The sequence below is a fragment of the Rhodovulum euryhalinum genome (assembly GCF_004342445.1).
Taxonomy (GTDB): domain Bacteria; phylum Pseudomonadota; class Alphaproteobacteria; order Rhodobacterales; family Rhodobacteraceae; genus Rhodovulum; species Rhodovulum euryhalinum.
Genome location: NZ_SLWW01000018.1, coordinates 1 through 47,175 on the forward strand (window position 1 = coordinate 1; position 47,175 = coordinate 47,175).

The 47,175-nt window shown below is 67.1% G+C and carries 52 protein-coding genes and 3 pseudogenes; 30 read left to right on the top strand and 25 right to left on the bottom strand.

The window, feature by feature from the left end:
* From EV655_RS16735 to EV655_RS16750, 4 genes and pseudogenes are all read right to left on the bottom strand, one after another.
* On the bottom strand, positions 1-734 hold a 734-nt coding region (locus EV655_RS16735; RefSeq protein ID WP_243645120.1), incomplete at its 3' end, for an IS91 family transposase.
* 63 nt (positions 735-797) lie between these two features.
* Positions 798-917, bottom strand: a pseudogene (locus EV655_RS16740) (tyrosine-type recombinase/integrase); the annotation flags it as partial.
* 167 nt (positions 918-1,084) lie between these two features.
* Positions 1,085-2,353 carry a type II toxin-antitoxin system HipA family toxin gene (locus EV655_RS16745; RefSeq protein WP_132546508.1) on the bottom strand — a complete coding sequence of 423 codons (1,269 nt, stop codon included), beginning with the start codon at positions 2,351-2,353 and terminating at the stop codon, positions 1,085-1,087.
* A complete protein-coding gene (locus EV655_RS16750) occupies positions 2,353-2,715 on the bottom strand; it encodes a helix-turn-helix domain-containing protein (protein ID WP_132546509.1) in 363 nt (120 codons plus the stop codon). The genes EV655_RS16745 and EV655_RS16750 overlap by 1 nt, the downstream gene beginning before the upstream one ends.
* Positions 2,716-3,000: 285 nt before the next feature.
* Here EV655_RS16750 and EV655_RS16755 point away from each other — a divergent pair, with 285 nt between their 5' ends.
* Positions 3,001-3,261 (top strand): trypsin-like peptidase domain-containing protein, encoded by a 261-nt coding sequence (locus EV655_RS16755; RefSeq protein ID WP_132546510.1) that lies wholly within the window; start codon positions 3,001-3,003, stop codon positions 3,259-3,261.
* Positions 3,262-3,596: 335 nt separating this feature from the next.
* Here the strand turns inward: EV655_RS16755 and EV655_RS16760 are convergent, their stop codons facing one another.
* From EV655_RS16760 to EV655_RS16790, 8 genes and pseudogenes are all read right to left on the bottom strand, one after another.
* Positions 3,597-6,899, bottom strand: a complete 3,303-nt coding sequence (locus EV655_RS16760; protein ID WP_132546511.1) for an error-prone DNA polymerase — start codon at positions 6,897-6,899, stop codon at positions 3,597-3,599.
* The gene (locus tag EV655_RS16765) at positions 6,896-8,347 is read right to left on the bottom strand and encodes a Y-family DNA polymerase (RefSeq protein WP_481404363.1); all 1,452 of its coding nucleotides are present in this window, start codon (positions 8,345-8,347) and stop codon (positions 6,896-6,898) included. The genes EV655_RS16760 and EV655_RS16765 overlap by 4 nt, the downstream gene beginning before the upstream one ends.
* Positions 8,232-8,831, bottom strand: a complete 600-nt coding sequence (locus tag EV655_RS18925) for an ImuA family protein (RefSeq protein WP_243645121.1) — start codon at positions 8,829-8,831, stop codon at positions 8,232-8,234. The genes EV655_RS16765 and EV655_RS18925 overlap by 116 nt, the downstream gene beginning before the upstream one ends.
* Positions 8,832-9,205: 374 nt before the next feature.
* Positions 9,206-9,400: pseudogene (locus EV655_RS16775) on the bottom strand (ATP-binding protein); the annotation flags it as partial.
* A gap of 272 nt (positions 9,401-9,672) precedes the next feature.
* Positions 9,673-10,206: a hypothetical protein gene (locus EV655_RS16780; protein WP_132546513.1), complete on the bottom strand. Its 534-nt coding sequence runs from the start codon at positions 10,204-10,206 to the stop codon at positions 9,673-9,675.
* 76 nt (positions 10,207-10,282) lie between these two features.
* Complete coding sequence (locus EV655_RS18755; protein ID WP_165905384.1) at positions 10,283-10,420, bottom strand: hypothetical protein; 138 nt, start codon at positions 10,418-10,420, stop codon at positions 10,283-10,285.
* A gap of 129 nt (positions 10,421-10,549) precedes the next feature.
* Positions 10,550-11,356 (bottom strand): transglutaminase-like domain-containing protein, encoded by an 807-nt coding sequence (locus EV655_RS16785; RefSeq protein ID WP_132546554.1) that lies wholly within the window; start codon positions 11,354-11,356, stop codon positions 10,550-10,552.
* 34 nt (positions 11,357-11,390) lie between these two features.
* Positions 11,391-12,194, bottom strand: coding sequence for a hypothetical protein (locus EV655_RS16790; protein WP_132546514.1), 804 nt, complete (start codon positions 12,192-12,194; stop codon positions 11,391-11,393).
* Between the two features lie 378 nt (positions 12,195-12,572).
* Here EV655_RS16790 and EV655_RS16795 point away from each other — a divergent pair, with 378 nt between their 5' ends.
* From EV655_RS16795 to EV655_RS16805, 3 genes are all read left to right on the top strand, one after another.
* Positions 12,573-12,998, top strand: coding sequence for a hypothetical protein (locus tag EV655_RS16795; protein ID WP_132546515.1), 426 nt, complete (start codon positions 12,573-12,575; stop codon positions 12,996-12,998).
* Positions 12,995-13,408 carry a hypothetical protein gene (locus EV655_RS16800; protein WP_243645122.1) on the top strand — a complete coding sequence of 138 codons (414 nt, stop codon included), beginning with the start codon at positions 12,995-12,997 and terminating at the stop codon, positions 13,406-13,408. Before EV655_RS16795 ends, EV655_RS16800 begins: the two co-directional genes overlap by 4 nt.
* 297 nt (positions 13,409-13,705) lie before the next feature.
* Entirely contained in the window at positions 13,706-13,894 is a 189-nt protein-coding gene (locus tag EV655_RS16805; RefSeq protein WP_132546516.1) for a hypothetical protein, read from the top strand.
* A 58-nt stretch (positions 13,895-13,952) separates the two neighbouring features.
* On the opposite strand, the gene EV655_RS16810 is transcribed toward EV655_RS16805, so the two are convergent.
* Positions 13,953-14,687, bottom strand: a complete 735-nt coding sequence (locus EV655_RS16810; protein WP_132546517.1) for a Crp/Fnr family transcriptional regulator — start codon at positions 14,685-14,687, stop codon at positions 13,953-13,955.
* A 164-nt stretch (positions 14,688-14,851) separates the two neighbouring features.
* Here EV655_RS16810 and EV655_RS16815 point away from each other — a divergent pair, with 164 nt between their 5' ends.
* The gene (locus EV655_RS16815; protein ID WP_132546518.1) at positions 14,852-15,082 is read left to right on the top strand and encodes a hypothetical protein; all 231 of its coding nucleotides are present in this window, start codon (positions 14,852-14,854) and stop codon (positions 15,080-15,082) included.
* Between the two features lie 63 nt (positions 15,083-15,145).
* Here the strand turns inward: EV655_RS16815 and EV655_RS16820 are convergent, their stop codons facing one another.
* The 4 genes from EV655_RS16820 to EV655_RS16835 form a co-directional block, all read right to left on the bottom strand.
* On the bottom strand, positions 15,146-15,847 hold the full coding sequence (locus EV655_RS16820; RefSeq protein ID WP_132546519.1) for an ATP-binding cassette domain-containing protein: 702 nt from the start codon (positions 15,845-15,847) through the stop codon (positions 15,146-15,148).
* 2 nt (positions 15,848-15,849) lie between these two features.
* Positions 15,850-17,022, bottom strand: coding sequence for an FtsX-like permease family protein (locus tag EV655_RS16825; RefSeq protein ID WP_132546520.1), 1,173 nt, complete (start codon positions 17,020-17,022; stop codon positions 15,850-15,852).
* Entirely contained in the window at positions 17,019-18,239 is a 1,221-nt protein-coding gene (locus EV655_RS16830) for an HlyD family efflux transporter periplasmic adaptor subunit (RefSeq protein ID WP_132546521.1), read from the bottom strand. Before EV655_RS16830 ends, EV655_RS16825 begins: the two co-directional genes overlap by 4 nt.
* 271 nt (positions 18,240-18,510) lie before the next feature.
* Positions 18,511-18,918: a cupin domain-containing protein gene (locus EV655_RS16835; protein WP_207902011.1), complete on the bottom strand. Its 408-nt coding sequence runs from the start codon at positions 18,916-18,918 to the stop codon at positions 18,511-18,513.
* Positions 18,919-19,031: 113 nt separating this feature from the next.
* Between EV655_RS16835 and EV655_RS16840 the strand changes: the two genes are divergently transcribed.
* The 15 genes from EV655_RS16840 to EV655_RS16910 all read left to right on the top strand — a co-directional run bounded on the left by EV655_RS16840 (position 19,032) and on the right by EV655_RS16910 (position 28,487).
* The gene (locus tag EV655_RS16840) at positions 19,032-19,319 is read left to right on the top strand and encodes a sll1863 family stress response protein (RefSeq protein WP_132546523.1); all 288 of its coding nucleotides are present in this window, start codon (positions 19,032-19,034) and stop codon (positions 19,317-19,319) included.
* Positions 19,320-19,459: 140 nt separating this feature from the next.
* The gene (gene atpD / locus EV655_RS16845; RefSeq protein ID WP_132546524.1) at positions 19,460-20,863 is read left to right on the top strand and encodes a F0F1 ATP synthase subunit beta; all 1,404 of its coding nucleotides are present in this window, start codon (positions 19,460-19,462) and stop codon (positions 20,861-20,863) included.
* Positions 20,853-21,245 carry a F0F1 ATP synthase subunit epsilon gene (locus EV655_RS16850; RefSeq protein WP_132546525.1) on the top strand — a complete coding sequence of 131 codons (393 nt, stop codon included), beginning with the start codon at positions 20,853-20,855 and terminating at the stop codon, positions 21,243-21,245. The genes atpD and EV655_RS16850 overlap by 11 nt, the downstream gene beginning before the upstream one ends.
* A complete protein-coding gene (locus EV655_RS16855) occupies positions 21,242-21,529 on the top strand; it encodes an AtpZ/AtpI family protein (protein WP_132546526.1) in 288 nt (95 codons plus the stop codon). The genes EV655_RS16850 and EV655_RS16855 overlap by 4 nt, the downstream gene beginning before the upstream one ends.
* Positions 21,530-21,559: 30 nt before the next feature.
* The gene (locus tag EV655_RS16860) at positions 21,560-21,862 is read left to right on the top strand and encodes an ATP synthase subunit I (RefSeq protein WP_132546527.1); all 303 of its coding nucleotides are present in this window, start codon (positions 21,560-21,562) and stop codon (positions 21,860-21,862) included.
* Complete coding sequence (locus EV655_RS16865; RefSeq protein ID WP_132546528.1) at positions 21,853-22,557, top strand: F0F1 ATP synthase subunit A; 705 nt, start codon at positions 21,853-21,855, stop codon at positions 22,555-22,557. Before EV655_RS16860 ends, EV655_RS16865 begins: the two co-directional genes overlap by 10 nt.
* Before the next feature lie 2 nt (positions 22,558-22,559).
* On the top strand, positions 22,560-22,850 hold the full coding sequence (locus EV655_RS16870) for a F0F1 ATP synthase subunit C (RefSeq protein WP_132546529.1): 291 nt from the start codon (positions 22,560-22,562) through the stop codon (positions 22,848-22,850).
* A 4-nt stretch (positions 22,851-22,854) separates the two neighbouring features.
* On the top strand, positions 22,855-23,649 hold the full coding sequence (locus tag EV655_RS16875) for a F0F1 ATP synthase subunit delta (RefSeq protein WP_132546530.1): 795 nt from the start codon (positions 22,855-22,857) through the stop codon (positions 23,647-23,649).
* A gap of 10 nt (positions 23,650-23,659) precedes the next feature.
* The gene (locus EV655_RS16880; protein ID WP_132546531.1) at positions 23,660-25,195 is read left to right on the top strand and encodes an alternate F1F0 ATPase, F1 subunit alpha; all 1,536 of its coding nucleotides are present in this window, start codon (positions 23,660-23,662) and stop codon (positions 25,193-25,195) included.
* Positions 25,182-26,060, top strand: coding sequence for a F0F1 ATP synthase subunit gamma (locus tag EV655_RS16885; RefSeq protein WP_132546532.1), 879 nt, complete (start codon positions 25,182-25,184; stop codon positions 26,058-26,060). The genes EV655_RS16880 and EV655_RS16885 overlap by 14 nt, the downstream gene beginning before the upstream one ends.
* 552 nt (positions 26,061-26,612) lie before the next feature.
* The gene (locus EV655_RS16890; RefSeq protein ID WP_132546533.1) at positions 26,613-26,777 is read left to right on the top strand and encodes a DUF3309 family protein; all 165 of its coding nucleotides are present in this window, start codon (positions 26,613-26,615) and stop codon (positions 26,775-26,777) included.
* A 59-nt stretch (positions 26,778-26,836) separates the two neighbouring features.
* The gene (locus EV655_RS16895) at positions 26,837-27,085 is read left to right on the top strand and encodes a hypothetical protein (RefSeq protein ID WP_132546534.1); all 249 of its coding nucleotides are present in this window, start codon (positions 26,837-26,839) and stop codon (positions 27,083-27,085) included.
* 10 nt (positions 27,086-27,095) lie between these two features.
* Positions 27,096-27,695 carry a DUF1523 family protein gene (locus EV655_RS16900; protein WP_243645123.1) on the top strand — a complete coding sequence of 200 codons (600 nt, stop codon included), beginning with the start codon at positions 27,096-27,098 and terminating at the stop codon, positions 27,693-27,695.
* Between the two features lie 21 nt (positions 27,696-27,716).
* Positions 27,717-27,929: a hypothetical protein gene (locus tag EV655_RS16905; protein WP_132546536.1), complete on the top strand. Its 213-nt coding sequence runs from the start codon at positions 27,717-27,719 to the stop codon at positions 27,927-27,929.
* Positions 27,930-28,151: 222 nt separating this feature from the next.
* The gene (locus EV655_RS16910) at positions 28,152-28,487 is read left to right on the top strand and encodes a DnaJ family domain-containing protein (RefSeq protein WP_132546537.1); all 336 of its coding nucleotides are present in this window, start codon (positions 28,152-28,154) and stop codon (positions 28,485-28,487) included.
* 73 nt (positions 28,488-28,560) lie between these two features.
* Here the strand turns inward: EV655_RS16910 and EV655_RS16915 are convergent, their stop codons facing one another.
* On the bottom strand, positions 28,561-29,586 hold the full coding sequence (locus EV655_RS16915; protein ID WP_132546538.1) for an IS1595 family transposase: 1,026 nt from the start codon (positions 29,584-29,586) through the stop codon (positions 28,561-28,563).
* Positions 29,587-29,962: 376 nt separating this feature from the next.
* On the opposite strand from EV655_RS16915, the gene EV655_RS16920 reads away from it, so the two are divergent.
* Together EV655_RS16920 and EV655_RS16925 are read left to right on the top strand one after the other, a co-directional pair.
* A complete protein-coding gene (locus EV655_RS16920; RefSeq protein ID WP_132546539.1) occupies positions 29,963-30,154 on the top strand; it encodes a hypothetical protein in 192 nt (63 codons plus the stop codon).
* 101 nt (positions 30,155-30,255) lie between these two features.
* On the top strand, positions 30,256-30,780 hold the full coding sequence (locus EV655_RS16925) for a hypothetical protein (RefSeq protein WP_132546540.1): 525 nt from the start codon (positions 30,256-30,258) through the stop codon (positions 30,778-30,780).
* A 640-nt stretch (positions 30,781-31,420) separates the two neighbouring features.
* On the opposite strand, the pseudogene EV655_RS19125 reads toward EV655_RS16925, so the two are convergent.
* Both EV655_RS19125 and EV655_RS16935 read right to left on the bottom strand, forming a co-directional pair.
* Positions 31,421-31,705: pseudogene (locus EV655_RS19125) on the bottom strand (Na+/H+ antiporter NhaA); the annotation flags it as partial.
* Positions 31,706-31,757: 52 nt separating this feature from the next.
* Positions 31,758-31,943, bottom strand: a complete 186-nt coding sequence (locus tag EV655_RS16935) for a hypothetical protein (RefSeq protein ID WP_132546542.1) — start codon at positions 31,941-31,943, stop codon at positions 31,758-31,760.
* Positions 31,944-32,288: 345 nt separating this feature from the next.
* Here EV655_RS16935 and EV655_RS16940 point away from each other — a divergent pair, with 345 nt between their 5' ends.
* The 6 genes from EV655_RS16940 to EV655_RS16965 all read left to right on the top strand — a co-directional run bounded on the left by EV655_RS16940 (position 32,289) and on the right by EV655_RS16965 (position 36,146).
* Positions 32,289-32,501 (top strand): DUF3185 family protein, encoded by a 213-nt coding sequence (locus EV655_RS16940; RefSeq protein WP_132546543.1) that lies wholly within the window; start codon positions 32,289-32,291, stop codon positions 32,499-32,501.
* A 98-nt stretch (positions 32,502-32,599) separates the two neighbouring features.
* On the top strand, positions 32,600-32,791 hold the full coding sequence (locus tag EV655_RS16945) for a Thivi_2564 family membrane protein (protein ID WP_132546544.1): 192 nt from the start codon (positions 32,600-32,602) through the stop codon (positions 32,789-32,791).
* Positions 32,784-33,854 carry an MlaE family ABC transporter permease gene (locus EV655_RS16950; RefSeq protein ID WP_243645124.1) on the top strand — a complete coding sequence of 357 codons (1,071 nt, stop codon included), beginning with the start codon at positions 32,784-32,786 and terminating at the stop codon, positions 33,852-33,854. Before EV655_RS16945 ends, EV655_RS16950 begins: the two co-directional genes overlap by 8 nt.
* Positions 33,854-34,627, top strand: coding sequence for an ABC transporter ATP-binding protein (locus EV655_RS16955; protein WP_132546545.1), 774 nt, complete (start codon positions 33,854-33,856; stop codon positions 34,625-34,627). Before EV655_RS16950 ends, EV655_RS16955 begins: the two co-directional genes overlap by 1 nt.
* Positions 34,627-35,529 (top strand): MlaD family protein, encoded by a 903-nt coding sequence (locus tag EV655_RS16960; RefSeq protein ID WP_132546546.1) that lies wholly within the window; start codon positions 34,627-34,629, stop codon positions 35,527-35,529. The genes EV655_RS16955 and EV655_RS16960 overlap by 1 nt, the downstream gene beginning before the upstream one ends.
* Positions 35,526-36,146, top strand: coding sequence for an ABC-type transport auxiliary lipoprotein family protein (locus tag EV655_RS16965; protein ID WP_132546547.1), 621 nt, complete (start codon positions 35,526-35,528; stop codon positions 36,144-36,146). The genes EV655_RS16960 and EV655_RS16965 overlap by 4 nt, the downstream gene beginning before the upstream one ends.
* 323 nt (positions 36,147-36,469) lie before the next feature.
* Here the strand turns inward: EV655_RS16965 and EV655_RS16975 are convergent, their stop codons facing one another.
* Genes EV655_RS16975 through EV655_RS16995 form a run of 5 tightly spaced genes read right to left on the bottom strand, consistent with a single transcriptional unit; the run spans position 36,470 to position 44,316 of the window.
* On the bottom strand, positions 36,470-38,251 hold the full coding sequence (locus EV655_RS16975; RefSeq protein ID WP_132546548.1) for an ABC transporter ATP-binding protein: 1,782 nt from the start codon (positions 38,249-38,251) through the stop codon (positions 36,470-36,472).
* Positions 38,241-39,341: an ATP-binding protein gene (locus EV655_RS16980; RefSeq protein ID WP_132546549.1), complete on the bottom strand. Its 1,101-nt coding sequence runs from the start codon at positions 39,339-39,341 to the stop codon at positions 38,241-38,243. The genes EV655_RS16975 and EV655_RS16980 overlap by 11 nt, the downstream gene beginning before the upstream one ends.
* A complete protein-coding gene (locus EV655_RS16985; protein WP_132546550.1) occupies positions 39,331-40,029 on the bottom strand; it encodes a response regulator in 699 nt (232 codons plus the stop codon). Before EV655_RS16985 ends, EV655_RS16980 begins: the two co-directional genes overlap by 11 nt.
* Positions 40,026-43,148: a multidrug efflux RND transporter permease subunit gene (locus EV655_RS16990; protein ID WP_132546551.1), complete on the bottom strand. Its 3,123-nt coding sequence runs from the start codon at positions 43,146-43,148 to the stop codon at positions 40,026-40,028. The genes EV655_RS16985 and EV655_RS16990 overlap by 4 nt, the downstream gene beginning before the upstream one ends.
* A gap of 16 nt (positions 43,149-43,164) precedes the next feature.
* Positions 43,165-44,316: an efflux RND transporter periplasmic adaptor subunit gene (locus EV655_RS16995; protein WP_132546552.1), complete on the bottom strand. Its 1,152-nt coding sequence runs from the start codon at positions 44,314-44,316 to the stop codon at positions 43,165-43,167.
* A 318-nt stretch (positions 44,317-44,634) separates the two neighbouring features.
* Here EV655_RS16995 and EV655_RS17000 point away from each other — a divergent pair, with 318 nt between their 5' ends.
* Entirely contained in the window at positions 44,635-46,146 is a 1,512-nt protein-coding gene (locus EV655_RS17000; protein WP_132546553.1) for a DUF6880 family protein, read from the top strand.
* Positions 46,147-46,989: 843 nt separating this feature from the next.
* Positions 46,990-47,175 (top strand): SLC13 family permease (locus EV655_RS17005; RefSeq protein ID WP_279389351.1); only part of this gene is annotated, 186 nt, incomplete at its 3' end.

A 47,175-nucleotide genomic window follows, 5' to 3' on the forward strand; every position in this document is an offset into this window, starting at 1 on the left:
GGTAACGGGCGGGCTTGGGCTTGCTCATGCCACCCGTCTAACCGCATGGATTCGTGATGTGAATCCTTCACGGCGAGAGTTCTGCAACAATGCCACAGAGCACCAGCACGATGGAGTGCCAGCAGACCCTCGATGAACAGGCGCCGGAACAGGCGCGAGAGCACCCTCACATGCAGGAAGAAGTCCGGGCGGCAGGGCACCCACCGGGTGCCGTCGGGCGACAGGCCGCCGCCCGGAACGATCATGTGGATGTGGGGATGGTGCGTCAGCGCCGAACCCCAGGTATGCAGCACGCTGGTCATGCCGACCTGCGCGCCCATGCGCCAGGGATCGGCAGCGATGGTCATCACTGTTTCGGCCGAGGCACGAAACAGCAGATCGTAGACCGCCTTCTTGTTCCAGAACGCGATCTGCGCGATCTCGGCCGGCAGGGTGAAGACGACGTGGAAATACTCCACGGGCAGCAGGTCTTCGGCGCGCGCGGCCATCCAGTCGCGCGCCGCCGGTCCCTGGCATTTGGGGCAATGCCGGTTCTTGCAGGAATTGTACGCGACATGGCGATGACCGCACTTGCCGCACGCGGCCACATGCCCGCCGAGCGCCTCGGTCCGGCAGGTCTCGATCGCCGACATCACCTTCAGCTGGCTCAGGCTGACATGCCCCGCATTGGCCTGCCGCCAAGCAGGTCCATAGGCACGGAAGATGTCAGCCAGCTCCAGCTTCGGCCGGAGCACCCCGGCGCCCGGTCACTCCAGGCTTCGCTTCACCGTCTGGTCCTGCAACTTGGCCAGCATCTCTTAGGGGCTGACGGTGTCGCGGATCGTCTTGGTGGCCACATGGGTGTAACGCGCGGTGGTCGTCAGCTTGGCGTGGCCGAGCAGCACCTGGATCACCCGCACGTCAGTGTTGGCCTCGAGGCGGCGCGGCTTTCGCCTGAAGCTGCCTGTCTGCCTGCTGCTGCCGTGCAGCATGACGCGAAGGCTTATCCCTTTGAATCCGGTGCGCACATCATCTTGCGATCGGCGATCTGGTGTTCGGGCTGGGTCTCCTTCCGGGAATGCGTGGATATCCCGGAAGGGCGTAATCATACTCTACGGAGGCCGGCGCGCCCCGCGCGCGCCTTGTCTGCATCCTCATGATCGAACGCAGGCTCGAGCGTCTTGATCTCCGCGCCCGAGAGGCCGGACTGGCGCATCAGGCTCTTCCAGTTTGCCGCGATCGTCGTCGCCATGGCACTAGCTCGCGTGACCGCGTCCTCCCGGCTCAGGTCGAAGAACTCGGCCGCCTCCAGCGCAAGATCGAGGGACGCTTCGAACGGTTCGCCCTCCATGATCGCCGTTTTGAGGTAGCGGTGTCTTTCGGGCTGCGGGTTCACGTCAAAAAGTGGAGAAAGGCGCCAGAGGTTGTCACCGGCATAGAGGAAGCCATGGTTCTTCAGATGGTCGTCGGTGTTCGTGACAAGCACGGTGAAGAGCATGCGGGCCCACAGCTCATGCAGGTCCTCCCGCGGCGTCTTGCTGATCTCCCGGATGACCTCGGCGATCTCGGTGTAGGACCCCTGCTCCGCCCCGGACCGGCCCAGGGCCGTGCGTGCGGAGAAATAGGGAATGCGTGCAGAGCGCCGCCTATCGAAGCGCCGGATCAGCGCGACGGGATGGTCGGTGGCCTCCAGCATCAGGCGTGCGTCCGGTGTCCGAAGGCCGCACTGCCGGGCCAGGTGCAGCGTTGCGACCTCGATCCGCTCGACGGGACTCTGGTCGCCGATGGAGGAAAATTTGGCGATCCACAGCGCCTCGGCGTCCTGGACGCTGGCTTTGGGCCGGGCCCCGCCGATCGACCCCCCGGCGCCAGCGAGGCGTCGCAGATCCTCGTTCGACATTTCCCGCCGCTGCTCGATGCGCGCGGCCATCGCGCGCAGTTCATCGAGCTGAATGAGGTGAGGGACCGGGGTATGGTTTCCGGTGATCACCGCACCGGCCCCGTCCGTGAAGCGCAGGGCGCCCTGGCGTGTCGCGTCGTCTGCCAGGGTGAGCATGTCGAACTCGGACAGGCCTGCCCCGTGGATACGTTCCATCAGCAGACGCCCCCAGGCATCAGGCGTCGCGTCCTGGAAAACGGCCGGCAGACTGTCGCGCGGATCGCCGCCCGCACCCATCGATGCGTAGAAGGGCGCAAGCCCCAGCCGCAGGGTTGGCGAGAGTGAGAAGCCGCGCGCGTCCTCTACCCAGGACTCCAGGTAGCGGAACTCGGAATACTGCCGCCCCTTCTCATGCGTGAAGTGCATCTGCCCCACCGGCAGGAGGGTGTCACCGATGCAGACGTTAGCCGTCTTCTTGTGTGAAGGACTCGCCATCAGAACCCGACCCCCTCATCGTCGTCGGTGGGGGCGTCCGTTCGATCGACGGGCGTGACCCGGCGCTTGCCGAACGTCTTGCCGCGCTTCGGCAAGGACTCGACGGCGCGGGAGAGGCCGACGGGATCCGTCTCGATACGTACGATCCGGGCGAGTGCATCGGGCTCCCCCAAGGCCGCCAGAACCAGGGCGAGATTTCCGATCCCGACCCCGGGATCGCCAAGCTCGATGCGCTGGACCGTCTTCTCGGATACGCCCGCGCGCTGTGCGAGATCAAGCCGCGCAAGACCCCGGGAAAGGCGCGCGACCTTGACGTTGCGCCCGAGTTCGGTCAGGGATCTTTTCGCACGAAGGTTTGACATTCTGTTGGTCTTATATGGCCTGTTGAACGATCTTGAAGGTCATATGTGACCAATAGCGATGATGGTCAAGGGCGGCGGCGCGGATTCTGGATACGTCAGATGGACCCCGCACTTTCACCTGCGCGCTGACCTTGCGTCATCGATCCCGGCGTCGATGATGGGCGAGGGGAGTCATCAGACCGGTCAGGGTCGAGTGTTCTGTACGAAACCGGTTCTCGCAGGAGATCAGGCGCCAACCCCGGTACCCACTGATGCGTGCGCCGGACTTGAAGCGCACCGAGCCTGATGGCGGCGCCTGAAGCGGAAGCCTCCATCGATCATCCCTGCACCCAGGGCCCATCCCACTCCCAGCGATCATGCATCTCGCGACCGGCCCTGGACGGGTATCCCTACTTCGGAATCCTGGACGGGCTGAACTTAACACGTGGGTCTGTCTCGTCGCTGAAGGGTATCGGCGGCGACGGGTTCACCATGCAGATTTCCGCCCCCGTCCAACCGGGCAACTCGGGTGGACCCCTCCTGAACGAATATGGGCAGGTCGTTTGAGTGGTCGTGGCGCGCCTCGACAAGGCGGCGATCGCGAAGGCAACGTGCAGCCGGGGGACCTTCCAGCGGCTCGCTGCGGACATTGGACCTGCCCTGTGTCCCAGGGGCAGGTGCGGCGGTCTTTCTTGAGGGGCCGCCTGCGACTCCGCGCCCGAGGCGACGACCCGCAGCTTCGGTCGGTGGCTCAGAACCGCGCAGGCGAGGATGGACAGTATGGTGCGGTGCTTTGGGGGCGATCGCGAGGGTGCGCGGTTTCTGTCGGAGGGCATCGACTGTGAAGCCACCGGTTGATGCCCGCCGCATCGGCCGACTGAAGGCCGGGGGCTCGGCAGACCCTAATGAAAATCCCGGCTGGGAAAGAGGCGCCTGGCCTGGTCGCGCGGGTGGCGGGCCGAGGGCCGCAGGCTGCCGCCCGCGGGGCGGCGGGTTTCGTCGCCGCGGCCGTCATTGGGTGCGATCAGCACCGGGCGGCCGAGGGTGGCAAGCCGCGGCGACAGATCCTCGACCCGCTCGGCGATGACATGCACCACCGGGCCGTCGCGTTCGATCCGGCCGGTGACGCGCAAGAGCCGCCCGGCGATCACCGCCTGGCGGAAGCTTTCGTAGACCCGCGTCCAGACCACGACATTCGCCACGCCGGTTTCGTCCTCGAGCGTGAGGAAGATCACGCCCGAGGCGGTGCCGGGCCGCTGGCGGGTGATGACAAGGCCGGTGACGGTGACACGGCCCTTCGCCCTGGCCAGTTGATCGTGGGGCAGGCTTTCGGGCAGGGCCGGGCGCAGCAGTTCCAGCGGGTGGGCACGCAGCGAGAGCCGCAGCGACAGGTAATCCTCGATCACCTCCTGCCCCAGCGTCATCGGCGGCAGCGTGACCTTCGGTTCCCGGTCCCCCTCGCCATCCGAGCCGAACAGCGGCAGGGGGGCCGGCGCCCGCAGCGCGCGCGCGGCCCAGAGCGCATCGCGGCGGGCAAGACCCAGGGCGGCGAAGGTGTCGCCCTCGGCCAGCCGTTCCAGCGCATCCGGCCCGACCCCCGCCCGGCGCCACAGGCTTTCGACATCCGGATAGCCATTGCCGCGGGCGGCGGCGATCCAGGCGGCATCCTCGGCGCGCAGGCCCTTGATCTGGCGGAACCCCAGCCGCAGCGCCAGCGCCCCGTCCGAGCGCGGCTCCAGCGTGCAGTCCCAGTGGGAATGGTTGACCGAGACCGGGCGCACCTCGACCCCGTGCTCGCGTGCGTCGCGGACAAGCTGCGCGGGGGCGTAGAAACCCATCGGCTGCGCGTTGAGCAGCGCGCAGGTGAAGATTGCCGGGTGGTGGCATTTCAGCCAGGCCGAGACATAGACAAGGCGCGCAAAGCTGGCCGCGTGGCTTTCGGGGAACCCGTAGGAGCCGAACCCCTCGATCTGGGCGAAGCAGCGTTCGGCAAAACCGGCATCATGGCCGCGTTCCAGCATCCCCGACACGAAGCGGTCGCGGAAGCCGCCGATGGTGCCCATCCGCTTGAAGGTGGCAAGGCTGCGGCGCAGCCGGTCGGCCTCGGCCGGCGTGAAGCCCGCGGCGACCACGGCGATCTGCATCGCCTGTTCCTGGAACAGCGGCACGCCATAGGTGCGGCCCAGCACCTCCATCATTGCCGGGCCCAGATCCTCGACCGGCTCGCGGCCCATCCGTCGGTTCAGGAAGGGATGCACCATGCCGCCCTGGATGGGCCCCGGGCGGACGATGGCGACCTCGCAGATCAGATCGTAGAAGGTGCGCGGCCGCATCCGGGGCAGGAAGTTCAGCTGCGCCCGGCTTTCGACCTGGAACACGCCGATGGCATCGGCGCGGCAGAGCATGTCATAGACCCGAGGATCCTCGGGCGGGACATTGGCCAGGGTCAGGTGCTGCCCGAGATGGGTTTCCAGAAGCCCGAACGCCTTGCGGATCGCGGTCAGCATCCCCAACGCCAGCACGTCCACCTTCATCAGCCCCAGCGCGTCGATGTCGTCCTTGTCCCATTCGATGACGGTGCGATCCTCCATCGCCGCGTTCTCGATCGGGCAGAGTTCATCCAGCCGGCCCTGGGTGATGACGAAGCCGCCGACATGCTGGGACAGGTGGCGGGGAAAGCCGATGATCTCGGCGATCAGGCGGGTGGCCAGCCTGACGCGATGGTCGGCGGGGTTCAATCCCGCCTCGCGCAGCCGATCCTCGCCCGGCGCGGTCGAGGACCAGCCCCAGATCTGCCCCGACAGCCGCGCGATCACGTCCTGGCTCAGCCCCATGACCTTGCCGACCTCGCGGATCGCGGCGCGGCTTCGGAAATGGATCACCGTGGCGGTCAGCCCGGCACGGTGGCGGCCGTAGCGGTCATAGATCCACTGGATCACCTCCTCGCGGCGCTCGTGTTCGAAATCCACGTCGATATCGGGCGGCTCGCCGCGTTCCTTCGAGATGAACCGCTCGAAGATCAGGGTGATGGATTCGGGCGGCACCTCGGTGATGCCCAGCAGGTAGCAGACCACCGAATTGGCCGCCGAGCCACGCCCCTGGCAGAGGATGCCGCGGGATCGCGCGAACTGCACGATGTCGTGGACGGTCAGGAAATAGGGCGCGTAGCCCACCTCGCGGATCAGGGTCAGTTCCTTGTCGACGCGGGCCACGATCCTGGGCGGCGGACCTTCGGGATAGCGCCAGGCCAGCCCCTCGCGCGTCAGCCGCTCCAGCCGGTCCTGCGCGGGTTCGCCGTCCCGGGCCTCGTCCGGGTACTGATAGCGCAGGTCATCCAGCCGGAAGGCGCAGGCATCGGCGATCTCGATCGTGCGGCGGATCGCGGCGGGGTAGCGGTGGAACAGCCGCGCCATCTCGGCCCCCGATTTCAGCCGTCGTTCGCCATTGGCAAGGCGCCGGGTGCCGATCGTGTCGATGGTGCAGCCCTCGCGCAGGCAGGTCAGCACATCGGCCAGCGGGCGGCGGTGGGCGCGGTGCATCAGCACCGCGCCCACCGCGACCATCGGCAGGCCGGTCGCCTGCGCCATCCCGGCCAGCCGGTCGAGCCGGACCTTGTCGCGCCCGTCATACTGCGGCGCCGCCCCCAGAAAGCAGCGCCCCGGAAAGCGGCGGGCAAGGCGGCGCAGGTCCGGGGGGGTGTCATGTTCCATCGGGTCGGGGGGCAGCGCGATCAGGATCAGGCCCTCGCCCCACGCCTCAAGATCGGCGCGGGTAAGGTGGCATTGCCCCTTTGCCGCCCGCCGCTTGCCGAGTGACAGCATCCGCGTCAGCCGCGACCAGGCGGCGGCATCGGCGGGCAGCGCCAGCCACTCGACCGGGCTGTCGGCCAGCACGAGCCGGGCCCCCACGACAAGCTTCGGCAGCATCGCGGGCCGGGCAAGGGGTACGGTGTCCGCCGTGACGCTCTGCCGGCTGGAATGGTCCATCATCCGCTGCGAACGGATCGCGGGGCCTTCATCCGCCAGCCGCGCCAGTTCCTTCAGCGCCGAGAACGCCCGCACCACCCCCGCGACCGAATTGCGGTCGGTGATCGCGATGGCGTCCAGCCCCAGTTCGGCGGCGCGCACCACCAGTTCCTCGGGATGCGAGGCGCCGGTGAGGAAGGTGAAATTGGTGGTCACGCACAGCTCGGCATAGCGGGTCATGCGAATTCCCCCTGCACCTGCCAGCCGGGCGCCTGCGGCGTGTGAAAAAGCCACAGCCGCGGGCCCTGTTTCGTCTCGATCCGCCAGTAATCGCGCAGCCCCGTGCGCCAGGCCGGATCGTCCAGCCACCATTCCGGCGCGATGCGTTCCGGGCCGATGGCACGTAGCGTGGCGAAGTCCATCCGCCGCCAGCGAAACCGCGCGGGCGGGTGGCCGGAAACGGCACTGACCGGCTCGGGCGGAAAGAGCGTGATCGGCCGCGCGGGGCCGCGGTGCGGCGGTTCCGGAGCGGGGGCGCTGTAGGCGGCGGGGGCGATCAGGAAACTGCGCTCGGGGATGCGGCTGTCGGCGGGCAGCAGGCGCAGCACCCGGTCAAAGCCGATCCGGTTGCCCAGCCGCGAGACCAGATCGGCCAGCGCATCCTCGCCCCGCACCGCAACGCCACCGCCGATCTGTTCGGGCGCCAGCGGTTCGGTGACCGTCGCGCTCAGCCGCAGCGCGTCGATGCCGAAACCGGCGTCGATCTCCTGCACCCCCTTGACGAACAGCGCCGCGATCCGGTCGGGGTCGCGCAGCGGGCGGGCAAGGCCGATCTCGATATGGGCGGTGCCGCGATCCACCCGGCGCAACTCCAGCCGCAGCCGCCGCGCACCGCGGTGATGCAGGGACAGCATCCGGCAAAGCCGGTCGAGCAGGCGGGCCAGCCCCGCCATCACATCGGCCTGCAACCCGATCGGCTCGGGCAGGGTCATCCGCACCCCGAAATGCGGCGGATCGGGGTCCGCGGCCACTGGTTCGGGCTGATGGCCCAGGACCTGGTCCAGCCGCAGCACCAGCCCCGGCCCGAAGCGCCGGGCGAGCGGCGCCCGCGGCAGCGCGGTCAGATCGGCGATGCGGGTCAGCCCCACGCGCGCCAGCGCCTCGGCCGTCGCATGGTCGATGCGCAGCGCCGAGACCGGCAGCCGCCCGACCCCCTCGGCCAGCGCGCCCTCGGTCACGATCCCGCCGCCATGCCGCGCCAGCGCATGGGCCGCCCCACGGCTGCCGGCGATGGCGCTGGCCGCCGTCAGCCCCGCACGGTCCAGCCGGGCATGCAGGTCGGCGCGCAACTCCTCCTCGCTGCCGAAAAGATGCGCCACGCCGGTGATGTCCGCGATCAGCCCGTCCGGCCCGTCGGCCGCCACCATCGGCGCATAACGCCCCGCCCAGCGGCGCAGGCCGGCCAGCGCCGCCGCCTCGCGCGCCAGACCGGCGGGGCGGGTGGCCAGATCGGGGCAGATCGCGCGGGCATCGGCAAGCGCCATGCCGCGCGACAACCCGCGCGCCTCGGCCTCAGGGGTCAGGCAGTGCAGGTGGTCGGCATTGCCCGAACGCAAGGTCAGCGCGAACGGCCCCGGGACGGGGCGGCGGCGCAGGCTCGTGTCGCTCGCCAGCCGTGGAAACCAGATCGAAAGCAGCCGATGTGCCATCCCAGTGCAAGGTCCGCAATCCAATTGTTCCCTTTTTGTTCTTGATAAGGGACCAGCGGTGCAGAGTCGAGTCCGCCGCATCGGTGGCAAGGGGCTCGCAGCGCCAGCGCGTCTCGGCGGCGTTGCTGCCCGCGCCCTCGCGGATCAGCATGAGGCCAGTGGTTTGCCCAGCCTCGGCCGCCAGTTGCAACCGGCGGCCCGCGATCAGCGACAGGGGCTTTTCCGGCTCGGCGATCACCAGGCCGACAGGGGCGGCGCGCAGCGATTCCTCGGTCGCCCACATGAGGTCGATCTCGCCCTTCGGCCGCAGCAGGTGCAGGCGGCTGGCGATTCCCGGCGGCAGACCGGGCAGCATCGGCATCTGGGGGGCATGGGCGGGCAGGATCCAGACCAGCGGGCCGGGATGGCGCGCGGCCTGGAACACCGCAAAGGCGCGGCGCCCCGACCCCTCGGCCTCGTGCATGCGGGCGGGGCGAAGGTGAAAGGGATCCGGTCGCATCGGTGTTCGCAGTCCTGGCCCGTGATGACCGCTCGCCCTCGGGCAGCGGTTTCCCTTTGCTGCCCGGATCCGTCCACGCCGATGGCCAACAAGCGGCTGGCCCTCACGTGACCACGGCGGACAGGCGGGAAGCTCATGGGAACAATGGGGGAACATGGTCGCGCGAACAAGCGAATATCGGCGGCAGATCTCTCAGCCGCCTGTCCGGCGGAGAGGGAAATCAGGCGCGCCCGCATGTTGATTTCCACCCAGAATTGAGCCGGGTTTTCCATCGAGAAGTGAGCCACGTCTGACTATGGATTTCGTGTTATTCTGGGATCAAGGGATGGCTTGTCTCCTTACTTCTTGCGCGCGGCGGCTGAACCGGCCTTGAAGCGGAAGCTGTCGTTTCCGGTCTCCAGAATGTGGCAGCGGTGGGTAAGCCGGTCGAGCCGGGCGGTGGTCATCTTGGCGTCGCCGAAGACCGTGGCCCATTCGCTGAAGCTGAGGTTCGTTGTGATCACGACGCTGGTGCGCTCGTAGAGCTTGCTCAGGCCCGGTCCGGAAAACCGGAGATCCAGCGCGGTTCGATGAGGACGGCATGCGCCCGATGCCGGTCAGCGGCGGCGAGACGCGCCCGGGCTGACGGCAGCGGCGTTTCGCCAGGCATTCAACCCCTTGCAGCGCCGGCAGATACGCTCTCCGAAGCCTTCGCTCCTGAATACGGCGTCGCAGCGAAGGCACCGACGCTCGCGTGGTATGTCGCCCAAGGCCCGTTCGGGCGCAATGTCGAGCGTTGCGGCTTGAGCCATCATCTTGTTCGCCGTCATGTCTGCCCTGCTGCGAGTCGGGTGCGCGAGGGTGGCGACGTTTCCGGCCGTGAAGGCATGCCTTCGTTTTCGGCGGCCTGGATTGACGATTTGTCCCGTGCCCGTTGGCTGACCGATGTCAACTCCGGCAGATCCCTGTCGAACCGGGGCGTCCCGCGCCCCGAGTAGAGATGTCTCAGATACGCCTCGGAGACGCCATCGGCCTGCATCACGAGGCGCACCATCGGATCGGCCAGCATTTCCTCGAGGAAGACGTCGGACAACGCCCTGCCCGTCAGCTTGTCCCTGGCACGTGCATGGTCGAGGTCGGCAAGGGAAACGGTCAGGGTCCTCGCAAGCCCGGGATGCGAAGTCCGAGGATGAAGCTTCACCAGAACGGACGCTTTCCAGGCCTCGGGATGCAGATGGTCCAAGGGCGAAACCAGTTCGGTTTCGATCTCGTACTCGCCCGCCGGGAGCGTCTCGGCAAAGTCCGGAACGGTGAACTGTCGGGCGAAAACCGCAACGGTCCTGCTCGTCAGATCGTCCATCGGCTTGATCCTCTCCCGTGGTGCCGCGGGCGGTCCGCGCCCCCTTTATGAAAGGGGCGCATGGCCTGTGCACGTCTCAAGGTGTCTTGGATTTCGGTGGCACTTCCTTGCCGGTGGCCTTGGGATCGTTCGCGTTGGCAGGGGCCTTTGCTGTTTCGGCAGGCTCCGGCGTCGTTGCGGCCGCAGCCCTGGCGCTCAGGTCCTTGAAGGACATGTCATCGATCCTTTGATTGGCCGGTGCCGAATTCCTCGTCCACAACGGACCGGGATGTTTGGCACCGATGATATCAACATGGGGGCTGGCGACCCGAATTACGATGGTGCGCCGCAAAGGAAACCGAGGTCATGCCAGTTCGTCGGTCCACACCTTGAATTCCGTCAAAGTGTTCTGGCCGAATGTCTGGGTCAGGGGCACGTCGGCGGCATCGCGACCGCGGGCGATCAGAATTCTCGCAAACCGCGGTTTGTTGTTGCGGGGATCGAACATCATCCATTCGCCAGAAAGGAACACCTCCATCCACGCGGCGAAGTCCCCGGGCGGATGCGGCAGGGGCTCACCGATGTCACTCAGATATCCGGTGCAGTAGCGCGCCGGAATGTTCATGCAGCGACACAAGGCGATGGCGAGATGGGCAAAATCGCGGCAGACACCCTGCCGCTCGGCCAGGGTCTGTGACGCGGTGCGTGTCGCCTTCGCCTGCATGTAGTCGAAGCGGACATGCCCGTGCACGAAATCGCAGATCGCCTGAACCCGTGACCATCCGGGTTCGGTGGTCTCGAAAAGGCGCCACGCTTCCTCCGACAGAAGGTCGGTATCGCAGTACCGGCTTCCCTGCAGGAATACGAGCGTCTCGGATGGCAGATCCTGAACCGCGTGCTGCTGCGCGTCAGGAAACGCGGGATCGGGTCGGCCAGTGTCGCGGAAGACGCCATCGGTCGACAGGGAGAAGTCGCCCGCCGGAGCCAGGAGGCGCGTACACCAGTTGCCGAAGCCGTCCCGGTAGCTCTCGAGCGGCACACTCGGCGACGTCACAAGATAATCTGCGCGCTCCAGGTCCCCGAAGCGCGAGTAGTGCACGTTCAGCAGCGCGATCAGCGGCGTCGGCTGGGGGAAGCTGTAGCGCAGACGGCACCCGATGCTGACGCGAATGCCGGAGCCGCCGGCACGAGGAGGAGCATGCACATTATCGGCCAAGGACGCAGGCTCCACCCGAAAGCCGGAAGCCCTGGTCGCAGCGCCACCGGTTGCCGGATCGATCGAGATAGGCGTTCTCCGGCAGATCGATGGCGACGCAGGCGCCGTTCAGCGGCTCGTATCCACGCCCGCAGCGCCAGCCCGGACCGTAGGCGTCCGGGTCCAGGAAGGCATTTGCCGGGATGACAACGGCGCCGCACCTCCCCTCGGTCTCGACAAATCCTCTTTCGCACGCCCAGGCGGCGCCATGGCTTGCATTGGTCAGATATGCGTTCTCCGGCACGGAAATCGGCAGGCAGGTCCCCGCATCCGCTTTGTAACCGCGATCACATGCCCAACCCGCCCCGGAGGTATCCTCTGTCAGATAGGCATGCCTGGGCAGAACGATGGACACACATGCGTCGCGCTCCTGCCGGTACCCGCGGTCACATTGCCAATCGTAGCCGGAAGACCGGAGGAAGGCATTGGCGGGCACCGGGATCGGATTGCAGGATATCCCGCCAACCTCTTCGTACCCGCGGCGGCACGCCCAGCCCGGCCCGTAGGAGTGTCCGGTCGCATAGGCGTTCTGAGGCAGATGGACTTCAACGCAGGCTCCGCCGCTCGCGCGGAAGCCGAGATCACAGTCCCATCCCCCGCCATGGCTCCGCGTCTGCGCGTTCTGCGGAACCGGGCCGGTTCCATCCTGTGCGACCACCGGAAAGGCAAGAGACGCGATCACGCCGGCCATGACAGCCCGCCTCGGGATCAGTCGTGCCAGCGGATGTGTCGTCGGTTTCTTGTTGTGTCTCATCGGCTTTCTCCTGCCAGACCAGGTTCGTCCTGTTACCGCGCTTTCCGTCGAATGACTCCGCTGGAGCGTGCCCGTTCGCCGCCCGGGCCGCGCGCCGGGTGAAGTCTTCGACGTCGTCGTCGGTTTCGCGGTGGTCGTATTCGTGCTGCGCCCTTCGCATCGGTTCAAGGGCCTGCACGGCCGAACGATCTCCCTTCCTGTAGGTCAGGATCATTCGACGGGCGCTGACGCATGTTAGTCCCAGGCTCCGAACCTTTTGCGCCCCGCCCTCGGAGAGTCCGCAGCACTGACCTGTGTAAGGGCGCCGGGGCGGACCGGGGCGTAGCCTTGGGGGAACCGGGGCGATCCGCGCCCCTGCAACCAAGGGACGGAATCACCATGCCCGAACCCAATGCTCTCAACCCGCACCCGCCCGAGTTCGAGCGCTTTCTCTATGCCCCCGTCGGGGAGGATCGGAACGGATATGTCGTGACGGTTCTCTCGACGCTCGCGCGGCTCGGTCTCGACCCCTGGACCGAAACCGCCGATCTTGTCACGCTGGGGCGCGACGCCGCGCGCGTGCGGCTGGGGGCATTGCTGTCACGGTTTCGGGACGTGCCCGCGCTCGCGGGCGATCACGGCAGGGTTGCACGGGACCTGAGCCAGCTGCTTCCGGCAGGCCCGCCCAAAGGCCCCCTGATGCAGGCGGCCTCGACGGTCGCCGATGGCCGCCTGGGCGCAAGCCGTACGCTCTGGGCGATCTTCGCGATTCTGGTCGTGCTGTTTCAAGTGCTGTTGGCTGGCGGATCGGGGTCAGGCGAATGACCGTTTCCACTCGGAACGCCAGGACGCCGGGTCATGCCGCCCACAAGGCCGGCACCCTGTCGCCAGGCGAGCAGGAGGTCCTCTGGGATATCGAGGAACACTTCTGGACCAGCGGCGTGGACAGCGCGCGCGCGACGACGGCGACCAACGCCGTCATGATCTTTCCCTATCCGCCCGGCATCCTCCAGGGAGACCAGATCTGGACCCATCTTCGGGAGAGGACCGGCTGGCGGTCTATCGCCATGGCCGAGCGGCGCGTGACGCGGTGTGGTGACATCGCCATCCTCACCTACCGTGTCTCGGCCGAGAAACCCGACGTGCCGATCACCAAGGCGCTCTGCGCGTCCACATACCTTCACGATGACGACAGATGGCTGAGAATCTCCCACCAGCAAACGCCCGTGACTTGAGATGGGCCTTTCGGGAGCGTCGGTCAGGTCACGCGTCCGTGGACGGGTTGCCGATGTGTGTGTTTCGGCACCCACTCCCGACCCGGCCGCCGACCAGATCGACCTTCGGCAGGCGTCCGGACTAACCTGCGTCAGTGCGGCAGGGCTCGGACATCGGCTAAGTGAGACGTGCCCGCCGAATGTTTGGCGGCACGGTATTTCCGAGTACCCGAGAAGCGTGTGGGCGCGCCGGTCCCGAGAGGGTCGACATACCGGCACGCTTCTTATTCTCGGACCGTCCATGAAAGGACAATTCCAATGACTCCCGAACAGACCAGGACCGCCGACAAGATGAAATCCGTCAAGGCAGTGTGGGACAAGGCACCTTCGGGCCCCAAGAAGGACGCGGCCCTGAAGCACTACCAGGCCGCCGCGAAGGCGCACACGGCGAAGAACGACGCCGAGACCAACAAGGAACTCGATGCGGCGACCCACGCTCTCGCGTGACCTCCGGCGTCTGACGTGATCACCGGGGCCGCCTGCCGAGCAAAGGAGGGCGGTCCTCTCATTTCAGGAGCGGCCCGATCTGATCCAGATATCCCGGATCGAACCCGGCGAGTTCCACCAGCCGCCCATGGTCGTGAAACGTCACATGGCCGTCCCGAAAGGTCACCAGCCCGTCCTCGCGCAGCTGCCGCAGGACGCGGTTCACATGGACCGCACTCAGCCCCAGCGCATCGGCAAGGTGGTATTGCGTCAGCGGGCAGTCGTACCCTTCCTTGCCGCCCATGCCCACCAGCGCCAGCCGCGACCCCAGCTCCAGCAGGAAATGCGCCATGCGGGCCTCCGCATCGCGCCGGCCGATCCCGACGAGGTGCTCGACCACCATCGCCTCGTCCCGTGACGCCGCCCAGAGAATCGCGGTCGCCAGGCGAGGGGTCTGCGCGAACGCCTCGAGAAGGTCGCTCGTCAGCACTTCGGCAGCCTCGATGTCCACGATCGGTTCGAAGCTGTGGTCCGAGGTGCGCAAGAGAACGCTGCGCAAGCCGAGGAAATCCCCGGGCACCTGGAAATCCACGATCTGCCGCGTCCCGTCGGGCTGCAGCTTGTAGGAACAGACCCAACCCGCGGACAGAATGTAGGCCGCCTGCCCGGACTGCCCCTGATGCACCATGTCCCGCCCTGCGACGAAGGTCCGGCGGCGCTGGTGCAGGCGTCGGAGCACCACAAGCTCGGCCTCCGACAAGACGACGAAGGCCGAGAGCTTGCGGGTGAGCGGGCTGGTCGCCGTGATGTTCATGGGCCCCTCGCGGTGGTGACGATCCCCTATGCTTGCCATACCGGAAGATTTCGACCCGGCGACTGCTTCAGATCAGTCCATCATACCGCATTTCCTGCGACAAAGGGCGGATCAGTTGGCACGCCAGGGTCAACCACGCCACTTCGTAGCAAGGATTGCCCACGATGCCCGACCAGACAGATCATGCCGGCATGGCGGCCCTTTCGATCTGCGAAGCGCTTCTGCTTGCGATGAACGATCACAAGCTTTTGCCCGAGCACGAGATCATGGGGGTTCTCCGTGATGCCGCGGCGACCCACGAGAACGCCACCGGCCCGGACGTCGAAACGCACCGGGCCGTGGCAGTTCTCATCAACCGGATCATCGCCGGCGGCAACTCCGTTCGCAGGCCGTAATCCCGACATGCCCAACCGCCGGGCAGCCGGGATGGCCGCGACCCCTTCGTCCGCGGCATTCCCCTAAGCGCGCCGGTCTTCGTCCCCGACAAGACGGCCATCCTCCAGCGTCAGGACCCGGTCCGCACGATCGAGAATGCGATTGTCATGCGTGACCATCAGAGTGCTGGTGCCCCGCGCCTGTCCCAGCCGCTTCAGAAGATCGACCACGTTGGCGGCCGTGTCCCAGTCGAGGGCGGCCGTGGGCTCGTCGGCCAGAACGACGTCCGGGTTGCCCACGATGGCCCGGCCGATCGCAACCCGCTGCTTCTGCCCGCCCGAGAGGTTCGCGGGCAGGTAATCGAGCCGGTCGGCAAGCCCGAGAAGACCCAGAACATGGGCCGCGGCGCGATCCGACGCGGTCTTGTCGATATGACCCTTCACCTGCAGACCCATCAGCACGTTCTGGCGTGCGGTTAGGCTTTCGTGAAGGTTGTGTGCCTGGAAGATGAAGCCGAGGCGTCGCCGCAGACGGACGTTCTGCGCGGGCGTCGCGTGGCGCAGTTCCTTGCCCAGCAGGATGACGGAGCCATCCTGTATTTCGCGCAAGCAGCCCAGCAGGGTCAGCAGCGTGGTCTTGCCGGACCCCGAGGCGCCGACCATCACGACGAAACTGCCGCGCTTGATCCGCAGATCGATATCGAACAACGCCTGCTTGCGCGCCTCGCCCGTTCCGAACCAGTGGTTCAGGGCGCTGGCCTGAATGGAGAAATCCTCGTCTGGCATCTTCAGAACAGATCCGCCGGGTCGGCGGCGGCCAGCCGCCGAGTCGCGATCATCCCGGACAAGGCCGAAAACACGACGGTGCCGATGAAAACGGTGACTGCCATCCCGAACGATATGAACAGGGGCAAGGTCGTCACCCTGGCCATCAGAGTCAGGATGCCCCAACCGGCGATGACACCCGGAATGAAGCCGAGCATGCCGAGGATGACCGCCTCCTCGACGACGACGCCAAGGAAGAAGCTCTGCCCGTAGCCCATGGCCTTGAAGGTTGCGTATTCCCGCAAGTGATCGGCGACATCGGCGGACAAGACCTGGAAGACGATCACGATCCCCACGAGGACGCCGATCAGCACGCCGAAGCCGAAGATGACGCCGGTGGGCCGCTGCGTCTGCTGAAACCGCACCTCTTCGTCCATCGCATCGGCATAACTGCGAATGCGCAGCGTCGGGTCGGCAATCAGAGTCTTCAGCCGATCTGCCACCGCGTCGGGCTGTGCCCCGGGCGACAGGCGCAACAGGATGTGATCCGGGGCGCCGGAACTGCGCGCGGGAAACAGCGACAGAAAGGTCTGGTCGGACACCAGAAGGTATCCGTCTCCGCCAAAGCCCCCACCCCCTGCGAAGGTGTCGTAGGCGGTCAGGGTCCTTCCTTGCGACTCAAAGGAAAGCGGTGTCTGCAGCCGGATCGCCGCCGCTTCCTCCTGCGTGAGCCCGCGGGCGAGCCGGTCGAGGATGGCTGCGTCTTGAACTTGCAGCACGCCGATGTCGGCGGCGATTTCTGGCGCGAGGAAATCGGCGCGGAAGGGGTCGATGCCGAAGGTTGTCAGGCTGATGTCGGTCTCGCCCCGGTCCCAGGGCACCAGCGCGACGAACAATCCCATGCCCGCCACGACATCCGGGTCGGCAAGGGCCTGAAGCATCCACTGCCGCGCGACGTTTCCGCCTTCTGTCAATGTGTTGGCGTCGGCGGCAGAGATCAGGATATCGCCCTGGAAGAACTGATAGGGGCGCAGCGTCGAGACGCCCATCGAGCTCATGAGACCAAGCTGGACGAAGACCAGGACATTCGCGAAGGCAACGCCGGACAACGCGGCGGCGAACCGCCCGCGCTGGTGGACAAGTTGCAGCCAGCCGATGGGCAATCGACCGAGCAGCCGTTCGAGCAGACGGCTCATCGGGTGGCCCGCCCGCCCGCACCGGTGTCGATCCGGGCAATGACTTCAAGGTTGGTGAAGCGTGAGGCGATCTCGGATGACGGGTCGTCGAGTGCCACGACGACCCGGATCACCCGTGCATCGGTGTTCGCCGCCACGTCATCCGAGATCAGCCCTTGCCGTCCCACCGTCAGACCGATGCTCTGGACCGTTCCGTGCAGGGTGCGCCCGATGGCGTTTGCCACAAGCTCCACGGGCTGGCCTGGCCGAACCGCCGCGATCCGGTCCTGGTAGACTTCCACCTCGGCCGTCATCTGGCTGATGTCGCCCATCTCCATGACACCCTCAGAGGGGGGGCGCTGTCCGGGCGTGGCATGGATGTCGAGGATCGTACCCGTGATCGGCGCGACGATGAGGGCACGCGACAGATCGAGGTTTGTGCGCGCAAGCTCGGCCTCGGCCGCCTCCACGTTGCGCGCCGCCACCACGACATCGGGCTGCGCGTCGATCTCGGCGGACGAGAACCGCGCCAGCGTCGCCTCGGCACGGGTGACCGCGAGCGCGGCGGCCTCGGCGGCCGTGCGCGCGGCATCCAGCGAAACGCTGGTCGAGACGCCGCGTTCGACCAGTTCTTCGCTCCGCTCCAGCGTCGCCTGCGCTTCGAGATATGTGCTTTGGGCCTGATCCAGCGTGGCCTGCGCCTCGTCCCGGCTGGCCTGCACGGCGCTTCGGGTCTGCACAAGCGCCGCTTGCCGGATCGCAAGATTGGCTTCCGCCAGGAAAACGGCGCTTTCGAGGGACGCACGATTGTCGAGATAGGCCAGCGGCACGCCGCGCTCGACCCGATCGCCGACCGCGACGAGGATTTCCGAGACCCGCGCATCGCTCGCGCCAAAGGGCGCGGCCACGACGGCTACATCGCCCCGCGGCATCACCCGCGCAAGCCCCACGACATCGGTGGGCAGCATCGTCTCGACCATGTCCTGCGGCAGCTCGATATTCGGCGGCAGCGCAATCGGCGCGTTCGATCCTCCTCCCGGTTGCAGGCCCGTCAGCGCGTAGAACTTCTGAAGGCCGGGCGGTTGGAAGTAGAGGCCGATAACCGCACCTGCGAACATGAAGACCGGGATCAGAAGCACAAGCAGGTATCGCTTGCGAAATCGACCCGCCTTTCCCGAAGGTTCCTCGGGCGGGGCATCGACAAGCAGGGGCAATTCGGTTTCGGACGGGCGGGTCATTCGGAAGGCCTTTGTCAGGCACAAAGGCGCCTGAAAACATGAATCATTTCGCGGCTCCAGGGCGGATGGCCGTCCTGCGTTCAAGCCAGCGCATCATGCCCGATTGCCTTGCGATCCGAAAGGTCCGCCCCGACATCATCGGCACCGCCCGTCGCGATATCGCTGCGCGAACTGCGACGATGCGACGTCAATCCGTGGGCTTGGTCACGACCCGGTGCCCAACCGGCGTGTACCGGTCCGCAAGACGACCAAATCGCGGAAGTTCACGGGATCACGCGTCCGTGTCCGCCTCGGACTTCGTGGCGTGCTCTGTGCCCGGTTCGTGCTCGGGCGGGCTGTAGGTGGTGAAGAGCTTCAAAATCCCCGATCCGGTGTTGCGAATGTTGTGAAATATGCCCGAGGGCACGATACTGACGTCACCCTCACCGACCTCGCACTCGGTCTCGCCGATCCTGGCCACGCCAGAACCTGCCACGAAATAGAGCAGCTGGTCGTGCCCCTCATGCACCTCGCCGCCGATCTCGCCACCCGCGGGGATGGCCATGAGGACGAGTTGCGTCTTGTCACCCGTCCACACGACCTTGCGGAACGAGTCATTCTCGCGGGCGAGGTCGACGACGGGCAGTGAAAGCGTTGGCGTTTCCGACATGTGCTGCGCCCCTTTTGCTGAAAGCCGCATGAAGGGGCCGAAGGGGCCGTCTGTCTATGCTGTGGATCAGTGCGAGGCCGTTTTTCTTGCCGTACAAAGTGTCGGCAAGAGTGCCTTGATTCGAAGGCCAAGGGGAACACACCATGACCGAACGTGATCAATATATCGAAAATGCGAAGGCGAAGATCGACCAATGGAACGCCGAGATCGACAAAATGAAGGCAAAGGTGGACGAGGCCGAGGCCGACGCCAAGATCGCGTACCAAAAGCAGCTCGACGCGGCGCGCAAGCACCGTGACGAGGCCGAAGCGAAGCTGAAGGACCTGCACGAAGCCAGCGGCGACGCTTGGGACGATGTGAAGGCGGGTTTCGACAAGGCATGGGACAAAATCTCTGCCGCCTTCCACAGCGCCATGTCCCGCTTCGGATGAGGAACGCGGGGATGACCCCCTCGGCCGTCGGCAACTCGGCGGTGATGCGTCGCACCTGACCGCCGCGAACTGCACTGTACCGATGTATTCGGCGGCGGGATGCGCCAGTCTGTCAGGATGAGGAGAGCGGGTCGTTCGAAATGACGGATCGTGACATCCGGATCGGCCATATCGTGCGCTTGGGCGGCGGTGTCGCCGATATCCGCTTCGACGGCGCGTTGCCGGCGATCACGAACCGCCTGGTGACCCTGACCGACCCGGAGATCGTGATCGAGGTCGCCGGTCTGCCGGGCAAGGGTCTGGCGCGCGGGCTGGTGATGAACCCGTCCTCAGAGTTGCGCATCGGACTGGCCGTGCGCGACACAGGCGGCCCCATCGACGTGCCGGTGGGCGGGGCGGTGCTGGGCCGGATGTTCGATCTGTTCGGCGAGACCCTCGACGACGGCCCACCGCTGCCCGACCTTCCCCGCCGCCCGATCCTGCGCGCGCCAGTGCCCCTGTCCGAGCGGCGGGTCGATGGCCGGATCTTCGAGACGGGCATCAAGGCGATCGACCTTCTGAGCCCGCTGGAGCGCGGCGGCAAGGCGGGGCTCTTCGGCGGCGCGGGCGTCGGAAAGACGGTGCTGATCACCGAGATGATCCACAACATGGTCGCCGAGTATGACGGCGTAAGCCTGTTCTGCGGGATCGGCGAACGCTCGCGCGAGGCCGAGGAACTCTATCGCGAAATGGGTGAGGCGGGTGTTCTTGCCAACACCGTCATGATGTTCGGCCAGATGAACGAAAGCCCCGGGGTGCGCTTTCGCGTGGGCCATGCCGCGCTGACCATGGCCGAGTATTTCCGCGACGACATGCGCCGCAATGTGCTGGTGCTGATCGACAACATCTTTCGCTTCGTGCAGGCAGGAGCGGAAGTGTCGGGCCTGCTGGGCCGCATCCCGAGCCGGGTGGGCTACCAGCCGACGCTTGGCACCGAACTGGCCGAACTCGAGGAACGCATCTGCTCGACCGACCGCGGCACGATGACCTCGATCCAGGCGGTTTATGTGCCGGCCGACGATTTCACCGACCCGGCCGCCACGCATACCTTTGCCCATCTCTCGGCCTCGATCGTGCTCTCGCGCAAGAAGGCGTCCGAGGGGCTTTATCCGGCCATCGACCCCCTGAAATCCTATTCCCGGATGCTCACGCCCGGTACGGTCAGCCCGCGCCATTACCGGATTGCCCAGGAGGTGCGCAACACCCTGGCCGAATACGATGATCTCAAGGACATCATCGCGATGCTGGGTCTGGAGGAACTGTCCGAGCATGACCGCGCCACCGTCCGCCAGGCCCGACAACTGGAACGGTTCCTGACCCAGCCGTTCTTTTCCACACAGGCGATGACCGGCACCAAGGGGCGCTTCGTCCCGCTCGACGAGACATTGGACAGCTGCGAGCGTATCCTTGGCGGAGAGTTCGCCAAGCGCGGCGAGGGCGATTTCTACATGATCGGCGCGATCGACGATCTGACCGAGGCTGCGGAGGCCCCCGATGCGACTTGAGGTCATCACCCCCATGGCCGTCTGTATCGATCTCCCCGTCCGGCGCATCGTGGCCGAGGCGCCCGGCGGACATTTCGGGATGTGGCCGGGCCATGTCGATCTTGTCAGCGAACTGGTCCCCGGCATCCTGCTCTACGAGACGAAGGAGGGCGCGGAACGTTTCGTCGCGATCAATTCCGGCACCCTGGTGAAATGCGGCGACGACGTGCGCGTTGCAGTGCGAGGTGCGGTCGAGGGTGACGATCTGGGCGCGCTGCGCGCGCGCGTCGTGGCCGAGTTCCATCAGCATGACGAGGAGGAACGCGAGGGCCGCGCCGCGCTGGCTCGTCTCGAAGCCAGCATGATCCGCCGCTTTCGCGATCTGGGGGGGACAGGGGGATGACCGAAAGACGCGACAGCGAGACCGAAACCATCGCGCGCAAGGCGCAGCAGATGGAAAAGGCGCGCAAGCATCGCCGTGAAAGCGTGTGGTACGGGCTGGGCATGTTCGGGCTGGTGGGCTGGTCCGTCGCGGTGCCCATTGTCGCCGGCACCGCACTGGGGCTGTGGATCGATCGGCGCTGGCCGGGCGAGCTGTCCTGGACGCTGGCGCTGCTGCTGGCCGGCGCGGTGCTCGGGGCGATCAACGCGTGGTACTGGGTTCAGCGCGAGGGCCGCGATGACTGACCGGCATGCAGCGACGCGTGAGGGGGCAGGATGACCCTTTCCCTCATGTCAGTTCTCGCGGGTGCCCTGGTGGGCGCAGCCCTCGGGGCGATCTATCTTGGCCTGCTCTGGGTCGCGGTGCGGTCCCTGCCGCGGGACAGGAGCGGCGTTCGCGTCTTCGTCGCACTCGGCCTTGCCCGCGTGGCCCTGCTGATCGGCACCCTGATGGCGGCGGCCGCGCTGGGGCTGCCGGCCCAGGGCATTGCCGCGGCAGTGGCCGGGTTCATTGCCCTGCGCGTCGCCGCCACGCGCTGGCTGGGTGCGGCAACGCCGGGGGATACGACATGGAAATAAGCCCCGACGCCTGGGTTCTCTACGAATGGCGAGGCCTGCGGCTCAACGCCACGATCGCCTTTACCTGGGTGGTGATGGCATTGCTGGTGCTTGGCTCATGGGCGATCACCGCGCGGCTGAGCGAGGGCGAACGCGTCTCGCGCTGGCAGGTCGCGCTCGAGGTGATCGTCACCACGATCCGCGACCAGATCGCCGAGGTCGGGGCCGACAGGCCCCGCCGCTACCTGCCCTTCATCGGCACGCTCTTCCTGTTCATCGCCACGGCCAACCTGCTCGGTATCGTGCCGGGCTACCGGCCGCCGACCGGATCGCTGTCGACCACGGCGGCGCTGGCGATCTGCGTGCTGATCGCGGTGCCGCTGTTTTCCATCGGCGCACGCGGCATCGCCGGCTACCTGCGCAGCTATGTGCAGCCAACGCCGCTGATGCTGCCCTTCAACCTGATCGGCGAGATTTCCCGCACCATCGCGCTGGCGGTGCGTCTCTACGGCAACGTGATGAGCGGCACGGTCATCGTGGGCATCCTGATTTCCGTCGCGCCCTTCTTCTTCCCGGTGGTGATGCAGGTTCTGGGCCTGCTGACCGGCCTGATCCAGGCCTACATCTTCGCCATCCTCGCGATGGTCTATATCGGATCGGCCAGCCGCAGCCGCCACAGGGCCGACGATCCACCCCCCAATGAGACAGGAGACTGAGCATGGATGCAGCAACATGGATCGCCGCGGTCTCGATCTTCACCGCCGGTCTGACCATCGCCATCGGCTCGATCGGCCCGGCGCTGGCCGAGGGCAGGGCCGCCAGCCAGGCGCTGCAGGCCATCGCGCAGCAGCCTGACGCCGCCAACACGATCACGCGCACGCTGTTCGTGAGCCTCGCGATGATCGAGTCGACGGCGATCTACTGCTTCGTGGTGTCGATGATCCTGATCTTTGCCAACCCCTTCGCCGATCTCGCGATCGAGGCCGCCCGTCAGGCCGCCGGAGGCTGATGCCATGCAGATCGACTGGCTGACCGTTGCGGCCCAGATCGTCAATTTCCTGGTTCTGGTCTGGCTGTTGCAGCGGTTCCTCTACCGTCCGATCACCGACGCGATGGCGCGCCGCGAAGAGCGGATCGAGACCCGACTGTCCGAGGCCAAGGCCGCGCGCGCCGAGGTCGAGGCCGAGGCGACGCGCCTGCGCGAGAAACAGCAGGAGCTGGAGGCCAGCCGCGAGGAGGTGCTGCGCGCGGCCCGGCAGGAGGCCTCGGACCTGCGAACCGCGCTGGAAGACGATCTTCGCAAGGAGATGGAGGCCCGGCGCAAGACGTGGGAAACTCATCTGGAGGAGGAACGCGATGCCTTCGCCGCCCGCCTGCGCCAGCGGGCCGGTCACCAGGTGATCGACATCGTCGGCCGTGTGCTGCGGGATTACGCGGGCAGCGACCTCGCAGGGCAGGTGGCGGCCACCTTCCTGCAGCGTCTGGCGGATCTTGACGCAGAGGCACGGGAGAAACTGTCGGACGCAGCCCGGCGCGCGGACGGTCCTGCAAGGGTGGAAAGCGGCGTGCCTCTCGAGCCGTCCGCGCGCAGCCGGATCACGCGCGCCGTCCACGAGCACATCGCCCCCGACATCGAGGTCGACTATCGCGAAGATGACGCCTTGCTGCTGGGCGTGCGGCTGACCATCGGCGAACAGACGGTGGAGTGGTCCGCCACCCGGTTTCTCGGCCGACTGGAAACGACGCTGGACGAGGTGATCGAGGGCAGCAGCAGACGCCGGTCCGATCGTGCACCCGCCAAAGCGTGAGGAACGCGCCATGAGGCTCGACGATCTGCACCGCGACCTCTTCGCCCCGCTCGAGGACGCGCTGTCACGGGTCGATCCGGTGCTCGAGATGGCCGAGATCGCGCGGATCGTTTCGGTGGGCAACGGCGTGGCCGAGGTGGCGGGCTTCACCGACCTGCATGCCGACGAATTGCTGGCCTTTGCCGGTGGCGTCATGGGGATCGCCTCCGATATCGGCACCGAACGCGCTGGTGTCATCGTCCTGGGGCCGACCGATTGCCTGCGTCCCGGCGACCCGGTGCGCCGCACGGGCCGGGTGGTCGACGTGCCCGTCGGGGCGGGTCTCTTCGGGCGGGTGGTCGATGGCCTTGGCCGCCCGCTGGATGGCGGCGAGGCCATCGAGGCAGAGAACCTTATGCCCATCGAACGGCCCGCCCCCCCGATCATGCACCGCGCGCCGGTACAGGTGCCGCTTCAGACCGGGATCAAGGCGGTCGACGCCGCCATCCCCATCGGCCGCGGCCAGCGCGAACTGATCCTGGGCGACCGGCAGACCGGCAAGACCGCCATTGCCGTCGATGCAATCCTGAACCAGCGCGATACGGGCGTGCTGTCGATCTATTGCGCGATCGGCCAGCGCGCCTCGGCGGTGGCGCGGGTGATCCAGAGCCTGCGCCAGGGCGGCGCGCTGGAGCGCACCATCGTTGTCGTGGCCAGCGGCGAGGATGCGCCGGGGCTGCAATTCGTCGCCCCCTATGCGGCCACCTCGATGGCCGAGCATCTGATGGCCCGGGGGCACGACGTTCTGATCGTCTATGACGACCTGACCCGCCACGCCCGCGCCTATCGCGAACTGTCGCTGCTGCTGCGCCGCCCGCCTGGGCGCGAGGCCTATCCCGGCGACATTTTCTACATTCATTCGCGGCTTCTGGAACGCGCCACGCAGTTGCGCCAGCAGCATGGCGGCGGCTCGCTCACCGCGCTGCCCGTGGTCGAGACGCAGGCGCAGAACATCGCGGCCTATATCCCGACCAACCTGATCTCGATCACCGACGGGCAGATCTATCTCTCGCCGAGGCTGTTCGAAAAGGGTCATCTGCCCGCCATCGACATCGGCACCTCGGTCAGCCGGGTGGGCGGCAAGGTGCAACTGCCGGCCTTCCGCGCCGTCGCGGGCAACCTGCGGCTGATGTATGCGCAGTTCGAAGAGCTGGAGACCTTCGCGCGCTTCGGCACCCAGCTCGATGCCGAGACGCGGCGCAAGCTGACGCGCGGCCTGCGCGTGCGCGAGGTGCTGAAACAGCGCGAGCACGACCACATCGCCGTGCCCGAACAGATCGCGTCGCTGCTGGCGGCAACCGAAGGCCTGCTGGACGGGTTCGAGCCCGACGACGTGGCCGAGGCGGAACAGACGGTCCGGCAGGTGGTCCGGCGGCAGGCCCCCGAGATCTGCGACAGGATCGCGGCCGGCGCGCGGCTGGAGGATGCCGATCGGCAGACGCTGATCGAGATGATGCGCGCGGCGCTGTCGGGCCTGCAGGCGGAGGTCGGCAATGGAGACGCTTGAAAGCCTGTCGGACGCGCTGGAAACCACAGGCGACATCCAGTCCATCGTGCGCACGATGAAGGCCCTGTCCTCGGTCAGCATCCGGCAATACGAACAGGCCGAACGGGCGATGGCGTCCTATGCCCGCACCGTCGAAGTGGGCCTCATGGCCGTGTTGCGCCATGATCGAACGGCCGAACTGACCCGGCCTGGCGCGGGCGGCGGCACCGGACGCGAGGCGCTGATCGTGATCGGCTCGGATCGCGGCCTGTGCGGAGGCTACAACGACAGGATCACGCGCTTCGCCTTGTCCCGGATGAACGGCAGGCCGATGCTTCTCGGCGTGATCGGGACGCGCGCCGCGGCCCGGCTCGAGGCGGTAGGTAAGCCCGCGGACTTCCTGCGCTCGCTTCCGGGCTCGGTCGAGGGGCTGTCGCGGCTGGTGCAATCCGTCATCGTCGAGATCGACCGCTGGACCCGGGTCGAGGGCGTCGGCGAGGTCTGGCTGGTGCACAACCGTCGCGAAGGGCGCATCGCAGCCAAGCCGCAGGCGCACCGGCTGCTGCCGCTTCCCGACAGCTATCTGCGCAAGCTGGCGCAGGCCGAGTGGCCGGGACGCTCTCTGCCGCTGGTCCGCGTGGAGCACCGACAGATGATGTCCTGGCTCGTGCAGCAAAGGCTGTTCGTGGTGGTCTACCGGGCCCTGGCCGAGGCGCTGGCCAGCGAACATGCCTCAAGGCTCGCGGCGATGCAGGCCGCCGAACACAACATCGACGAGCGCCGCGACGCCCTGCACCAGCTTTACCGCCAGCGGCGCCAGGAGACGATCACCCGCGAGCTTCTGGACGTGGTCTCGGGCTTCGAAGCCGTCCAGACGGCCGACTGAGCGAACCGGCCCGGCACCATCACGCCGTGACGAGAATGCCGGCGCGTCCCTCCAGGATCGCCAGCGCCTCGGCCACCCGTTGATGATCTCCCGGAGAAAGCGCTCGAGACACGGAAATCCGAGCCAGATCAAGATTGACGACGACCCTGCCCCGGGACATGCCGAGTACAAGATATGCACAGGCCGTCAGGAACCCGACACCTGCGGCTCCGATCAGGCAGACGGCCAGACCCGGCAGAACAAGCGTATCCCGAGGCGGTCGTCGCCCGACCGCCTGAACCCGAGGGTCCCCGATCCCGGGATTGCGGATCGAAACGGACGGTCCATGCAACCCTGGGAAAGCCCGATGGCGTGGCCATTACCCATGTTAGTGCTGTCCGTCGCTTTCTGGATCAAAAGAGAAAGTGCCCTTGGCCCATCGCGCCTTGTCGCCTCGGCCCGGGGGCCGATCCGGTGGCGCGGACCGCACCGCGACGGGTCCGGAACAAGTGGCCGAACCCGGCCTTTTCCCATCATGCAAACAGGGGTCACACCCTGATTGGAGGATAGATCATGTCTGTCGGAACCCTGCTGATCATCGTTCTGGTCGTCTTCCTGCTGGGCGGTTTCTCGGGCCGCTTCGGCGGCTATGGCTATGGCTTTGGCCATGGCGGCATCGGCGTGATCGGCGTGCTGCTGGTGGTGCTGGTTGTTCTGGTGCTGACCGGACGGCTTTGACCCCACCCCGCGGCCCGCGGTCATCGGGGCGCCTGGCAGCCTGTGAGGGAGGGCAAGGAATGTATGGATCGTTCACAGGAACGATCACCGGCTTTCTGGCTCTCTCGATCGTCCATGTGCTTGTCTTGGCCTGCGAACGCGCGATCAAGCGGCAAAGCCTCGAGAGCGATTTCGATACCGCCATGGTCGCGGGCGCTGAAGGCATGGCCGATTATGCGGCCAGCCTGAAACGGCGGCTTTGGCTGCTGATCTGCATCATCCCGATGATTGCCGTCGCGGTCACCGTCTATGTCGTCAACCTCAAGTAGGAGAAAGCCTGTGTGGACTTATGTCAAATGGACGTTCCGGGGGGCTCTGGTGCTGCTGGTGATAGCGGTGCTTCACTACAACCTGCCCCAACACGACGTTGTGCAGATCACCAACACCTACAACCGCCAGACCACGATCGGTGCCAACTGGCTGTTCTATGCCAGGTCCGATGCCCCGTCGACCACCGGTGTGGAAAAGCGCGACATCCGCTTTATCGAGGCAGTCCGCCCCAATGGCGAGGTCAGCGTCTATCGTAACGAGGATACCGGTTGGTTCTGGCCGCCCTATCTCAAGTACGACAGCGCCAATCTGCAGGCCGAGGCCTCGAATGCGGTCTCGACCAAGGACACGCCGCAATGGGTCGTGATCACCCATTACGGCTGGCGAACCCCGATCTTTTCGTTCTTTCCCAACGCGATAGGCCTCTATCCCGTGGCCGGACCGGATGTCACCGTCTTTCCCTGGATCAGCATGATCCTGCTGGTGCTGCTGGCAATCGGCGCGGGGATGATGTGGCGGATGTGGCGGCGGTTCCGCCAGCAGGTCTTTGGACCGGCCGCTGTCGACCCGTCGCATCCCGTCACCGCTGAGATCCCGCCGCAGCTTTGAAAATATCGAGGAGAGAAAACCATGTCGATCAAATCCAGCCTGCTGATGATGGCTTTCGCGCTGGCCCTGTCGGGTTGTCTTGAAAATGACGCACAGCGCGGCCTTGCCGGGGCGGCGGGGGGCGCGGTGATTTCCGGCGCGACGGGCGGCAGCCCGGCCACCGGGGCGATCGTCGGCGGTGCCGCTGGCTATTTCTGCCGGGACCTGAATGTGCCGGGGTGCCGCAACGACTGAGACCCCTCTGCCGGACAGACTCCGATGGTCAGGACATCCCCTGCGGGCGGCCGCGGGGGATTATTCTTCCCTATTATCCACAAGAAAAAGCAGGAGGCGCGCCAAGTTCGCGTGCGACAGCTTCGCGGACGAAGCTGCCGTTCGGCGCAGAACTTCCAAACTCGGCTTTGTTTCTACGCTATAGTTGCCTCGGCGGCACCAGTAAGAAGGCAGGAATATAGCATGACCCAGTCTCTTAATCGGCTCGTGGAGCGGCAGATCCAGAAAGCTCTCGCAGAGGGCAAGTTACGCGGCCTTGAAGGCGAGGGGAAACCGCTGCCCGACCGCTCGGGCGAGGCGTTTACCGACATGGCGACAGCAGTGGCGGTCCGCATAATGGCCGAAGCAGGCACACTGCCCGAGGAATTCAAGATCAAGAAGCTGCTGGAGGCAGCGAAGCAAAGCTACAGGGAAGCAGAGGGCGATGACGCGAAACGCGTTGCAATGGCCCTGATCGCCGACCTTCAGCAACGCTACAACATAGCAGTAGAGGCAAGACGGCGGTTTATGGGAGGTTAGCCCGAAGCGGCCACCCGTCTGCTGCGCAGCATCTGGCGAAATGGGCTCTCAGCGGACCTTCGCAGTGACGGGGTCATGGCCACCGAAGACCCCACGACGGTGTGCGTCTCATCTGGCGGCCGACGGCTCCGCAGAGCAGGCCTCGCATCTGGTCCACAACCGGGATCGGCCTCCATACGGTCGTGGTCTGGGCGGTTGAGAGGCCCGATGAAGACTTCCGCTTCCGCACTTTGCTCTCCGGGGTCCTGTGGTTCCACCGCCAGATGATCTCGTCCAGGTATCGCTGTAGGTGCTTCCGTCCCAGGCGGTGATAAACGCCGATCAGAGCGCGCTGGACGACCGCATTCACTGCCTCGACGGTGTTGATGTGCGCCCCGGTCTTCGTATTCGCATACTGGCGCTTGTTGTGCTGGATTGTATGGTGGCTGGCAAAAGATGCCCCAATCTTTCCGTAACTCGGGTTCTTGTCGGTGATGAGCGCCGAGGTCGGGTCGATCCAGCCCTCGATGACGGGCTTCATCGTGCGCCCTCGAGCATTTGGGATGAGCACGGCTCGAGCCTGACCGTTTCGCGCCGCAGCAACGAGCGCGATCGGTTTGCCTGTTCCTCGACCCCGCTTGTTCTTGACGCCATGGCGGAACTTCGGCTTGCCGCCGACGAAGGCCTCATCGACCTCGACCACACCCGACAGTCGGCCGGCAATGCCCTGCCGATCATCCATCATCTCGCGAATGGCGTGGCCAAGCTTCCACGCGGTCTTCTGGTTCACCCCCAAGATGCGCGACATCACGACCGACGAAATGCCCTTGGAAGACGTCAGGACGAGGAACATCGCGGGGATCCAGGTCCGGAGATCCAGCTTTGTCGCGTGGAGCGGCGTCCTCGTGGTTACGGTGAACTGGCGTCGGCATTCCCTCTCGATGCACTCATACACGCCGGGGCGCACGGATGCACCGCGCAGCGGGCGCGAACTCAAGCTGCCGCAATGTGGAAAGAACCGATCATCGCCCCAGATGGCGTTCTCGAGGAAGAGCCGCGCGTGACGTTCGGTCGGCATCTTCTTCCAGACATCGCGGACGGACTTCAGTTCGGTGATCATGGAGTGGCCTCGCTTCGGGGGGGGGCCCAGAAGATTGACTGATTTCTCCTAACCGGAAGCGACTACGTTATGGCGTAGCCGGGGCCTTCGCGAGGCAAGTAGGCTGAGCATTTCCGAAAGCCCTGCTTTTTCTCGTGGATAATAGGGTTATTCTTTCCTCTCGGACGGAAGGAAACCGCTATTCGCACGTCCAAGCAAACCTGCATCAGTGTGCGACTCGGCACGACAGGCGAACCTGATTCATGGCAATCGAATATCCGATTGCCATGGCCTCTGCCGAGTGAAACGCATCCTGCAGCTCCGCGACGGATAATTCCATCACCTTGCGGACATCGGCGCAGCTTGCCGCTGCGGCAGACCAAGAAGGACGAAACCGATGAACCTCAACACCATGGCGGCCAACGCCGAACGCATGAAGACCGTCAAGGCCGCCTGGGACAAGGCGCCCGCTGGTCCGAAGAAGGACGCGGCGCTCAAGCATTATCAGGCCGCCGAAAAGGCTCAGACCGCCAAGGATGACACCGGCTGCACCAAGGCGCTCGACGCCGCTGTCGCTGCGCTCGCCTGATCTGACAGGGGCCGGCCCGGTGCAAGACTTGCCGGGGCGAGCCCTTCATCCCATTTCCAGCCGGAGAGCCGATCATGACCCGCTTCCCAAATCCCGACCGCTTGACGACCCTCATTCTGCGGTCACCCAGCCTGACCGCGACAACCCTGATCGCGGCGATCCTTTCCATCGCCACCTTCGTGCCGGCCGCCGTCGCCTCGGATCACAAGATGGTCAAGGAAATCGACGTGCAGATCGACCTTGCCGCACTGACCAACGCCACGGCGGCCAAGCATTTCGCGACAATAGAGGCCGATCTCGAAAATGCCCTGACTGCCCGTATCGTCGACCGTGTGGCCCCCGACGGCATCAAGATCACAGTCGATCTGTCGGAATTCGAGCTGAGCAATTCCTACAAGGAGGCGATGAATTCGGCCGATACGCGGCTGGTGGGCGATGTCAGCTTCTCGGACGCCAACGACAATTCCAATTTCGACCACTGGCAGCAGACGGTCGACGTGAATTCGAGCGCCGGATTCCTGCCCGAGGGGACAGACCTGTCTACGCTGAGCCCCGACAGCGATGTGTACTACAAGGCGATGATTTCTTCCTTTGCCGATGCCGTGGTCCAGCGTCTCGGCAGGTGACACTGCGCCGGAAACTGCCGACGGAACGATGGGGGGATTTCGATCCCCCTTTTCACGTACCGCCTCTCGGCCCGCGAGTTGTGCCATGCGTCAGCCCCGTTCTCTTCGTCCCCCTGCCTCCCGTCGCGACTCGCCCGGATAGCCGATCGAGCCGCGCACGCCGGAGGAACGGCCGCTGATCGACCTCTGCCAGATCACCTCTCTGATGATGATCCCCGCCGGCGCGGATGGCGAGCAAGCGCCGGGTCTTGCGCCGAAGCACCCGCTGCGGCTCTGGTCGGCGGGCCGCATGACGGCGGCGGCCGCCTGCGCGGCGCTCGGGCTGCCCGACCCGCGCAGCGCTGTCGATCGCGGCCGCGCAGGCCGGCGTGCAAAGGCCGACCGATGCGCCGGCGGCCGATGCGGACGGCGCTGGGACATCCGGCGGAACGGCCGGCGGCCGCGGAGCGGGGTGGCGCCGAGCCGCCGGAGGCGAGCCGGTATGCCTGGCTGCGCGGCATATCGACCTGCCGGTCGTTCGCGGATCGCATCCGGATGCGATCCGTCTTTCCGACGTGCCGTCAGCGCTCCGCGCGGAGTTCGGCCGCTCTATGGTGGGGGCGGCCTGCCCGGCGATCTGGGCCGGGGATCACGCGTATCTTCACGATTGGCGTCTGTTTCCTCGAGCGGAAGACGGCGGGGGCCCATGCCGCGCTGAGGCGGGTCTCGCTCTGCCTCGGCGCGTCGGGACCGGGACCGGGACCGGATGACCTGGCGGGGGTCTCCACCTTTGGCAACTGAGCAAGACCAGGAGCACCGTGCCAAGGTTCGCGGAAAGCGCCGATCCGCTGAGCATGCACAGCATTGCCGCCTTGATAATCAGTGGCTCGAACGCGCGGCCGACGATGAACAGCGACATCGTGAAACCGATCCCCGTGAGCAACGCCCCGGCTGCGACGAAGGCAGGCGGCCACCGTGGTCACGGCGGACGCAGGACATCACGCAAGCGCCTGGATCGCCGCGTCGAGTTCCGTATCGGAATCGGCCTCCCTCATGGCATGACGCGCGTGCTCGGCGGCGGCGTAATGCTTGAAGGCTTCGTCTTTCTTCGGTCCGGGCGGCGCCTCCATGCAGGCATTCCGGACAGAGATCATCTTGATCGAAGGGCTTGTCATGTCGAGCATCGCGTTCCTCCTCTTTTCTGGATTATCCCGAAACAAGAGGCGTGCAAGCATAAGGACGTACCGGGTTGCCGCACACCCACACACTTCTCGGGTGCTTTGAAAAAAATGCCTCCAGATATTCGGGTGCACGTCCCATTTTGCCGTCGTACAAGCGCCGCCGGACTGATGCAGGTTAGTTAGATCATGTGTGTCAGACGAAGCTGATCCAGGTAAGTGCAGCGGCCCCCGCATCTGCGAAGATCACATTGCCGGGACAGCCTGCCGCCCGCGCGCGATTCCGGCCGCGCGCCGCGCCGCTTCGGCGGGCGCGGCTTTGACAGGCGCATGCATCAAAGGACCCTCATCATGACACAGTCGAGCATCATTGGCGTCGTCGCACTCGCCGTCGGGGTCGCGCTGCTGTTCTTCGCCTGGAGGGCGTCGAATGCGCCTGTCGACCAGGTGTCCGAGGCGCTGACCGGCCGCTTCACCGGCAATACGATGTGGTATCTGATCGGCGGCGTTATCGCTGCCGTGGCCGGCGTCGCGCTGCTTTTCCGCGGCTTTGCCAGCGCCTGATCCTCGTCACGGCGATCCCGGCAGAGGTCCGGGCCGTCAATTGTCAATCGTCGGGCCGTTGTCGGCCCGGCATGACCCACTCACAGGGAACCAATTCAATGTCTCTCATCAATCTGGTTGTTACCCTTGTCATCGTCGGCGTCGGGCTGTGGGCGATCAACACCTATATTCCGATGGATCGGAAGATAAAGCAGATCCTGAACGTGGTCGTCGTGATCCTCGTCGTCCTCTGGCTTCTGCGGGGCTTCGGGCTTCTGGGCAATGCCGGTGCCATAGGCGTCGGTGGCTGAGACGATCCCCGCCTCGCCGCTGAATCTTTCCGGGCCCGTCATACTGTCCACGCTGGACGAGGTGCGCGCGCGTCTCGACCGGGCTGCGGCCGGTGCCCCCGTCGACCTCTCGGCGGTCAACCGGCTGGATACGGCGGGCGCTTGGTTGCTGGGATCGACGGGACGCCCGGTGACCGGCGCAGACGAGGCGCAGAGCCTGCTGATGCGCAAGGTGCAGGACGCCATGCCGGTGGTGGACGAATCCGCAGCGCGCGCGCGATGGCGCGCGACCGATATGCTGGCCGGTGTCGGTCTGGCCGTGCAGGGATTTATCGCCGCCACGGCACACAGCCTGGGCTTCGTCGGCCTTGTCATGGCCCGGCTGGCCGCCACGCTGGCAAAACCGCGCCGGCTGCGGCTGACGGCTATGGTCCACCACATGCAGGCGGTCGGGCTGAACGCCGTGCCGATTGTGGCGCTGATGGGATTCCTGGTCGGGGTCGTGCTGGCGTTCCAGGGCGCAGCGCAGCTGCGCCAGTTCGGGGCCGAGGTGTTCGTGGTGGACCTGATCGCGGTGTCGATCCTGCGCGAACTGGGGATCCTTCTGACCGCGATCATCGTCGCGGGTCGGTCGGCCTCGGCGTTCACCGCCGCCATCGGCTCGATGAAGATGCGCGAGGAGATCGACGCCATGCGCGTGCTCGGGCTGGACCCGATCGAGCTTCTGGTGCTGCCGCGCCTCTTGGCGCTGATGATCATGTTGCCCATCCTCGGTCTTGTCGCCGACCTGTCGGGCCTGTTCGGCGGCGGGCTCATGGCTTGGGTCGAGCTTGGCATCTCGCCCAGCCAGTTCCGCACGCAATTGCTGGCCGATGTCGACGCGACCCAGGCGCTGGTCGGCCTGTCCAAGGCGCCGGTCTTTGCGGCGATCATCGCGCTGGTGGGCTGCCAGCAGGGTTTGATGGTCAAGGGCGATGCGGAATCGCTGGGCATGCGGACCTCGCGTGCGGTGGTGATCGCGATCTTTCTGGTGATCGTGGTGGACGCGCTGTTCTCGGTGTTCTTCGCGGTCTGGGGGGTGTGATGGAAGCCGAGACGGTCATCGAGATCCGCGGGTTGACCAACCGGTTCGGCAAGACCGTAGTGCATGACAACCTGTCGCTCGACGTGATGCGCGGCGAGGTGCTGGGTGTCGTGGGCGCCTCGGGCAGCGGGAAATCGGTGCTGCTGCGTAGCATCGTGGGGCTGATGACGCCCAGTGCCGGGCAGATCACCATGCTGGGCACGGACGTGCTGCGTGCGAGCGCCGCCGACCGGGCGGCCGCCAGCGCGCGCACCGGCGTGATGTTCCAGGACGGCGCGCTGTTCTCGGCGCTGAGCGTGCGCGAGAATGTCGAGGCACCGATGCGCGAACGGCTGGCGGTCGACGCGGAAACCCGGCGGGCACTGGCCGATCTGCGCATTTCCATGGTCGGCCTGCCGCCCGAGGCGGGCGATCTGTTTCCCGCAGATCTTTCGGGCGGCATGCGCAAGCGCGCGGGGCTGGCGCGTGCGCTGTCGCTCGACCCCGAGATCCTGTTTCTCGACGAACCGACGGCGGGCCTGGATCCGATCGGCGCCTCGGCCTTCGACAGCTTGGTGACATCAATGCGCGCGACCCTCGGCCTGACGGTGTTCCTGGTGACCCACGACCTCGACACGTTGCAGGCTACCTGCGACCGGATCGCCGTGCTGGCCGAGCGCCGCGTGCTGGTCAGTGGCACAATGGCCGAGTTGCGGAACGTGGATGACCCCTGGGTGCATTCCTATTTCCACGGCCCGCGGGCGCATGCAGCCCTTGCGGCGGCGGTCGGCTGATGGAAACGCGTGCGCGCTTCGTGCTGATGGGCCTGTTCACGATCGTCGGCTTTCTGGCGGCCCTCGGCTTCGTTCTGTGGCTGGCCAAGGTCCAGATCGACCGGACCTATGCGCAATACGACATCCTGTTCGGGACCGTTGCGGGCCTCAGCCAGACCGGCGCCGTCCGATATAATGGCGTGGATGTCGGCAAGGTTCTGACCATTGCGCTGGACCGTGACGATCCCGCATTGGTGCGGGTGCGCATTGAAGTCCTTGCCAGCACGCCCGTCCGCACCGACACGATCGCGACACTCGCGGCGCAAGGGGTGACCGGCGTCGCCTTCATCGCACTGGAAGGCGGCAGCGCCGACGCCGACGCCATCGCACCCGTCCCTCCGGCCGATGTTCCGGTGATCCGGTCGGAGAGGTCGGTCGTGCAGGACCTTATGGTGACCGGACCCAACCTGCTGGCCGAGGCGACGGCCCTGATCTCCGATGTCCGGGGCTTCGCCGCCCCAGCGAACCGCGATGCCATCGCGGGCATCCTTTCCAATCTTCAGGACGCCACCGGACGGATCGACGCCCTTGCCACCCGCGCGGTGCGGACCCTGTCCCGGGTCGACGCGGTCCTCGATGCAACCGAGGCCGGGCTGACCTCCACGAATGGCCTTCTGGAGGGCGACGTGCCGGCGCTCGTCGCCGATCTGCGGGCTGTCGCCGGCAGCACGGGCGCGGCGATGGACGGTATTCGCGGGGCCACTCAGGGAGCTCTGCCGCGGCTCTCGGCGCAGATCGGCACGCTGATCCAGGATGCGAGCGGGGTGCTGGCGCGGTTCGATGCGCTCGCACGGCAGATCGGAAGCGACCCCGGCCGCTTCCTGCTGGGCAACGAGACGCCGGAATACAGGAGGTCCGAATGACCCTTTCGCGCCGCAACTTTCTGTCCCTTGCCGCTGCTGGCGGTCTTTCGTGCTGCGGCACCGTGTCGGCGGTGTCGCGGGCGAGCGACCCGCTCGACACCTACACGCTCTCGCCGCTCCAGCCGGACGGGTCGCGGTCGGGTCGCGTCGGCCACCTGGTCGTCGAACTGCCGACATCGGGCGGTGAGTTGTCCACGGACCGCGTCCTGATCAAGATCACTCCCCGGCAGGCCGAGTACCTGCCCGATGCCCGCTGGTCCGAACCGACGCCAGCCATGGTGCAAACGCTGCTTGTGAACTCCCTGATGAACCGGGGCGAGATACGGCTCGTGACCCGCATCGGGGCGGGGCTTGCGCCAGACCGCACCCTGATGACCGAAATCCAGGCATTTCAGGCGGAACTGACGGGCCCGGGTCGGGCGCAGACCCGGATCGCGCTGTGGATGGCCCTGATCCGTGAATCCGACCGGCGTGTTACGGGCACGAGCCGCTTCATGGCGACCGTGGCGGCGCCCTCCGACAGTACCTCGGCGCTGATCGCCGGGCTGGACGCGGCCATGCAAGCCATCCTCGGAGACGTGGTTGGCTGGGTCACGCTGAACGCGGTGTCGACATAATCTGCGGGATCGGCGCCATCGGCCCGGATCCGCTCGACCAGGCCGGCGAGCATCGTCTGGTCCCAGTCGACGCGCTTGGGCAGCTCGGCGACCACGGTGACCGGGCCGTCCCGCAACCGGACGGTGCCGGTGTCCTTGCCATCGGCGGCCTGTGCTCCGAAGAGATCCCTGAAATGCGGAGACGAATGCGCAACTTGGCCGAGACGGAACTGGCGGGGAACGAGCTCACCATCTTCTGCAGCGAGCACTGCCACAGCCGTCTGGTATCGTTGGCCGAGGTCGCGCGCCTGAAGGCGTTCCTTGGGTACCGCGCCCGAGGTGGTTCACCCCCCGCGAAGGAGGCTCGCGTAGAGCCCGGCCCGGTCGACCAGTTCGTCGTGCGTGCCTTGCTCGACCAGGTGTCCGGCCTGCATCACGATGATCCGGTCGGCACCCCGGATCGTCGAGAGACGATGCGCGATCGTGATCGTGGTCCGACCCTTCGACAACGCATCGAGCGCCAGCGACATGGCGCGTTCGGTGCGGGTGTCCAGGGCACTCGTCGCCTCGTCGAGCAGCAGGATCGGCGGATCGCGCAGGATGGTCCGGGCGAGCGCCAACCGCTGCTTCTCGCCGCCCGAGAAACGATGGCCGCCCTCGCCCACCAGAGTGTCGTAGCCATCGGGGAGCACCACCACATGATCGTGAATCTGGGCTACCCGTGCGGCGGCGATCAGGTCGGCTTCGGACGCATCGGGTTTGGCAAAGCGCAGGTTCTCGGCCACCGAGGCGTGGAGAAGATACGGCTCCTGCGACACCACGCCCAGCATCTGCGCCAGCGTGTCGAAGCTCAGGTCGCGCAGGTCCACGCCGTCGAAGCGGATCGCTCCGCCGTCGACGTCATGGAGCCGCGCAAGAAGATAGCCGAGCGTCGTCTTGCCCGAGCCCGTGGGCCCCACGATGGCTATGCGGCTGCCCGCGGGGATGGTCAGGCTGACGTCATGAACGGCGGGGCGGCCGCTTGGGGCATAGGCGAAGCGGACGCGATCGAGCTGGACTTCGCCCCGCATCCGGGCGCGCGGCAGGATGACCGGGTCCGCGCGCTCGGTGATTTCGACCGGCCTGTCGAGATATTCGAAGATGCGGGCGAAGAGCGCACGCGCCTTGCGCATGTCGCGGCCGATCTCGAGCAGTTGCTCGAACGGCCAGAGAAGTTGTTCCTGCAGGGCGATCATCGCGACCAGCGTGCCGATGCTGGCCGGATCGTCAGTGCGCATCAGCAACCCGCCGGCCAGCAGCGTCAGCGCGGGCAGAACCGCCAGCGCAAAGCCGATCAGCATCCATTGCCACTCGCCGGCCGTGTGCGAGCGTACCTCGAGCCGCGCGAGATCGCCCGAGATGCGGGTGAACCGCTGCGTCAGGTGCGGGCCGCGCGCCATGGTACGGGCCAGGATGACACCCGGGACCGACAGGGTTTCCTGCACCACCGCTGACAGGTCGGCGGCCCGGGCCTGCCGCTGCCAGGTCAGCGCCTCGCGCAGATGGGCGACGCGGTGGCTGATCAGCACCGTTCCCGGCACGATCAGCAGCACGAACACGGCCAGCCGCCAGTCGAGGATCAGGATGGCGACGGCGGTCATCGCGACCGCGCTCAGTGCGCGGCCGAGGTCGCTGCCGGTCTCGGTCATCAGCGATTGCAACCCCGAGATGTCGCCTGCGACGCGCGACTGCACCTCGCCGGTCCGGGTGCCGGCGAAAAAGCCCAGCGACAGGCTTTGCAGATGGGCGTAGAGCCTGACCCGCAGGTCGTGCAGGATCGCCTGCCCGATGCGCGAGGTCAGCACCACCTGCAGCGCCCCCACCGCGGCGGCAGCCAGCGCCACCGCGACCATCCCCGCCACCAGCCCGAGCAGCAGCGTCAGGTCGTGCTGCGGCAGCGCCACGTCGATCACGGCGCGCAGCAGGAAGGGACCGGCCAGCCCGATGGCCGAGGCGAGGATCATCAGCGCCGCCACCCCGGCGATCCGGATGCGATAGGGGGCAAACAGCCCAAGCACGCGGCGCACGGACACGTGGCGGGCGGCGAGATCGCCGTAGGCGGCGCTGTCGTCGGGATCATCGGACATGGGGATCTCGGGCTGATCGGGGGGATGGGCGGCGGGGCAGGCGGATCTCGACGGCAAGGCCGGGCGTGTCGGAGGCCAGGATCAGCGCCTCGCCGCCATGGGCGCGGGCGATGGCGCGCACGATGGGCAGGCCCAGACCCGAGCCGCCAAGGCTGCGCCCGCGCGAGTCGTCGGCGCGCCAGAACCGGTCGAAGGCGCGGGCACGGCCGTCCTCGGAAATGCCGGGACCGCCGTCAGTGCAGCGAAAGACCACATCGGTGCCGTCGATGGCGGTCTGCACCTGAACCGGCGCGTGCGGCGCGTAGCGGCAGGCGTTCTCGAGCACCGCGACGAAGGCCTGCCTCAGCCGCGCCCCGTCGGCAAGGGTGGCGGCCGGGTCGAGGTTGCGCGTCACCGCGATGCCCGCCGCGGCCAGTTCGGCTTCCAGCGCGGTCAGCGCGGCCGCGGCTTCGTCGGCCAGATCGATCGGGGTAAGGGCCAGATCCAGCTGTCCTGCGTTGCTCAGCGCGAGCGTGCGCAGTTCCTCGACGATGCCGGACAGGTCGTCTACATGCGCAATCAGCCGACAGTAGAATTGCGGGCCCGGCTCGAACACGCCGTCAAGCAGCCCCTGCAGCCGCCCGCGCAGGATGGTCAGCGGCGTGCGCAACTCGTGCGCGATGGCGGAATTGGAATAGGCAAGCTCGGTCTCGGCATGTTGCAGGCGCTCGGCCATGCGGTTGAAGTCGGCGACCAGATCCCGCGCCTCGCCGAAGCTGCCGGGCGGCAGATCGGCCCGGGCCGAGAAGTCGCCGGTGGCGATCCGGCGCGCGGCGGCGGCGACCGTCTTGAGCGGCGCGATGATCCGGCGCGCCAGTCGCCAGCCGATGAGCGAGGCCGTCATGAGCCCGAAGCCCAGCACGAGCCCGACCATCACCGTGTCGCCCAGCCGCCAGCTCTCGTCAGGGGTGGCCTGCGGATAGAGCCATTCGTAGATGACGAAGAAATAGGCCATCATCCCGACATAGACGACGGCAAAGGCCGTCAGCGTCAGCCCGATCATGGCGAGGGTGATGCGGGAATTGAGGCTGCCGCCGCGTTCACGGTGCATCGAACGCCTCCAGCCGGTAGCCCACGCCGCGCACGCCGCTCAGCAGCCCCTCGGCCCCCGCCGCGGCCAGCTTGCGGCGCAGGTTGCTCACGTGGCTGTCCACGGTGCGGTCCAGCGCCTCGCTTTCGGGCAGGCAGGCGTCGACCAGATCCGCGCGCGCGAAGGCGCGCCCCGGTGACGCGGCCATGTGGGCGAGGATGCGGAACTCGGTCGGCGTCAGGTCCAGCGGGACGGGACCCCGGCCGGCCTCGACCACCGCGCGGTGCGCCTGCGGATCGACCGTCAGCGGCCCAAGGCGGAGCAGGGTCTCGGGCCCCCGCCCGAGGGTGCGGCGCAGCACTGCCCGCGCGCGGGCCACCACCTCAAGCGGATTGAAGGGCTTGACCACGTAGTCGTCCGCGCCGATGCGCAGCGCCTGCAGCTTGTCCAGATCCTCTGCCAGCGCGGTCACCATGATCACCGGCGTCGCGCCCCGGCGCCGGATCGCCGCCAGCACCTCGTAGCCGTCCTGTCCCGGCAGCTTGATGTCGAGCACCACCAGATCGGGCCGCAGCCGCTGGTGATGCGCAAGGCCCGTGGGCCCGTCGCCCGCGCAGATCACGCGGAACCCTTCGCGGGCGAAATAGGTCTCGAGGATCTCGGCGATCTCGGGTTCGTCTTCGATGATCAGGATCAGGGCGTTGGTCATGGCTTTGCGGTCCGGACGGGAGGGCCGGACAGGCCGGGGGCGGAGAGGCCCCGGCCGATCCGGCTGACCATGACATAGAGCACGGGTATGAAGAAGATCGCCAGCACCGTGGCCGAGACCATGCCGCCGAAGACGCCGGTGCCGATGGCGTTCTGGATCTCGGATCCGGCGCCGCGGGCGAGCATCAGCGGCACCACGCCGAGGATGAAGGCGAGCGAGGTCATCAGGATCGGCCGCAGCCGAAGGCGCGCCGCGCGCAGGATCGCGCGATGCGGCCCCACGCCCTGGCTGCGCAGGTGGCGCGCGAACTCAATCATAAGGATGGCGTTCTTGGCCGAGAGACCGATGATGGTGACGAGGCCCACCTTGAAGAACACGTCGTTCTCGCCGCCGCGCGCCAGCACCGCCAGCACCGCGCCCAGCACGCCCAGCGGCACCACCAGCAGCACCGCCAGCGGGATCGACCAGCTTTCGTAAAGGGCGGCCAGCACCAGGAACACCACCAGCATCGACGCCGCCAGCAACATCGGCGCCTGACCGGCCGACTGCTTCTCCTGCAGGGACTGTCCCGTCCATTCCAGCGCGAAACCCTCCGGCAGCGCCTGCGCCAGCCGCTCCATCTCGGCCATCGCGGCGCCGCTCGATGCGCCCGGCGCGGCCGAGCCCGAGATGCGGGCCGCAGGATAGCCGTTGTAACGCGCCAGTTGCAGCGGAGCCGTGGTCCAGACCGCCGTCACCACCTCGGACAGCGGCACCATGCCGCCTTCGATGTTGCGGACCTCAAGGCGCAGCACGTCGTCGACATGCATCCGGGCCGATGCGTCGGCCTGCACGATGACCTGTTGCAGGCGTCCGCCGTTCGGGAAGTCGTTGACATAGCCCGAGCCGATCGCGGTCGAGATCGTGTCGTTTATGGCGGTGAAGGACAGGCCAAGCGCCTGCGCCTTCGGCCGGTCGACCTGCAGCTCGATGCTGGGGCCGCCGGGCAGCCCCTCCGACATCACGTCGCTGAGCAACGGGCTTTCGGCGGCCAGCGCCATCAGCCGGTCCTCCGCCGCCTTCAGCGCGGCGGGGCCGGCGTTGGCGCGGTCTTCCAGCCGTAGCGAAAAGCCCGAGGTCGTGCCGAGCGACTCGATCGCCGGCGGCTTCAGGATCATGACCATGCCTTCGGGAACATCGGCCATCGCCGCCTCGGCCGCGGCGATCTCGTCGTCGACGGTCGAGCTGCGCTCGCCCCAGTCCCTGAGGCTGGTGAAGGCCTGCGCGGCGTTGGGGCCCGAGCCCGAGAAGCCGAAGCCCAGGATCACCGTGTTCTCCACGATGTCGGGTCGGGTGGCGGTGTAGGCCTCGTAGGCGGCCACGATGGCGCGCGTGCGTTCGGCCGTCGCACCGGCGGGCAGTTCGACGGCGGCCATGAAGCTGCCCTGATCCTCGTCGGGCACGAAGGAGGTCGGCAGGCGCTGGTAGCCCACCGCCAGCACCGTCAGAAGGGTGGCATAGAGCACCAGCATCCGCCCGCCGCGGCGCAGCCCCCAGCCGACCCAGCCGGTGTAACGCGCGCTCAGCGCCTCGAACCGCCGGTTGAACCAGCCGAAGAAGCCCCGCGTGGCGTGACCCGTTCCGGGCCTCAGGAGTGTGGCGCAGAGCGCGGGCGTCAGCGTCAGCGCCAGAAACGCCGACAACAGGATCGAGACCGCCATCGACAGGGTGAACTGCCGGTAGATCGCGCCCACCGATCCGGCCGCCAGCCCCATCGGGATGAAGACGGCCGCGAGGACGAGCGTGATGCCGACGATGGCGCCCGAGATCTCGTCCATGGCCTGGCGGGTGGCGGCGCGGGCCGACAGGCCATGCCGGGTCATGATCCGCTCGACGTTCTCGACCACGACGATGGCATCGTCAACGATGATGCCGATGGCGAGCACCATGCCGAACATGGTCAGCACGTTGATCGAATAGCCCGCGACGGCCATGACGGCGAAGGTGCCCAGAAGCGCGATCGGCGCCACGAGGGTCGGGATCAGCGTGTAGCGCAGGTTCTGCAGGAACAGAAACATCACGAAGAAGACCAGCACCATCGCCTCGATCAGGGTGCTGATCACCTTGGCGATCGACACCTTCACGAAGGGCGCGGTGTTGTAGGAGATCGACAGCTCCATGTCGCCGGGCAACGCGGGGCGCAGCTCGGCCAGCCGCGCCTCGATGGCGGCGGCGGTGCGCACGGCATTGGCGCCGGGCGACATCTGGATCGCGGCGGCGGCGGCGGGCTTGCCGTTGCTGCTGACGCTGAAGGCGAGTGTCTGCGCGCCCGACTCCACCCGCGCCACGTCGCCCAGCACCAGCCGCGACCCGTCGGCCTCTGCGCGCAGCGGGATGGCGGCGAAGGCCTCGGGCGTGGTCAGCTGCCCGCGCAGGATCAGCGGCGTCGACAGGCGCGTGCCGGGCACCGTCGGCTCTTCGCCGACACGGCCCGGCGTCGTGGGCGCGTTGTCGCGCGCGATCGCCTCGGTCACGTCGGTCATTGTCAGACCGTAGGCCGCCAGCTTCGCCGGATCGACCCAGACCCGCATCGCGCGGTCGGACCCGAAGGGCTGCACCCGCCCCACGCCGGGGAGGCGCTTGAGCTCTTCGGCAAGGGTGCGCGACAGGTATTCGCCGAGGCTCAGCTCGTCCGTTGCGCCCTCGCGCGACTTCAGCGTGATCACCATCAGGAAACCGGACTCGGCCGCCTCGACGCCGATACCCGCGCGGCGCACCGGTTCGGGCAGCAGGGCTTCGGCATTCTTCAGCCGGTTCTGGACATCGACCTGCGCCATCTCGGGATCGGTGCCGGGCTTGAAGGTCACAAAGACATTCGCGCCTCCGGTCGAATCCGCGGTGGATTCGACATGAAGCACGTTCCGGACGCTGGAGAGTTCCTTCTCGATCGGGCGGACCACGCTGTCGTTGACGGCCCTGGCATCCGCGCCGGCATAGGTGGCAAAGATGCTGATGCCGGGGGGCGCGATGTCGGGGAAGCGCGCCACCGGAAGCTGCGGAATGGCCACGAGCCCGGCCAGCGCGATGAAGATCGCGATGACCATGGCAAAGATCGGGCGGTCGATGAAGAAACGGGACATGGGATCGGCTCGGGCTTCAGTTCTTCACGGAGGCAGGGGCTGCATCGGCGGCCATGGCCGCCACGGGAACCGGCACGCCGTCGGCCACGCGGTCCTGCCCGCGGATGGCGATCACCTCGCCGGGCCTCAGCCCGGAGGCGACCACCAGGCGCCCGCCGATGGCGTCGCCCAGCGTCACGGGGCGCCGCGCCGCCCGGCCATCGCCGGATACGACCACGACCTGCGCCTGGCCCGCCTCGTCGCGCAGCACCGCCTCATCGGGGACCAGCAGCGCCTCGGGAAGCACGCTGCGCGGCAGCCGGGCGCGGACATACATGCCGGGCAGCAGGGCAAGGCCGGGGTTCTCGACCTCGACCCGGACCGAGACGGTGCCGGTGCCCGGATCGACGATCACGTCCATGGTTTTCAGCTGTCCCTGCCGTAGATGGGGCCGGTCTCCGTCCATCAGGATCTCGACCCCGCCCAGCCCCGCTGCGGCGGCGGTCCGGATGGCGTCGAGCGAGGCCGCGGGCAGGCGGAGATCGACATGCACCCGGTCAAGATCCTGCACCACGGCCAGCACCCGCTCGGCGCCCGGCGCCGCAAGCCCCCCGACATCGGCCAGCCCGCCCGCGACATGGCCCGCGATGGGGGTGCGCAGCGTGGCAAACTCCAGATCCAGCCGGCGGCGATCGACGATGGCCTGCGCTTCGGCGCGGTTCGCCTCGGCCAGCGCCAGATCGTTGCGGGCGGCGTCGTTCTTCTCGCCGCTGGTGGCGTTCTTCGCCATTAGCGCGTCCGACCGTTCCAGACCGCGCCGTGCATGGGCCTCCGCGGCCTTGGCGCGGGCAAGCCCCGCCTCGGCGGTCGCGAGATCGGCCTTCAGCGGCGCGGGGTCGATGCGGAACAGCACGTCTCCGGCCGCGACCCGCATCCCCTCGGTCACCGGCCGCTCCAGGATGATCCCGCCCACCTGCGGCCGAATCTCCACCCGTCGCCACGCCGCGACGCGTCCCGGGAATGTATCGGAAAGCACGATCCGTTCAGGCGTCAGGGTGACGAGCGTCAGCTGGACCGGCCGGTCGCCAGCCGGCTCGGCCCCGGCCAAGACCTCGACGGCGGAAGCGAGGGTCGGCGCCGCAGCAAGGCAGCAGATCAGAAGTAGCCTTGGAACAAGCAGGCATGTCATGTCGGAAATCCACGGATCGGTTCGGCTGCGCCAGATGACATGCCGGCGTTGACGAAACGGGGAGGTTCCGTGGAGGTTTCGTGGAGGTCCGGGAAATTGCTGCACAGATTGATCCGGTTCGCGCCCGTTCGCTTCGTCGGCGTGAGCGGGCGGTTTTGCGGAATGCTGCGGAGGCAATGCCGCAGAGCCAGCGGTCCGCTTTCCGCCCTTCCGTCGCCGGAATGCTACTGATGCGCGTGCAGCCGTCATCACCGGCTTTGCCGCACCCAAAGATCAGCAGGCTGGACGATCCTCTGGCGCCCCGGATAAACAACTCGAATGGCACGCAAACCTGCCCTTTCGCGTGAAGCTCTCGAGGCCCTCGGCGCATCTCGCCTCGCGGCCCTGATCGCCGAGGAGGCGTCCGGCAACGCTGCGTTCAAGCGCCGGGCGATGGCGGCGCTGGCAGGTCAGTCCGGGGCGGGGGCGGTTGCGAAGCTGATCGATCGGCGGCTCGCGGGACTGGCGCGGGCGCGGGCGTTCGTGGACTGGGACAGGGAGCGGGCGTTTCGGGACGATCTGGCGGCGCTGGTCGCGAGCATTGCCACCGAACTCGCCGCGGCCGATCCCGCCATGGCCGCCGACCGCCTGCTGCGCTTCATCGCCACCCATGAGAAGGTTTTCGAGCGGATCGATGACTCCAGCGGCCGCATCCAGGATGTCTATGCCGATGCCATCGACGCGCTCGGTCCGGTCTCGGCACAGATGTCGACTGCCGAGACGAGCGGCTTGCCCGCGCAGATCATGGCCGCGCTGGGGGAAAGCGAGCATGGCTATCTGCCGAAGGCGGCCGATCAGGTGATCCCGCATCTGCCGCCCGCCGCGCGAGCGGAATGGGACGCCGATCTTGCCGCGCGTATCGCCGACCGGCATGCGGCGGAGGCCGGGCAGCGGGCCTCCGGCCGCTGGTTCCATTCGATGACCGAGCAGTGGCGCCAGATGCGGCAGGCGCTGGCGCGGGCCGGGGGCGACGTCGATCAGGTGATCGCGCTGGAGCGCGAGAAACCCGAACAGTCGCGCGACTGCCTCGGGATTGCGGCGCAGCTGCTGGCCTCCGGGCGCGTCGCCGAGGCGCTGGACTGGGTGCGCGCGGGCGGCACGCGGCGCCACATCGTGCTGATGGGGCTCGACGGCGAGGACGAGACCGATGCCAGCCCGGCGGTGCACCAGGCGCTGCTCGAGGCCGAAATCCTGACGGCACTGGGGCAGGTCGACGCCGCGCAGGCGCTGCGTCGGCAGCGGTTCGGCGAGACGCTGGCACCCGCGCTCCTGCGCGCCCATCTCGAGGCGCTGCCGGATTTCGAGGACATCGAGGCCGAGGAGGCCGCCTTTGCGCTGGCGCTCGACCATGCCGATCCGATGGCCGCGCTGCGCTTCTTCCTCGCCTGGCCCCGCGACGATCTCGCGGCGCGGGTCGTCATCCGGCATCGGGCGGCATGGTCGGGATCGGACTGGCACATCCTGCCCCCCATCGCGGACCGGCTGCAGCACGAAAGCCCGCTTGCCGCGACGATCCTCTATCGGGCGTTGCTGGACGACATCCTGGCACGCGCCCGGTCGAAGGCCTATGGCCACGCGGCGAAGTACCTCGCGGCCCTCGATCGGCTCGCGCCCGACAGCGACGCCGCCGGTGAGCGGCCCACCGATCTGCCGAGTCATGCGCAATACCGCGAGGGACTGCACACGACGCACGGGCGCAAATCAGGGTTCTGGGCGCTTGTCGAAGGCGGGGTCACGCGCGAGGACCCGGCGCACCGCAGCGCTCGCAGACCGCGCTGGACGGCTGAATGAGCTGCCTCTGTGTTGGGTCTCTGCCGAGTTGCGACACCTGAGCAACATCGCCGGTGCGATCTCGAGCACGCGGCCAGCGCCCGAAAAGCTGCACCTCATCGTGCCGCCCTGGGGCATCTTGCGCACCAATCTCCTCGTGCGGTTGATCCAACCGGAAAGGCCAGTTCCTGAAACCCTGATTCGACCCCGAGATCTTCGACCGCCTACAGGCCATGGCCCCCCAGCCGCCCAGTCACTACGGGGCGGTCTCCGGACCTTCGCTGCGTGGGCGAAGCGGCTCACCACGATCCGGAAGAGCTGCCATTCCGCTGCGCCCGTGGCCGACCGTCGACTTGATCTTTCACCAAAGATTCGTTGCGCCGTGCCCAAGCGGCTGCAATGCGCAGAGAGCGAGCCTTGCAAAGTGCCCTGCGATACCCGGGATAGACCGCGAAGGCCTTGCTCTCGTTCTGCGGTGCGGCCCGCCGAACGAGACCTGCGCCGCGCCTGCGGAATCTGATCGCGGTTTTAAGACCGCATCGCATCGCGGGACCGAGGGGTCATTTCATCGGACTTGTCAGATGCCTCCGGTGAACGATCCCAGCCGGTTGCGCGCTACACATCGCCACCACAATCGCCCAACCCACCGCGCGAGATGAACGCTCTGCACGAACCGAGTCCTCGGCCTGCGCCGATTGGCGTAAACAGCTCCCGGGCGCCAGAGATGGCTGGATCACCGCTCACTGACAGGTCATCGCGGCCATCTGATTGATGGAACCCTTTGTCTTGATCATTTAGGGCTGTGGTGCCGCCACCACCCGGAGATCGCCCGTGCCGAGCGACGCGACACTCGTTTTCTATCTGATGGGCCTGGCCGCAATCATGATGGCGTCGAACCGGGTCCGCTATGACCTGATCGCGCTTTTCGTGCTTGTGACCCTCGCCCTTTCGGGAATTCTCAGCCCAGCCGAGGCTGTTGCGGGGTTCGGGGCAACCATCATCATCATGGTTGCGGGATTGTTCGTCGTCGGCGAGATGCTGGAGCGGACC

What these genes read in the sequence shown, in the direction of transcription:
- EV655_RS16745 (WP_132546508.1), bottom strand. Translation starts at nt 2,353, where the DNA reads ATGGCGAGTCCTTCACACAAGAAGACGGCTAACGTCTGCATCGGTGAC.
- EV655_RS16750 (WP_132546509.1), bottom strand. Translation starts at nt 2,715, where the DNA reads ATGTCAAACCTTCGTGCGAAAAGATCCCTGACCGAACTCGGGCGCAAC.
- EV655_RS16755 (WP_132546510.1), top strand. Translation starts at nt 3,001, where the DNA reads ATGGCGGCGCCTGAAGCGGAAGCCTCCATCGATCATCCCTGCACCCAG.
- EV655_RS16760 (WP_132546511.1), bottom strand. Translation starts at nt 6,899, where the DNA reads ATGACCCGCTATGCCGAGCTGTGCGTGACCACCAATTTCACCTTCCTC.
- EV655_RS18925 (WP_243645121.1), bottom strand. Translation starts at nt 8,831, where the DNA reads ATGCACGAGGCCGAGGGGTCGGGGCGCCGCGCCTTTGCGGTGTTCCAG.
- EV655_RS16780 (WP_132546513.1), bottom strand. Translation starts at nt 10,206, where the DNA reads ATGGACGATCTGACGAGCAGGACCGTTGCGGTTTTCGCCCGACAGTTC.
- EV655_RS18755 (WP_165905384.1), bottom strand. Translation starts at nt 10,420, where the DNA reads ATGTCCTTCAAGGACCTGAGCGCCAGGGCTGCGGCCGCAACGACGCCG.
- EV655_RS16790 (WP_132546514.1), bottom strand. Translation starts at nt 12,194, where the DNA reads ATGAGACACAACAAGAAACCGACGACACATCCGCTGGCACGACTGATC.
- EV655_RS16795 (WP_132546515.1), top strand. Translation starts at nt 12,573, where the DNA reads ATGCCCGAACCCAATGCTCTCAACCCGCACCCGCCCGAGTTCGAGCGC.
- EV655_RS16800 (WP_243645122.1), top strand. Translation starts at nt 12,995, where the DNA reads ATGACCGTTTCCACTCGGAACGCCAGGACGCCGGGTCATGCCGCCCAC.
- EV655_RS16805 (WP_132546516.1), top strand. Translation starts at nt 13,706, where the DNA reads ATGACTCCCGAACAGACCAGGACCGCCGACAAGATGAAATCCGTCAAG.
- EV655_RS16810 (WP_132546517.1), bottom strand. Translation starts at nt 14,687, where the DNA reads ATGAACATCACGGCGACCAGCCCGCTCACCCGCAAGCTCTCGGCCTTC.
- EV655_RS16815 (WP_132546518.1), top strand. Translation starts at nt 14,852, where the DNA reads ATGCCCGACCAGACAGATCATGCCGGCATGGCGGCCCTTTCGATCTGC.
- EV655_RS16820 (WP_132546519.1), bottom strand. Translation starts at nt 15,847, where the DNA reads ATGCCAGACGAGGATTTCTCCATTCAGGCCAGCGCCCTGAACCACTGG.
- EV655_RS16825 (WP_132546520.1), bottom strand. Translation starts at nt 17,022, where the DNA reads ATGAGCCGTCTGCTCGAACGGCTGCTCGGTCGATTGCCCATCGGCTGG.
- EV655_RS16830 (WP_132546521.1), bottom strand. Translation starts at nt 18,239, where the DNA reads ATGACCCGCCCGTCCGAAACCGAATTGCCCCTGCTTGTCGATGCCCCG.
- EV655_RS16835 (WP_207902011.1), bottom strand. Translation starts at nt 18,918, where the DNA reads ATGCGGCTTTCAGCAAAAGGGGCGCAGCACATGTCGGAAACGCCAACG.
- EV655_RS16840 (WP_132546523.1), top strand. Translation starts at nt 19,032, where the DNA reads ATGACCGAACGTGATCAATATATCGAAAATGCGAAGGCGAAGATCGAC.
- atpD (WP_132546524.1), top strand. Translation starts at nt 19,460, where the DNA reads ATGACGGATCGTGACATCCGGATCGGCCATATCGTGCGCTTGGGCGGC.
- EV655_RS16850 (WP_132546525.1), top strand. Translation starts at nt 20,853, where the DNA reads ATGCGACTTGAGGTCATCACCCCCATGGCCGTCTGTATCGATCTCCCC.
- EV655_RS16855 (WP_132546526.1), top strand. Translation starts at nt 21,242, where the DNA reads ATGACCGAAAGACGCGACAGCGAGACCGAAACCATCGCGCGCAAGGCG.
- EV655_RS16860 (WP_132546527.1), top strand. Translation starts at nt 21,560, where the DNA reads ATGACCCTTTCCCTCATGTCAGTTCTCGCGGGTGCCCTGGTGGGCGCA.
- EV655_RS16865 (WP_132546528.1), top strand. Translation starts at nt 21,853, where the DNA reads ATGGAAATAAGCCCCGACGCCTGGGTTCTCTACGAATGGCGAGGCCTG.
- EV655_RS16870 (WP_132546529.1), top strand. Translation starts at nt 22,560, where the DNA reads ATGGATGCAGCAACATGGATCGCCGCGGTCTCGATCTTCACCGCCGGT.
- EV655_RS16875 (WP_132546530.1), top strand. Translation starts at nt 22,855, where the DNA reads ATGCAGATCGACTGGCTGACCGTTGCGGCCCAGATCGTCAATTTCCTG.
- EV655_RS16880 (WP_132546531.1), top strand. Translation starts at nt 23,660, where the DNA reads ATGAGGCTCGACGATCTGCACCGCGACCTCTTCGCCCCGCTCGAGGAC.
- EV655_RS16885 (WP_132546532.1), top strand. Translation starts at nt 25,182, where the DNA reads ATGGAGACGCTTGAAAGCCTGTCGGACGCGCTGGAAACCACAGGCGAC.
- EV655_RS16890 (WP_132546533.1), top strand. Translation starts at nt 26,613, where the DNA reads ATGTCTGTCGGAACCCTGCTGATCATCGTTCTGGTCGTCTTCCTGCTG.
- EV655_RS16895 (WP_132546534.1), top strand. Translation starts at nt 26,837, where the DNA reads ATGTATGGATCGTTCACAGGAACGATCACCGGCTTTCTGGCTCTCTCG.
- EV655_RS16905 (WP_132546536.1), top strand. Translation starts at nt 27,717, where the DNA reads ATGTCGATCAAATCCAGCCTGCTGATGATGGCTTTCGCGCTGGCCCTG.
- EV655_RS16910 (WP_132546537.1), top strand. Translation starts at nt 28,152, where the DNA reads ATGACCCAGTCTCTTAATCGGCTCGTGGAGCGGCAGATCCAGAAAGCT.
- EV655_RS16915 (WP_132546538.1), bottom strand. Translation starts at nt 29,586, where the DNA reads ATGATCACCGAACTGAAGTCCGTCCGCGATGTCTGGAAGAAGATGCCG.
- EV655_RS16920 (WP_132546539.1), top strand. Translation starts at nt 29,963, where the DNA reads ATGAACCTCAACACCATGGCGGCCAACGCCGAACGCATGAAGACCGTC.
- EV655_RS16935 (WP_132546542.1), bottom strand. Translation starts at nt 31,943, where the DNA reads ATGCTCGACATGACAAGCCCTTCGATCAAGATGATCTCTGTCCGGAAT.
- EV655_RS16940 (WP_132546543.1), top strand. Translation starts at nt 32,289, where the DNA reads ATGACACAGTCGAGCATCATTGGCGTCGTCGCACTCGCCGTCGGGGTC.
- EV655_RS16945 (WP_132546544.1), top strand. Translation starts at nt 32,600, where the DNA reads ATGTCTCTCATCAATCTGGTTGTTACCCTTGTCATCGTCGGCGTCGGG.
- EV655_RS16955 (WP_132546545.1), top strand. Translation starts at nt 33,854, where the DNA reads ATGGAAGCCGAGACGGTCATCGAGATCCGCGGGTTGACCAACCGGTTC.
- EV655_RS16960 (WP_132546546.1), top strand. Translation starts at nt 34,627, where the DNA reads ATGGAAACGCGTGCGCGCTTCGTGCTGATGGGCCTGTTCACGATCGTC.
- EV655_RS16965 (WP_132546547.1), top strand. Translation starts at nt 35,526, where the DNA reads ATGACCCTTTCGCGCCGCAACTTTCTGTCCCTTGCCGCTGCTGGCGGT.
- EV655_RS16975 (WP_132546548.1), bottom strand. Translation starts at nt 38,251, where the DNA reads ATGTCCGATGATCCCGACGACAGCGCCGCCTACGGCGATCTCGCCGCC.
- EV655_RS16980 (WP_132546549.1), bottom strand. Translation starts at nt 39,341, where the DNA reads ATGCACCGTGAACGCGGCGGCAGCCTCAATTCCCGCATCACCCTCGCC.
- EV655_RS16985 (WP_132546550.1), bottom strand. Translation starts at nt 40,029, where the DNA reads ATGACCAACGCCCTGATCCTGATCATCGAAGACGAACCCGAGATCGCC.
- EV655_RS16990 (WP_132546551.1), bottom strand. Translation starts at nt 43,148, where the DNA reads ATGTCCCGTTTCTTCATCGACCGCCCGATCTTTGCCATGGTCATCGCG.
- EV655_RS16995 (WP_132546552.1), bottom strand. Translation starts at nt 44,316, where the DNA reads ATGACATGCCTGCTTGTTCCAAGGCTACTTCTGATCTGCTGCCTTGCT.
- EV655_RS17000 (WP_132546553.1), top strand. Translation starts at nt 44,635, where the DNA reads ATGGCACGCAAACCTGCCCTTTCGCGTGAAGCTCTCGAGGCCCTCGGC.